Raw genomic sequence first — 55,722 nt, forward strand, 5'->3', positions numbered from 1 at the left:
CGGCGTACGTCGGGACGCCTCCGCGGATGAGATCAAGCGCGCCTACCGGAAGCTGGCGCGCGAGTACCACCCTGACGTCAACCCGGACCCGGCGGCGCAGGACAAGTTCAAGGAGATCAGCGCGGCGTACGAGGTGCTGTCCGACCCCGCGAAGCGGGAGATGGTCGACCTCGGCGGCGATCCGCTGGCGCCCGGCGGCGGCGCTCCCGGCCCCGGTGCGGGCGGGCCGTTCGTCGGCTTCCAGGACATCATGGACGCGTTCTTCGGTAACGCGGGCTCCCGTGGCCCGCGCCCGCGGGTGCGCCCCGGCGCGGACGCGATCCTGCGCCTCGAACTGGATCTGAACGAGACCGCGTTCGGCGTGGAGACGCCGATCACGGTCGACACCGCCGTGCTGTGCACGACCTGCTCCGGCGCCGGGACGGCCGCCGGTACCCACCCCACCACCTGCGACGTGTGCGGCGGTCGGGGCGAGGTGCAGTCGGTGCAGCGCACGTTCCTCGGCCAGGTCGTGTCGGCCCGTCCCTGCGCCACCTGCCAGGGGTACGGCACCACGATCCCGCACCCGTGCCAGACCTGTGGCGGCGACGGGCGCATCCGTACCCGGCGCACGCTGACGGTCAAGATCCCGGCCGGTGTCGAGGACGGCATGCGGATCCGCCTGGCCCAGCAGGGTGAGGTCGGCCCCGGCGGTGGCCCTCCCGGCGACCTGTACGTGGAGATCCACGAGCGGCCGCACGACGTGTACTCGCGCAAGGGCGACGACCTGCACTGCCGCGTCACCGTGCCGATGACCGCCGCCGCCCTGGGCACCCGGCTGACGATCAAGACGCTCGACGGCGAGGAGAACGTGGACGTCCGCGCCGGCACCCAGCCCGGCTCGACGCTGCGCATCCGGGGCAAGGGCGTGCCGCACCTGCGCGGTACCGGCCGGGGCGACCTGTTCGTGCACCTCGACGTGCGTACGCCGACCAAGCTCGACCCGGACCAGGAGAAGATCCTGCGCGACTTCGCCCGCACCCGCGGCGAGGAGGTGGCCGAACTGACCAAGCAGGGCGGCTTCTTCTCCCGCATGCGCGACGCCTTCAACGGCCACGCCTGATCCCCGGTGAGCCTGCCGCTCTTCCTCGTCGAGGCCCTGCCGGACGGTGCCGAGTTCCGGCTCGACGGACCGGAGGGCCACCACGCCGCGACCGTGCAGCGGCTGCGCGTGGGCGAGGAGTTGCTGCTCGGCGACGGCCGGGGCGGTACCGCCACCGCGGTGGTCAACGCGGTCGACCGCGGTGCGCTCGACCTGACGATCACGGACCGCGGGTACGTTCCGCCGCCGGAGCCCCGGCTCGCCGTGGTGCAGGGCATCGCCAAGGGGGACCGGGGTGAGCTGGCCGTACAGGCGATGACCGAGGTCGGCGTGGACACGATCATCCCCTGGGCGGCGGCCCGGTCGGTGGCCCGGTGGAAGGACGACCGGCCGCTGCGGAAGTGGCGGGCCACCGTGCGCGAGGCGGCGAAGCAGGCCCGCCGGCCGTGGGTGCCCGAGGTGTGCGAACCGGTGACCACGGCGGCGCTGGCGCGGCGGCCCGGCCCGCTCCTGGTCCTGCACGAGGAGGCGACCACCCCGCTGTCGCGGGTGCGGCTGCCCGACGCCGGTGAGGTCACCCTGGTGGTGGGGCCGGAGGGCGGCATCACGCCCGACGAGCTGACCGCGCTGGAGGCGGCGGGCGCGGCGGCGGTCCGGCTCGGTCCGGAGGTCCTGCGTACCTCGACCGCGGGGGTCTCCGCGCTCTCCGCGCTGTCGGTGCGCCTCGGTCGCTGGTAACCGACACATCGAAAAACGTTGACCTGGAGCGCACTCCAGGTTGCACTCTTCTACCCATGACGACGTACGCCCCTCAGGAGGCGGCCGCCCGTACCGGCGTGAGTATCGACACGCTGCGCTACTACGAGCGGATCGGCCTCATCGACGACGTCCCGCGTACCACCGGCGGCCAGCGGGTGTACCGGGACGACCACCTGAACTGGCTCGGCGTGCTCACGTGCCTGCGCCGCTCCGGCATGCCGGTGCGCGAGATGCGCCGCTACGCGGAGCTGGCGCGGGACGGTGAGGCCACCGAGGACGAGCGGCTGCGAATCCTCGAGGAGCACCGGGAAGCGGTGCTCGCGAGCATGGCCGAGCTGCGGCAGGCGCTTCGGGTCGTTGACGAAAAGATCAATTGGTACCGGAGCCGGCGGAGCGCGTGAATCGTGGAGGAGTACGTGGGCGCGCTGCGGCACGGGCCGCTGACGCCCGGCCAGTACAAGGAGATCGCCGCGCTGCTGGAGCGCTAGGTCCCTGGCAAATCTTGGACCCGTGGCGGGCCTGTCACCCGTCACGTGTCCACGATCGTGAGAGGGCTACCGCAGGTACGACGCGCCGTTCAGGTCCAGGACGGCGCCGCTGGCCCACTCCGCCTCCGGCGACGCGAGGTAGTGCACCGCGGCCGCGATCTCGTCGGGCTGCGCGACCCGGTTGAACGGGCTCTCCGCCCGGATCTCGGCGCCGCGCGGCGACTTGAGGTGCTCGTTGCTCATGTCGGTCTCGACGAAGCCGGGCGCCACGGCGGTCACCGCGATGCCGTGCGGCCCCAGCGCCCGCGCGAGGGACTGGGTCAGCGAGTTGAGGCCGGCCTTGCTCGCCCCGTACCCGGGCTGCCCGGGCTCGCCGCGGAACGCGCCGCGCGACGACACGTTGACGATGCGGCCGCCGGGGCGCATGTGACGTACCGCGCACCAGGCCACGTTGGCCGGCCCGACCAGGTTGACGTCGATCGTGCGCCGCCAGGCCTGCTGCCACTCCTCGTACGAGGTCTCCATGATCGGGTGGCGGGGGAACACGGCGGCGTTGTTGACCACGACGTCGAGGCCGCCCAGCGCGTCGGCGGCCTCGTCGACGAAGCGCTGGACCGCCGCCGGGTCGGACACGTCGCCGGCCACCACCACGTGCCCGCTGCCGGGCAGTTCGGCGCGTAGCTCCTCGGCCAGGTCGGCGGAGACCCGGTGGTGGATCGCCACCCGGTCGCCGGAGGCGGCGAAGGCGCGTACGACGGCCCGACCGATGCCGCGGGAACCGCCGGTCACAAGTACTGATCTCATCGGCGCCAAATTACCCGGGGTGGACCCGCACCAGCATGCCGGTGTCGCCGCAGACGACCCAGATGTCCTCACCCACCACGGTGAGGTGCCGGGGCCCGGTACAGACGACGAGCGACGCGACCACCCGGTTGGTCACCGGGTCGACCCGGGAGAGCCGGTTGTCGACGGTACTGGTGACCCAGACCGCGTCCGGGGTCACCGTGATGCCGTCGAGCTGGCGGCCCAGGCCGGCGATCCGGGCCTGGGTGCGGCCGTCGTCGGGGCCGAACCGGGTCAGCCCCTCGGAGGAGGTGACCCACCCCGAACCGAAGCCGAACGTGATCTCCGCCGGGCGTCCGCCGGTGTCGACCCGGGCGGTCGTCCGGCCCGAGACCGGGTCGATCCGCCACACCGACCGGCCGTCGCCGTCCTGGTCCGGTACCCAGACCGCACCGCCGGCGACCGCCGGGTGGGCACCGCCGGACCCGGGCAGCGCGACGGTACGGGTCGTCCGCGCCGCGCGCGGGTCGAGTACCCGGGCCCGGCGCTCGGACCGGCTGAACACCCACAGGTCCCCGCCGACCTGGGCCAACCCGGTCGGGCCGGCGCCGACCCGTACCGTCGCGCCGGCCTGGCCGGTGCCCGAATCCAGGCGGGTGACCGTGGCTGCGGCGCCGTCGGCGACCCACACGCCGTCCCCGGTGACCGCGATGCCGCCGGGCCGGCCGCCGACCTTGATCGTGCGGATCACCTGCCCGATCGTGGTGTCGACCTGGGTGACCGCGCCGCTGTCGCTGCCGATCCACAGGTACCGGCCGTCGTACGCCATCGTGACGGCCTTGTCGGCGACCGGCAGCGTGGTGACGATCGTGCCCGCCGGTGCCGGCGCTGATCCGCTCGGCGGCGTGACGGCGCCGGCCTGACGGACGTCCGAGCCGGCCGGCGCGCACGCCGCGAGGACGGCGAGCATCGCGGCGAGTAGCGCGGCCGATGACGGCCGCCCGAGCTTCACGGCACGTTCCTACCGGGGGCGGCCCGCTCTCCACAACCCCCTGTCACCCGAGCGGCCGGAATGCCGGGTTAATACCATCAGGTGTGACCGACTGCCTGTTCTGCCGGATCGCGGCCGGGGAGATCCCGGCCGACGTGGTGCACGAGACCGATACGACGCTGGCCTTCCGCGACATCACGCCCAAGGCTCCCGTACACGTGCTTGTCATCCCGAAGGCCCACTTCCCGGATGTGGCCGCGCTCGCGGCGGCAGATCCGGGCCTGGCCGGCCAGGTGCTGGCCTCGGCCGGGGCGGTGGCGGAGGCCGCCGGCCTGACCGCCGACGGCTACCGGACGATCTTCAACACCGGCGGGTACGGCGGCCAGGAGGTGGCCCACGTACATGCCCACGTGGTCGGCGGCGCACCACTGGGGCCGATGCTCTGCATGTGAGCCGGAAAACCAGGCGCACCTATCTCGGCAGCGTGAAGAAGTGTGGATCGGGGAAATCGGGTGAGCCCTCGTGGAGATGGCCCGATACGATGGAGTACCCAGACAGCTTATGAGGGTACCGGCGGGCGAGGAGCGCGCCGCGGAACGCGAAAGCAGGTGTCGTCAGGCCCGCGGGCCGACCCATGACCCAGATTCCATCCCCCGCGATGAGCGGCGCACACGCCGAACCCCTGCGGGCGCAGACGAAGATCACCGTCGAGGATCCGCACACCATGGTCCGGTTACTCGGTGCGGGTGACGAACTGCTCCGCCAGGTTGAGCGCTCAGTCGCAAGCGATGTGCACGTGCGGGGAAACGAGATCACCATCACGGGCGCCCCTGCAGACAATGCGCTCGCCGAGCGCATCTTCGCGGAGCTGCTGGAACTGATCGAGAAAGGCGAGACACTGACCGCTGACGCCGTGAGGCGGACCGTCGGCATGCTCGAAGAGGGCACGACCGAGCGTCCTGCCGAGGTTCTCACGCTCAACATCCTGTCCCGGCGTGGCCGTACCATCCGTCCGAAGACCCTGGGTCAGAAGCGCTACGTCGACGCGATCGACGAGCACACCATCGTTTTCGGCATCGGCCCCGCAGGTACCGGCAAGACCTACCTGGCGATGGCGAAGGCCGTCCAGGCGCTACAGGCCAAGCAGGTCAACCGGATCATCCTCACCCGGCCCGCGGTGGAGGCCGGCGAGCGGCTCGGCTTCCTACCGGGCACGCTGTACGAGAAGATCGACCCGTACCTACGGCCGCTCTACGACGCGCTGCACGACATGCTCGACCCCGAGTCGATCCCGCGGCTGATGCAGGCGGGCACGATCGAGGTGGCGCCGCTGGCGTACATGCGGGGCCGCACGCTCAACGACGCGTTCATCATCCTGGACGAGGCGCAGAACACCACGCCCGAGCAGATGAAGATGTTCCTGACCCGGCTGGGCTTCGGCTCCAGGATCGTGGTCACCGGTGACATCACCCAGGTCGACCTGCCCGGCGGCACCAAGAGCGGACTGCGGGTCGTCCGCGACATCCTCGAAGGGCTCGAGGATGTGCACTTCGCCCAGATGGGCAGCGCCGACGTCGTACGTCACCGCCTGGTCAGCGACATCGTCGACGCGTACGCACGCTACGACGCCGCGCAGCAGCCCGACGGCGGCGTCCACGCCGTGCCCAACCGCGCCGCCCAGAGCCGTCCCGGCCGCCGGCACTGAATCCTCCGTCAGAAGGTCCCATGTCCATCGAGATCGCCAATGAATCCGGGGTCGAGGTCGACTCCGACGCCATTCTCGCCGTCGCGCGCCACGCCCTCGACGAGATGGGGGTCAATCCACTCGCCGAGCTGTCCATCCTGCTCGTCGACACCGACTACATGGCGGAGCTGAACCACCGCTGGATGGACGGCGAAGGGCCGACGGACGTGCTGGCGTTCCCGATGGACGAGGGCAACGTCGACCACGGTCCCGGTGAGTCGGGGAACGAGCCGGCGCTGCTCGGCGACATCGTGCTCTGCCCACAGGTGGCGTCCAAGCAGGCCGCCGACGCCGGCCACGCCACCGGGGACGAGCTCGCCCTGCTCACCGTCCACGGCACGCTGCACCTGCTCGGGTACGACCACGCCGAGCCCGACGAGGAGCGCGAGATGTTCGGTCTCCAGGCCCGTCTGCTCGAAAGCTGGCGCGCCGCCGGGAAACAGTGATGCATCCGATAACCCTGGTGCTCACCGCTGCGGGATTGGTGGTGCTGGCCGGGATCTTCGCGATGACGGATGCCGCGCTGGGCGCCGTCTCCACCGCGAGGGCCGCCGAGATGGCGCGGGAGGGCGTCCGGGGTGCCCGGACGCTCCAGATCGTCGCCGCCGACGCGCCGCGCCACATCAATCTGCTGCTCCTGCTGCGGCTGGCCTGTGAGCTGGTCGCCACCACGATCGTCGCGCTGGTTCTGGCCCAGAAGCTCGGGCCCGGCTGGCGGGCGGCGCTGCTCACCGCCGGCTCCATGACGGTGATCAGCTACGTGGTGGTCGGCGTCGGGCCGCGCACCATCGGCCGGCAGCACGCGTACCGGGTGGGCCGGATCATGGCCCCGCTGGTGCGCTGGCTGGGCCGGGCCCTCGGTCCGCTCGCCTCGCTGCTGATCGGCGTCGGCAACCTGATCACGCCCGGTCGCGGGTACCGGGAAGGACCCTTCGCCACCACCGTGGAGCTGCGCGAACTGGTCGACCTGGCCGAGCAGCGGGGCGTGGTCGAGCACGGCGAGCGCGAGATGATCCACTCGGTCTTCGAGCTGGGGCACACGATCGTGCGCGAGGTCATGGTCCCGCGTACCGAGATGGTGTGGATCGAGTCGCACAAGACCCTGCGCCAGGCCCTCGCGCTCGCGATGCGCAGCGGCTTCTCCCGGATGCCGGTGATAGGGGAGAACGTCGACGACGTCCTCGGCATCGTCTACCTCAAGGACCTGGTCCGGCGCACCGCCGGCGGCGACCCTGGGGCGGCCGAGGTGCCGGTCGCGCAGGTGATGCGGGAGGCGGCGTACGTGCCCGAGTCCAAGCCGGTCGACGACCTGCTGCGGGAGATGCAGGCCGCGCGCAACCACATCGCGGTCGTGGTCGACGAGTACGGCGGTACGGCCGGTCTGGTGACGATCGAGGACATCCTCGAGGAGATCGTGGGCGAGATCACCGACGAGTACGACATCGCCGAGCGCCCGCCGGTCGAGCGGCTGCCCGACGGCGCCGTCCGGGTCACCGCCCGGCTGCCGATCGAGGACCTGGGCGAGCTGTTCGAGACCGAACTGCCGGCCGACGAGGTGGAGACCGTGGCCGGCCTGCTCGCGCAGGCGCTGGGCCGGGTGCCGATCCCGGGGGCCGGCGCCGACGTGGCCGGGCTGCGGCTGATCGCCGAGGGTACGACCGGCCGTCGGAACCGGATCGATACGGTACTGGTGCGCCGGATCGAGGACGTCGACCGTCCGGCCGCGCCGGACCGTCACGAGGAGAGGCAGCCAGCCGATGCCTGAAGAGCTCACCCACGAGGACGCCAAGCTGGTGACGCTGGCCCGCGCGTCGCGGGCGCGTACCGGCGCCGTGGAGGGCGCCGCCGTGCGCGACGGTGACGGGCGCACGTACGCCGCCGCCAGCGTGACGCTGCCCTCGCTGACACTGACCGCGCTCCAGCTCGCGGTCGCCAGCGCGGTATCGGCGGGCGCGGTCAAGCTGGAGGCGGCGGCCGTGGTCACCGAGGCGTCGACGCTGGACGGCGCCGGGCTGGCCGCGGTGCGCGACCTGTCCGCCGACGCGCCGGTCTACCTCGCCGGCCCGGACGGCACCGTGCTGGGCGCCGTCACGGACTGATGCCACATCGCCCGTCCGGTCGCGAACGGGACAGCGGGGCATGATCTTCCTCGATACCGTCGTGTCATTGCATCGACACGGGAGGAAGATTGCGAGCAGGAGTGAGGCTCTTCGGAGCCGGTGCCGTGGCCGCCGCCATCGTGACCACACTGGCCGTGACCGTTCCGGCGGCCGAAGCCGAGGCCGAGCGGCTCAACCCGGAGCAGGTCAGCGGTTCGATCGCCTACCTGCGCCAGGCGTACGGGGTGAGCGAGCAGGAGGCGCTGCGGCGCCTGGAACTCCAGCGGACGGCCATCACGCTCGCCGCCACGCTGGAGCAGAAGGCCGCCGGCAGCTACGCCGGGCTGTGGCTGGACCAGGCGGACGGCGGTCGGCTCGTGGTGGCGTCGACCTCGCCGCAGGCCGTCTCCGGGCACCTCGCGGGCCTGCCCGACCGGGGGCACATCGTGGTCAAGCAGGTGGGCCGCTCGCTGGCTGAGCTGCGGGCCGCCCGGGACCGGCTGGCCGCCGAGGTCGGCGACGGCCCGGACAGCGTCGTGCTTCCCCGGGTGTCCGAGACCACCAACCAGGTGGTGGCCTGGCGGCGGGACTGGCTGGTCACGGACGGGACACGGGCGCGCGCGGCGCAGAGCCTGACCGCCCTGGACCGGGTGGCGGCGGAGTCGGGCGGTGTGGTCGTCACGCGCTCGATGCCCAGGCCCAACCAGCTCACCACCTCCGCCGACATCACCGGCTGCCACCCGCTGTACTGCCTGACCTACGCCGGATTCCGGGGCGGGCTACGCCTCGAGGTCACCCGCGACGACGGCACCACGGGCGTCTGCACCAGCGGGTTCAACGTCCGGGCGCGCGGCGGCGCGTACGACGGCAGGGCGTTCGTCCTGACCGCCGGGCACTGCGTGGTCGGGGGGCGGCACCAGAACGTCGACTACGCCTCCCACCAGGGCAAGCTCCTGTTCCGCGAGGAGCCCGGCCTGGCCCGCAACGGCACGTTCCCGTACGACTACGCGCTCCTGCCGTACATCAACCGGAACACGCAGCGCGGGTGGATCGACGGCCAGCCCGACCACAACCTGGTGCTCTTCCGCTGCACGACCGGCCCCCAGGACAACATCGCGGGTACCCCCTGCAAGGGCGGCAGCGGCGGTCCGAAGGACGGCAAGGTCCGGATCACCGGCGTGATCCCGGCCGATCAGGTACACGCGAACTTCGTCGTGTGCGCGACCGGGGCCGGCGCCAGCAGGGAGGACTTCACCGACGCGGTGGAGAGCGGCTCCGGCAAGGGCTACCAGCCGGGCACGCACTGCGGTCTGGTCAGCGGCCAGAGCAACGGCGGGATCGACACCAACATCTGCGCCCGCCCCGGTGACAGCGGTGGACCTCTGTTCGACGAGGCCAGTGGCTCGGCCATCGGCATCCTGGAAGGCAGCGTGCAGAGCCGGAGCGGCGCGTGCCAGGCCGGGGAGTCGAACAACTACCTGCCGGTGAGCGAGATCCTGTCGTACGTGAACAGCCGGTCGGAGGCGCAGGGCTCGGTGTTCAGCGTCATCACGACGGCCCGGGGCTAGTTCCCGCACCGGCCGGCGCCTGTCCGGGTGCCGGCCGGTGCGAGCGGGCGGTACCGCGGACCGTAGCCTCGTATACGCGACACGTACCGCGTTGGAGGAAGAGTGAGCGAGTACCGGGCGGGCTTCGCCTGCTTCGTGGGGCGGCCGAACGCCGGCAAGTCCACGCTGACCAATGCCCTGGTCGGCCAGAAGATCGCCATCACCTCCAACCGGCCGCAGACCACCCGCCACATCATCCGCGGCGTGGTGCACCGCACCGACTCCCAGCTCGTACTGGTCGACACGCCGGGGCTGCACCGGCCCCGCACGCTGCTCGGCGAGCGCCTCAACGACCTGGTACGCGAGACCTGGAGCGAGGTCGACGTGATCGGCCTGTGCCTGCCCGCCAACGAGGAGATCGGGCGGGGCGACCGGTTCATCACCGGTGAGCTGGCCTCGCTCAAGGCGACCGTGATCGCCGTCGTCACCAAGACCGACCTGGTCGACCGGGCCACGCTGGCCAAGCGCCTGGTCGAGGTCAGCGAGCTGGGGGAGTTCGCGGAGATCGTGCCGGTGAGCGCCGTGAGCGGGGACCAGGTCGACACGCTGACCGAGGTGATGACGCGGTACCTGCCGGAGTCGCCGCAGCTGTACCCCGACCACATGATCACCGACGAGCCCGAGCACGTGCTGATGGCGGAGATGATCCGCGAGGCGGCCCTGGAGGGCGTCCGCGAGGAGCTGCCGCACTCGATCGCCGTCCTCGTCGAGGAGGTCATCCCGGAAGGCCGGGTCACCAAGGTCTACGCCGACATCTACGTGGAGCGTCCGAGCCAGAAGGCGATCGTGATCGGGCAGGGCGGCGGCCGGCTCAAGGAGGTCGGCAGCCGGGCCCGGCGGGAGATCGAGGAGCTGCTCGGTACGAGGGTCTACCTGGATCTGCACGTACGGGTGGCCAAGGACTGGCAGCGCGACCCGAAACAGCTGCGCAAGCTGGGCTTCTGAGCAGCCCGAATACGATGGTGCAGTGACCGGATTCCGAGGCAGGCTCACCCGCGACGACGCGGTGGTGCTGCGCGTGCAGAAGCTGGGGGAGTCCGACCGGATCGTCACGATGCTGACCCGCCGCCACGGCCGGATCCGGGCCGTCGCCAAGGGGGTGCGGCGCACCTCGTCGCGTTTCGGCGCCCGCCTGGAGCCGTTCGGCCACATCGACGTGCAGTGGATCGAGGGGCGCAGCCTGCACGTGGTCAGCCAGGTGGAGGGGGTGGACCTGTACGGCAAGCGGTTCCTCGAGGACTACCCCCGGTACACGGCGGCCAGCGCCATCGCGGAGACCGCCGAGCGCCTCACCCCGATGGAGCACGAGCCGTCGCTGCGGCTGTTCCTGCTCACCGTCGGCGCGTTGCGGACCCTCGCCGCCCGCGAGCACACGGTCTCGCTGGTGCTCGACGCGTACCTGCTGCGTGCCGCCGCGATCGCCGGCTGGGCACCGGCGCTGCGGGAGTGCGCCGTCTGCGGTACCAAGGGCGCGCACCGGGCGTTCTCGGTACCCGCGGGGGGTTGTGTCTGTGCCGACTGCCGGCCGCCGGGCGCGGCCCGTCCCGCGCCGGCCACCCTCGCGCTGATGAGCGCCCTGGCTTCAGGGGACTGGGCGACCGCCGACGCCAGCGAGCCCGGCCCGCGCAACGAGGCCAGCGGCCTGGTCGCGGCGCATCTGCAGTGGCATCTGGAGCGCGGGCTACGCTCGCTGCCGTTGGTCGACCGAAGCGTCGCCCGGACCGCCGCCCCCGATCTTGACCGCACCCTCGACCCGACCGGAAAGGACCGCGCGTGATCCGGCGCCCCTCGTACCGTCCCCCCTCGCCGCACCCGTCCGGAGCACGCCCGCCGGCGTTGCCCGCCGAGGTCGTACCGAAGCATGTGGCGATCATCATGGACGGCAACGGGCGGTGGGCCAAGCAGCGCGGGCTGCCCCGTACCGCCGGCCACACCGCCGGCGAGGCGGCCATGTTCGACGTGGTGCAGGGCGCGCTCGAGCTGGGCATCCGGCACATCAGCATCTACGCCTTCTCCACCGAGAACTGGAAGCGCTCACCGGAGGAGGTGCGCTTCCTGATGGGGTTCAAGCGGGAGACGCTGCGCAACCGCCGGGACGCCTTCAACGAGATGGGCGTACGGGTGCGCTGGGCCGGGCGGCGGCCGAAGCTGTGGCGCAGCGTCATCGCCGAGCTGGAGGAGGCCGAGCAGCTGACCCGGCACAACGACAGGCTGACGCTGACCATGTGCGTCAACTACGGCGGCCGGGCTGAGATCGCCGACGCGGCGGCGAAGTTGGCCGCGGACGTGGCGGCCGGCCGGCTCAAGCCGGACAAGGTCAGTGAGAAGGTGTTCGCGCGCTACCTCGACGAGCCGGACATGCCCGACGTGGACCTGCTGGTCCGCTCCTCCGGGGAGCAGCGCATCTCCAACTTCCTGATCTGGCAGTCCGCGTACGCGGAGTTCGTCTCGCTCGACACGCTGTGGCCCGACTTCGACCGGCGCCACCTGTGGTACGCCTGCGAGCTGTACGCGCAGCGGGACCGGCGCTTCGGTGGCGCCCTGCCCAACCCGGTCTCACCCGAGGCCCTCGATCGCCACGACGTGCCGGAGGTCGTGGCCTCAGAGGGCTCCTGAGGCCACGACCTCGGCGGTCTTCAGTGGTCGGCGCAGCAGGGGGTCGAGTACTTCAGCTCGAACGGTACGAGTGACCCCTCGGGAGCCGGCCGGGTCACCAGCGTCAGCCGTCCGTCAGTCCATGTCGGACGGACGTAGTCGAGGGTGTGCAGGACCGTTTCGGGCGCGGCCTCCGCGCCGCCGAGCATGACGACGCGCTCGACGGCGCTGCGCTCGATCACCTCGGCGACGGTGAGGGTACCGGTCAGCGCGTCGACCCCGGGGTAGTACACGGCCCGCCCGCCGCTGCGGGCCTCGTGCCGGGCGGCCGCGGTCCGCGCGCCGGCGGTGTGCGGACCGCCGTCGACCTCGACCGGCTGCGACAGCGACAGCGCGACGTGCGGATGCGGCTCGTACACCAGATGCGTACACGCGACGAGCCCGGCCGGACGGCCGAGCCGCTGCACGAGTTCGTGCAGCCAGTGCTCGGCCGCCTCGACCGAATCGTGGTCCAGATCGAGACCGACGACGGTGCGGTTCATCAGTGGGTGAGCACCCAGAGCGGGTTGCTGTAGAACCACAGGTCCTTCCACGGGTCGGCGTCGCCGAACACGTCGGCGGCCGGTCCGTGCGGGTCGACGGCCGCGCCCATCAGGCCGGGCGCGCTGCGGTTGCCGTCGGTACCGCGGAGGCGGAAGTACTTCGGCCCGTCCACCTTCGGCAGCCGGAACACGAACTCGCGCCCGTCGTCGGCCGGGGTCACCTCGAACGACTGGACCACGCGCGTGTTCGGCGCCTTGAACGTGTCCCGGTCGGTGACCGGGCCGGTCACGTCACCCATGATCACGTCGATGCGCTTGAGCTGCGGTACGAACTCCGCCCAGTTCGCCTGCTGCGGCAGCCCGATCCGGATCCGCAGCTCCACGTCGGCGCCGCGCCGGGCCTGGACCATCCCGCCGAGCGTCGCCCGGGACCCGCCGGCGCGCAGCCATACGTTCAGGCTGTTCAGCAGGCCACCGTGGTCGACCCAGATCCGGCCGGCGCGGATACCCTCCATCACCGCCGCGTAGCTCCGCGAGGCCGCGCCGACGTGGGTACGGCTGTAGAAGCCGGGCCAGAAGTCGCCGTTGGCGAGGTTGACCCCGCCGCCGTACTGCGGGTCGTTGTAGTAGCCGTTGGCGTTGAAGTCGCTGCCCGCGCCGCGGGTGGCCGGATCGCCGTACACCGAGTGCGAGTCGGAGTTGGCCGTGATCCACCAGGGCTTGCCCTCGGCGAGGAGGCTGTCCCACAGGCCGCCGACGGTGGCGGTCATCCAGTCGAAGCCGCCCCAGGTCACGTAGCTCTCGTTCGGGTACCCGGGGAACGAGTCCTTCGAGGGCTTGCTGTCGTAGTACCCGCGGCCGGAGCCGGGGCCGAGCGGCGCCTTGATGCCGGCGGCCTGGTGGCCGGGTGCGCCCTCCATGCCGACCGCGATGCGCGGCTGGGCGTCGCGCCAGCCCCGGATCTCGTGTGGCGAGTCGATGCCCTTGCGGGACGGGTGGTTGGCCAGGAACAGCGCGTCCGGTACCCGCCTGCGGTCGACCGCCTCGGCGAGGAAGTTGATGCCGGCGATGGCCAGCGCCTCGTTGGCCGGGCTGGAGCCGGTCGCCTTCTTGACCGAGCCGTCGAAGGAGCTTTCGAACTCCTTGAGCACCGCGACCTCGTTCTGGCCCGGGTGCACGAAGACCGTGCCGTGCTCGGCGGACGGGATGTTCCACTCCAGACCCTGGAAGACCAGCATGTCCTTGTGCAGGTCGCGGGCGCGGCGGATGTCCGGGTTGACCTTCTCCACGCCGATCTTGACGTGCTGGTCGCTGCCGTGGTCGGTGATGACCATCCAGTCCAGGCCGAACGCGCTGGCGTGCCGGACGTGGTCGGTCACCCGGTACAGGCCGTCCGGGCTGTACCGGGTGTGGATGTGGTGGTCGCCGGCGAGCCAGACCAAGCCGTCGGGGTTGTCGCCGCGCTCGTCCCGGCCGTCCTTCGCGGAAGCCGCCTGCGGTTCACCGAGGACGCCGGCCACCCCGCCGCCGAGCGCGCCGGCCGCCGCCGCGCCCGCGCCGAGGATGCCCGCCCGGCGCAGGAAGCCACGCCGCGACACCTCTCCGGGGGACAGCTCGCTGTCGGGGATGGACGTGTCGAGTACGGGTGGTAAGCCAGCCGGTACGTCGTGGTCGTGGTTGTGGTGATGCGGGTGGCTGTGTCCCATTGATCGCTGCTCCCGTTCGGCTGCTCGCGCATGATCACACGCGACTCAATCGCAATCTCGCGAAGACCAGCGAACGGAAGGTGGCGACGACGCGGGGCCGAGTTGAACAGCCGACGACACCCGTCACATGAGGGGTCGAAACGCGCCGGTGGCGACGCTTGTCCCGATCGCGGCGGCCGCGATGCCGACGGCGCCCGCGATCATCGCGGCGTCGGCGGCGGTGAACCGCCGCGGCCGGGCCACCGACCGCGGCACGTGCGAGTCGAAGCCGCGGGCGTCCATCGCGGTGGCGAGCCGGGTACCGCGCCGGATCGCGCCGACGAGCAGCGCGAACGCCGTCGACACGACCAGCCGGACGTACGCGACCGGATTGCCGCCGGCGTCGACGCCGCGCGCCCGCCTGGCCAGCGTCAGCAGCTCCCACTCCGCGGCCAGCAGCGGTACGAGCCGGAACGCGGCCAACGCGCCGATGGCGAACCGCGCCGGTACCCGCAGGTGCTGGGTGAGCGAGTCGGCCAGGTCGGTCGGGTCGGTCGTCGCGACCACGACCAGGCCCGGCAGCGCGACCGCGACGATGCGCAGCGCCAACCCGAGGGCGGTGGTCGCGACCCCGGCCGTGACGACGAGCGGACCGGCGTCGAGCAGCACCGGTCCGCTGTCGGAGGTGCCGAAGAGCAGTTGGGTGACGGCGATGCCGGCGACGCTGACCAGCAGCGTGCCGCTCCGGCGCAGCAGGGCCCGGTACCGCACTCCGAACAGCGGTACCAGCGCCAGCTCCGCGGCCAGCGCCGCCGCCGGGGTGACCGGGTCCACCGCGGCCAGCAGCGCGATCGTGAGCACCATCATCGCCGCCAGCTTGGCGACCGGGTCGCGGCGGGCCAGCGGGGCGGACGTGTCGCCCAGCGGTGCCAGGGTCCTCATGCCGGTCGCTCCAGGTCCAGGCAGCGGTCCGCCAGCGCCGCGACGAAGTCGGCGTCGTGGGTGACCGCGACGACGGCGGTGCCGTCGTCGCGTAATCCCGACAGCAGGTCGAGCAGTTCGGTCCAGGTACGGAGGTCCTGGCCGAACGTCGGCTCGTCCAGGATGACGACCCGCGGCGCGGCGGCCAGCGCGGTCGCGACGCTCAGCCGCCGGCGTTCGCCACCGGACAGCGTGTGCGGGTTGGCTTCCGCCAGGTGCGCCAGGTGCAGTCGCTCCAGCAGGTCGTCGACGGTCTTTGCCACGTCGGCCGCCGGGTGGCCGGCCCGCCGCGGCCCGAGCGCCAGCTCGTCGTGCACCGTGGCGGCCAGGAACTGGTGCTCCGGGTTCTGGAAGACCGAGCCGATCCGCTCGGCCAGTACCGCGGCGCGCCACCGATGCGGCGGCCGGCCCGCGTACCGTCCGGCCAGAGCGGTACTGGCGACGACGGCCCCGGAGGACGGCGGCAGCAGCCCGCCGAGCAGCAGTGCGAGCGTCGACTTCCCTGCGCCGTTGGGTCCCCGGACGGCGACCGCCTCCCCGGCGCCGACCTCGGCGTCGACGCCGGCGAGCGCCGGCGCCGACCGCTCCGGCGCCGACCTCGTCGGTGCCGGCGAATCCGGGTACCGGTAGCCGAGCTGACGGGCGGTCAGCAGCATCGGGCCGGGAGGTGCGGTGGGGCGGGTACGCCGGGGCACCGGCTCGGCGTCGGGCACCCATACGCCCAGTGCGGCCAGCGCGTCGCCGTGCCGGCGCAGCACCTCGTCGGGCGGGCCGTCGGCGAGCACCCCGCCGCCGGGGGAGAGGGCCACCACCCGGTCGACGAGCGGCAGCGCCTCGGCGACCCGGTGCTCGACGAGGACGAGCGTGGCCCGGTCACCGCGCAGCGACCGGTCCAGGGTCTGCCGGACCAGCGCCGCGCCATCGGGGTCGAGGTTCGCGGTCGGCTCGTCGAGCAGCAGCAGCGACGGCTCCAGCGCGAGCACCCCGGCCAGCGCGAGCCGCTGCTGCTCACCGCCGGACAGCGACGCGGTGTCCCGGTCGAGCGGGTAGCCGAAGCCGACCCGTTCCAGCGCGGCGCGTACCCGGGGCCAGATCCGCTCCGCCGGTACGCCGCGGTTCTCCAGCCCGAAGGCCACGTCGTCCCCGGCGCGGCGCATCACCAGCTGCGTCTCGGGGTCCTGGAACAGGATGCCGACCCGCGACCTCGCATCGGCCGGCGGCAACCCGTCGACGGTGATCTCGCCGGCCTGCTCGCCGGAGTCGGCGAGCAGGCCGGCGAGTGCGGCCAGCAGGGTGCTCTTGCCGCCGCCCGATGGGCCGAGCAGGAGTACCCGTTCGCCGTGCGCGATGTCGAGGTCGACATCGCGCACCGCCCATGCCCTTCGGCCGGCGTACCGCCAGCCGAAGCCACGCAGCCGTACGGTGCTCAGATCGCGGTCCTCTCCTGGCCGACCGGGAACCGGTCCAGCACCCCGGTACGCGCCAGCCCCCGGCTCAGCGCGACGCTGCCCAGGCCGGCGATGAGCAGCGAGCTGACGGTGCCGAAAGCGATGTACGGCAGCCGGAAGGTCAGCCAGCTCGTGTCGGCGTAGTAGACGAACGCGTCGAACACGGTCGCGGCGAAACCGCCGAGCGCCCCGGACAGCGCCGCGGTCGGCCGCTGGTACCAGCGGTACCGGGTCGCGGCGAAGGCGAGTTCGGCGCCGGCGCCCTCGATGGCGCCCTGGAGGATGACGATGCCGCCCCACGGGGAGCCGAGCAGCAGCGAGATGGCGGCCGCGACGGTCTCGGTGAACAGCGCCGCGCCCGGCTTGCGGATGATGTACCCGGCCAGCACCGCCGGCACCAGCCAGACGCCGTAGATGAGGGCCTCGGCCGGCTTGTAGAACGCGAACGGGCCGCCGCCGCCGCTCCAGATTATGTTCCACAGTTGGAAGATCGCGCCGAACGCCGCGGCGAGCACGGCCGCGACGACGATGTCGACCGTGCGCCAACGGAACGTGTGGACCGGACCTGTCATGTGAACCTCCCAGTTCTCAAGAGCGAACCAGGAGAAGACGCACGCCATGCCCCGCCGGTCGGCGGGGCATGGCGCTACGCGGAGTTCGACCGAACTTCCTGCGCTGGCATTACCCAGATCAGGTTCGAGGGTCTGCGGCCGAAGCCGCACTCTCAGCGCTGTGCGCTCCCCTGTCGGATGTGAAGTTGTGGCATCGACGGTAGCAGCGGTCCCGGCCGTCCGGCAGACCACGGTCGGACATCGATGTATGGACTGACCTGGCTCGTCGTCCGGCTCCACGGGGAACCGGACGGTACGCTGACCGCGTCCGCTCGGCCGACGGGGTAGAAGGGACGAATCGCGTGGCAGCTCCGCATCGCGCACAGCCGCGAGAGCTCACCGAGCCGTCGCCCGGCGGGCTGCCCGAGGCGGCCGGCGCCGACCACGTGGGGGAGCTCACCGCACCGTCCGGGCGGGGGCCGCTGGGCCGGATCGGCTCCGTCGAGATCCTCGCCGCCGTCCTCGTCCTCGTCGTGGTGTTCCGGGCGCCGCTGAGCCGGGTGCTGTCCGCGCCCGGACTGCAGACCTGGACCACGGTCTTCGTCTCGGTCCTGACCCAGGCCATGCCGTTCCTGGTGTTCGGGGTGGTGCTGTCGGCGGTGATCGCGGTGTTCGTGCCGGCGTCGTTCTTCGCGAAGGCGCTGCCGCGGCATCCGGCCCTCGCGGTACCCGTGGCGAGCGCGGCCGGGGTGGTGCTGCCGGGCTGCGAGTGCGGCTCGGTACCGATCGCGGGCGCCCTGGTACGCCGTGGCGTGACCCCGGCCGCCGCGCTGGCGTTCCTGCTGGCCTCGCCCGCGATCAACCCGATCGTGCTGGCGTCCACCGCGGTGGCCTTTCCCGGACAGCCGCGCATGGTGATCGCCCGCGCGCTGGCCAGCATGCTCACCGCCTGCGCCATGGGCTGGTTGTGGCTGCGGCTGGGCAAGGCCGAGTGGATCAAGCTGCCGCACCGGCCGGAGCTGGCCGGCATGCGCAAGTGGCCGGCGTTCTGGGCGGCGGCCCGCCACGACGTGATGCACGCGGGCGGGTACCTGGTGGTGGGCGCGATGGCCGCGGCGACGATCAACGTACTGGTGCCGCAGCAGTGGATGCGGTCGCTGGGGGACAACCCCGTGCTGGGTGTCATCACGCTCGCCGTGCTCGCGGTGGTGCTGTCGATCTGCTCCGAGGCGGACGCGTTCGTCGCCGCGTCGCTGCGCGAGTTCTCGATGACCGCGAAGCTGACGTTCCTGGTCGTCGGTCCCATGATCGACCTGAAGCTGTTCGCGATGCAGACGGGCATCTTCGGCCGCCGGTTCGCCACCCGGTTCGCGCCGGCGACGTTCGTGCTCGCGATTCTGGTGGCCGTCGGAGTGGGAGTGGTGCTGCTGTGAACCGTCAGGCTCAGGCCGTCGTGCTGCTGCTCGTCGGTGGTGCGGTGCTGCGCACCAGCCTCACCGACATGTACCTGCGCTACGTCAAGCAGGGACTCCGCCCGTTCCTGATCGCGGCCGGCCTGCTGCTGGTCATCGCGGCGGTCATGACGCTCTGGTACGAGTTCCGCGGCAGCGCGAAGGCGGCCCACGACCACGGCGACCACGATGGCCACGGCCACGGCCATCGCGGGCCCTGGGTGGCCTGGCTGCTGATCCTGCCGGTGTTCGCCCTGCTGCTGGTCTCGCCGCCGGCGCTCGGCTCGTACGCGGCCAGCCGCAGCGGTACCGCCCTGCAGCAGGTCTCGGACTTCCCGCCGCTGCCGCCGGGCGACCCGGCCAAGATCAGCGTGCTCGACTACGCCAGTCGGGCGGTCTTCGACGAGGGCCGGTCCATCGGCGACCGGAAGGTCCGCCTGACCGGCTTCGTGGTGACGGGTGCCGACGGCCGGTCGTACCTGGCCCGCATGATCCTGACCTGCTGCGCGGCCGACGCCCGCCCGGTCAAGGTCGCGCTGGCCGGCCAGGTGCCCACCGGGCTCAAGTCCGACAGCTGGATCGAGGTGACCGGCCGGTACGTGCCGAAGTCGATCAAGGACGAGATCAACGGCGAGCGGATCCCGTACCTCGACGTCGCCGAGTACCACGAGGTGGCCGCCCCCAACGAGCAGTACGAGTCATAGCCATCTATCCTCGTGTCGTGCGGATCACGGCGCGGGGGCTGACATTCGACGTCAGGGTCGGCGGGGCCGACGACGGCGTACCCGTCCTGCTGCTGCACGGGTTTCCGCAGAACGGGTCCATGTGGGACGCGGTCTCGCCCGCGCTGCACGCCGCCGGCCTGCGCACGATCGCGCCCGACCAGCGCGGCTACTCGCCGGGCGCCCGGCCGCTCGAGGTCGAGGCGTACGGGCAGCCGGAGTGCGCCGCCGACGCGCTCGCGATCCTGGACGCCCTCGGCGTCGAGCGCGCCCATGTCGTCGGGCACGACTGGGGCGCGATCGTCGGCTGGCGCCTGGCCGCCGATCATCCAGACCGGGTGAGCACGCTCTCCGCGCTGTCGGTGCCGCACCCGCGCGCCCTCGCCCGGGCCCTGCGCACCAGCCTCGACCAGCTCCGCCGGTCGAGGTACATCCTGTTCTTCCGGCGTACCGGGCGCGCCGAGGAGGTCCTGCTCGAAGACGATGCGCGGCGGCTGCGGGGGGTGTTCGCCGGCTCCGGGCTGGACGCGGCCGGGGTCGACCGGTACGTCGCGCCGCTGCTCGCGCCGGGTGCGCTGACCGCCGCGCTCAACTGGTACCGGGCCGTCAACCTGCTGCGCTCCGGCGACGTCGGCAAGGTCGGGGTACCCACGACGTACGTGTGGAGTGACGGGGACCTGGCGCTCGGCCGCGTGGGCGCGTACCGCTGTGCTCGGGAGGTGACCGGGGAGTACCGCTTCGTGGAGCTGCCGGGCGTCACCCACTGGATACCGGACCAGGCGCCGGGGGCCGTCGCGGACGCCGTACTGGACCGCGTCCTGCCGGTCCGCTGAGAGGGCGTTCGCGCCGGGCTGCTTGCCAGCGGCCATCTCAGTGATCGCAGTGCTAATTGGCCTACCAGTGGGTAACACTGGCGGGTAGCCTGAGACCCAGACGTGCATGTATCCAGTACCCGCAAGGGGGTTGGCCATGACGACGACCCGCAGCCGGACCGATGCGAACGTGCCCGACGGTGACCGGAGCCAGATCTCCGAACGGCAGGCCCGGCAGGTCGCCGAGGCCGCCCGGGAGAAGGAATGGCGAAAGCCGAGCTTCGGCAAGGAGCTTTTCCTGGGTCGATTCCTGCTCGACCTGATCAACCCGCCGCCGCAGCCGGACACCGAGCGCACCGCCGCGGCGGAGGAGTTCCTGGCGCGGCTGGACGAGTTCATGGTCAACAAGGTCGACGGCGCCCAGATCGAGCGCGACGCGCGGATCCCCGACGAGGCGCTGGTCGGGCTGGGCGAACTCGGCGCGTTCGGGATGAAGATCGACTCCAGGTACGGTGGCCTGGGCCTGTCGAACTGGGACTACTGCCGGGCGCTGATGCTGGCGGGCTCGGTGAGTCCGGCGATCAGCGCGCTGCTGTCGGCCCACCAGTCGATCGGCGTGCCGCAGCCGCTCAAGCTGTTCGGCACCGACGAGCAGAAGCAGAAGTTCCTGCCCCGCCTGGCCGGCGGTGAGGTGTCGGCGTTCCTGCTCACCGAGCCCGACGTCGGCTCGGACCCGGCGCGGCTGTCCACCGTCGCGACGCCGACGCCGGAGGGCGACTACCTGCTCAACGGCGTGAAGCTGTGGGCCACCAACGGCACGCTGGCAACCCTGCTCGTCGTGATGGCGCAGGTGCCTCCGTCGGAGGGCCACCGTGGCGGCATCACCGCGTTCGTGGTGGAGGGTGACTCGCCCGGCATCACGGTCGAGCGCCGCAACGCCTTCATGGGTCTGCGCGGCCTGGAGAACAGCGTCACCCGGTTCCACGACGTACGGGTACCGGCGGCGAACCTCATCGGTCGCGAAGGCCAGGGCCTCAAGATCGCGTTGACCACGCTGAACGCGGGCCGGCTGTCGCTGCCCGCGATGTGCGTCGGGACCGCGAAGTGGTGCCTCGGGGTGGCCCGGGAGTGGGCCGGCGAGCGGGTGCAGTGGGGCCTGCCGGTCGGCCGGCACGAGGCGGTCGCCAAGAAGATCGCCTTCATCGCCGGCTCCACCTACGGCATGGAGGCGATGCTGGAGCTGTCCTGCCGCCTCGCCGACGACGACCGCAACGACATCCGGATCGAGGCTGCCCTCGCCAAGCTCTACGCCAGCGAACTGGGCTGGCAGATCGTCGACGAGCTGATCCAGATCCGGGGCGGGCGCGGGTACGAGACGGCCGACTCGCTCGCGGCCCGTGGTGAGCGACCGATCGCCGCCGAGCAGCTCCTCCGGGACATGCGGATCAACCGGATCTTCGAGGGCTCGACGGAGATCATGCACCTGTTCATCGCGCGGGAGGCGGTCGACGCGCACCTGTCCGTGGCGGGCGACATCATCGACCCGGAGGCGGCGCTGGGCCGCAAGGCCAAGGCGGCGGCCCGGGCGGGCGGCTTCTACGCGAAGTGGCTGCCCACCCTGGTGGTCGGCCGTGGAATGGCGCCGGCGGCGTACTCGGAGTTCGGGCCGCTGGCCCGGCACCTGCGGCAGGTCGAGCGGGCGTCGCGCAAGCTGGCGCGGGAGACGTTCTACGCGATGGCGCGCTGGCAGGGGAAGATGGAGCGCAAGCAGGCCTTCCTCGGCCGCATCGTGGACATCGGCGCCGAGCTGTACGCGATGTCCGCGGCCTGCGTGAAGGCCAAGGCTTCGGGGCGCGCCGAGGAGCGGGAGCTGGCCGATCTGTTCTGCCAGCAGGCCTACGGGCGGGTCGAGCGGCTCTTCACCGAGCTGTGGGAGAACACCGACGACGTCGACGCGGCGGCGGCGAAGCGGGTCATCGCCGGCCGGTACACCTCGGTCGAGTCGGGGATCGTGCCGCCGCCGGAGGACGGTGACTGGGTGTCGCGCTGGGAGCCGGGCGCGTCCGAGGTGCCGGACGTACGCCGCCGGATCTCCCGCGTGGCTACTTCCTGATGATCACGGAGTGTCTTCCGTGCCCGGGCACGGAAGACACTCCGTGATCATGGACGGGAGGGGGCACGGGGCCGGTCGACGGGGCGCAGGCCCAGTCGGCGCAGCTCCAGTGAGGCCAGGGCGTCCACCGCGGCCGGGTCGCCGCGCCGCCAGGCCGCCGCGATCTCCGGATCGAGCGCGGTCAGCCGGCGCAGCGGCTGGCCGGCCAGCGCGCGCAGTGCCAGCAGGTCACGGCCGGCGCCGGCGGGTCGCAGCGCCGCCGCCGCGGCGGCCCGCCGCATCCAGCGCACCCGCAGCGGCAGCCAGCCGAACACGACCAGGGTGAGCGGGACCGCGAGTACGGCGACCGTCAGCACGACGGCCAACTGGTGCACGATCACCTGCTGCTCGTGTCCCGCGCCGGCGAGCCGGCGGGCCGCGTCCGCGGCGGAGGTGAACGGAGTGGCCAGCGCGTCACCGACGGCCGGCACCCGGTCGACCTTGCGACCGGCGTTCGAGAGGCTGTCGGCGAGGCCGGTACCGGCCCCTTCCAGCTCGCGGCCGGGTACGGCGAGCTTGGAGACCAGGTCGTGGAGCCAGCGGGCGAGCCGGATCCAGGCGTAGACCCAGACGACCACGAGCGCGTCGGTGAACAGTTGGCGGAGCCGGGTGGCCGGCAGGTCGGCATAGAGCTTCACAAATGGAAGCCTGCCAAATTCAGCCGCGACACGCAGGACAGGTACCGAAGATCTCCAACGTATGGCTGACATCGGCGTACCCGTGCTGCGCCGCCACCTTCTCCGCCCAGGTCTCCACCGCCGGGCCGAGGACCTCGACGGTCCGGCCGCAGGAGCGGCACACCAGGTGGTGATGGTGGCCGTCGCTGCAGCGCCGGTACAGGTTCTCGCCACCCGGCGTCTGCATGACGTCGATCTCGCCGGCGTCGGCCAGCGCCACCAGTGTCCGGTAGACCGTCGTGAGCCCGACGGCGTCGCCGCGCGAACGCAGCATCGCGTGCAGCTCCTGGGCGCTGTGGAAGCCCTCGACCTCGGCCAGCAGGGCGCTCACCGCACCCCGCTGCCGGGTGTTACGCGAAACCCCGGTCATCGAGCCTCCCGGCTGTGGCTCACCGCGTCGGCGACGATGTGGGCGACGTGTTCGTCGGTCAGCGAGTAGGCGATTTCCCGCCCCCGTCGCAAGCCTCGCACGATCCCCGCTCCACGCAAGACCCGCAGGTGCTGGGAGACCAGCGGTTGCGGTGCCCCCAGCGTTTCGACAAGTTCGTGAACGCAGCGGGGGCCGGTGGCCAGCTCGGTGACGATCCCGATGCGTAGCGGTGCGGCGAGCGCACGGAGCAGTTCGCCCGCAGCCTCGTACCCGTCCGTTGTCACGAGGGTCACGGTATCAGCGGTCGAGTAGTACCTCGGGCGGCTCGGCGTCGGCCGGCGGCCCGGGTACGGACTGCCGCGGCCGGGCCCGGCGGACCACGCCGGCCAGGAGCGTCACCGCGACGAAGGACGCGATCGCGAGCAGCACGATCGTCGCGCCCGGTGCGGTGTCGAGCTGCGAGGAGACGCTCAGCCCGACGACCGAGGCGCCGACGCCGAGCGCCATCGCGAGGTACATGGTCGCGTTGAAGCCTCGGGTGACCTGCTGGGCGGTCGCCACCGGTACGACCATGAGCGCACTCACCAGCAGCAGCCCGACCGCGCGCATGGCGGCCGTGACGGTGACCGCGGTGGTCACCGCGAGGGTGATGTTGAGCAGCCGGATCGGCAGGCCGGAGACCCGCGCGTACTCCTCGTCGTGGCACACCGCGAACAGCCACGGGCGTAGCAGCAGCGCCACGGCGAGCACGATCGCGCCGAGCACGCCGATCACGACGATGTCGCCGGGCGACGTGGTCAACGGCGAGCCGAACAGGTACGAGGTGAGGCTGCGGCTGCTCTGCGCGCTGGACAGGTTGACCAGGACGACACCGCCGGAGATGCCGCCGTAGAACAGGATCGCGAGCGCCACGTCGCCGGAGGCCTTGCCGCGCTCGCGTACCAGTTCGACGGCGACGGCGCCGAGGGCGGCGACCACGACGGCGGCGATCGTGGGGGAGTTGTGGGTGAGCAGGCCGAGGCCGACGCCGGTGAGCGCGACGTGGCCGAGGCCGTCGCCGATCAGCGAGAGCCGGCGCTGCACCAGGTAGATGCCGATCGCCGGCGCGGCCAGGCCGGTGACCGTCGCGCCGATGAGCGCGCGGATCATGAAGTCGTACGCGAAGAGGTTCACGGTCGTTCCTTGCTCGGGCCGCTCACGGGGCGCCCCAGATGCCCGGCCGGTCGTACGGCGCGTGCGGATGGACGTGGTCGTGGTGTGGGCCGGCGTGGTGGCCGACCGGCTCGGGAACCTGTCCATCGTGGACAATGTTGCCGTGGTGGACCACGACGGCGCGGCTGACCAGCGGGGCGAGCGGGCCCAACTCGTGCGCGACCAGCAGTACGGTGCCGCCGCGCGAGACGAACCGTCGCAGCGCGGACGCGAACGCCTCCTGGCTGGCGGCGTCGACCCCGGCGGTCGGCTCGTCGAGGACGAGCAGGTCCGGCCGGCCGGCCAGGGCGCGCGCGATCAGTACCCGCTGCTGCTGTCCACCCGACAGGGTGCTCACCGGATCGTTGGCGCGCTGGGTCAGCCCGACGTCGACCAGCGCGGCCGAGACCGCCTCCCGGTCGGCCGCCCCGCCGCCGAGCAGGCCGCGCAGGAACCCACGCCGGGCCAGCCGCCCGGACGCGACGACCTCGCGTACGGTCGCGGGCACGCCGCCGCCCGCGTCCAGGCGCTGCGGTACGTAGCCGATGCGGTACCAGTCGCGGAAGCGCCGCTGCGGTGTGCCGAACAGTCGCACCTCACCGCCGCGCGGGGACAGCAGGCCCAGTACGGACTTGATCAGGGTGGACTTGCCGGAGCCGTTGGCGCCCAGGACCGCGACGACCTCGCCGGCCGTCACCCGCAGGGTCACGCCGTGCAGCACCGGCCGGCCGCCGTACCCGACGACGATCCCTTCGGCCGCGACGACCGGTTCGTTCCCTGTCATGCGCAGCCCAGGGCGGTACGCAGCTTGGTGAGGTTGGAGCGCATCACTGAAAGATAGTCGTCGGAGGAGCCCGCCTTGATCCCTTCGAGCGGGTCGAGCATCTCCGCCTTGGCCCCCACCTCCTTGGCGAGCGTCTCGGCGACCTTCGGGCTCACCAGGGTCTCGAAGAAGATCGTGGTCGCTGCGTACTGCCGCGCCCGGGCCGCCACCGTCGCCAGGTGCTGTGGCGTCGGCTCCTCCTCCGGGTTGAGCCCGGTGATCGGGATCTGGGTGAGCTTGTAGCGCGCGGCGAGGTACCCGAATGCGGCGTGGCTGGTCACGATCTCGTGCCGCTGGCACCGGGCCAGGCCGGTCGCGTACTCCTTGTCCAGCGCCTCGAGCTCGCCGCGCAGCTTCGTGGCGCGGTCGCGGATGTCGGCGGCGTGGGCGGAGTCGCGCTGGGCCAGTCGGTCGGCGACCTTGTCCGCGACGGTGGCGAGGCGGATCGGGTCGAGCCAGATGTGCGGGTCCTTGCCGTGGTCCTCGGCCCCGGGCGGGGCGTCCTGGAGCGGCTGGACGGCGGCCGTGTCGATCGCGTGCCCGCTGGCCTGCTGGTCGACCCCGGCGTCCACGGCGGGCTGGAAGCCGCGCAGGTAGACCACCAGGTCCGCCTTGCCCAGCTCGGCCATCTGGGACGGCTGGAGCTCCAGGTCGTGCGGCTCGGCGCCCGGCCTGACCAGGTTCGTCACGGTGACGCGGTCACCGCCGACCTGCTTGGTCACGTACTCCATCGGATAGAAGGCGGCGACGACCCGCGACGTGCCGTCGTCACCCGCCGTGGCCCCGGAGCCGCACGCGCTCAGCAGGGAGGCGGACGCGGCGAGCAGGGCGAGGAGCGCCGGGCGAGAGCGAATCATGACGTCTACTCTGACGGCTAATGACAATCATTGTCAAAGTCGCATCGGTCAGGTCAGGCGGACGATCGCCAGTGCCACCAGCACGCCGAGGATCAGTACGCGGGCCGCGCGGGTACGGGGCGTGCCGAGGCTCCAGCCGGCGCTGAGCAGCGCGGCCAGGCAGGCGGCCAGGAGCAGCAGCACGATCCCGCCGATGGGGTGCGGCGCCAGCAGACCGGCGAGGACGAGCGCCCCCGTGGTGAGGAACACCGTCGTCGGATTGAGTTGGCTCAGGCGTGCCAGCAGCACCTGTGCGCCCCGCGTTGGCACAATCGCACCTCCGTATCCTCGATGTCGTACCCTACTTTCCCCTCTGGAGGCGGCCGTGCTGGTGGTGACCCGGTTCGTGGTGAGCGATCCCGACCCGTTCGTGGAGCGCGCCCACACCGCGCTCGCCGCGCTCGCCGCCCGCCCGGGGTACCTGAGCGGGGAGCTCGCCAGGGCGATCGACGAGCCCGACACCTGGTGCCTGGTCACCCGGTGGGAGTCGGTCGGCGCGTACCGGCGGGCGCTGTCGTCGTACGAGGTGAAGCTGCACGCCACCCCGTTGCTGGCGGAGGCGCTCGACGAGCCGTCGGCGTACGAGGTGCTCGCCGCCGCCGAGCCGGCGGGCCAGGTGGTGGTCGTCGGTAGCGACCGTGCGGACGGTCCAGCACTACGATCACGACCATGAGTACACCCGGCGGGTACCCGGACGAGCCGTTCGCCGCAGCGCCGCCGCCCGGGCCGGGCGTCACGCCGCCGTTCACGGCACCGCCAGTGGACCGGAACCGGGGTGGGCTCTGGATCGGGCTCGGGGTCGGCGCCCTCGTACTCGTCCTGTGCTGCGTCGGCGGGCTCGCCGGCTTCGGGCTGCTCACGGTCGGCGGGATCCGGCAGCTCGAGACGCAGGCGACCGAGGAGGTCTCCGGCTATCTCGACGCGCTGGAGGCAGGCGACTACGACGCCGCGTACTCGCACCTGTGCTCGGATCTCAAGCGGAACCTGACCTCCACCGAGTTCGCCGCCCGGCAGCGGGACGAGCCGCAGATCATGTCGTACCGGATCCAGCAGCCGCAGGTCGGCAACACGGTCATCGTGCCGGCCGAGGTCCGGTACGAGGACGGCACCTCGGCGCTGCGCCGGTACGAGGTGAGACAGGAGCCGGGCGGCCAGGAGCTGCGCGTCTGCGGAAATATCTGACCGACCGGGGGTCCGCGAGGCCACGGACGGTAACCGGGCTAGTGTGGGTGGCTGGCCGGCGGGCGGGAATCGTACGCTTGACCGGTTTGTTTCAAGCCAAGAATGACCAGGGAGAACTGGTCTTCGATCATTCTGGCCGTGGTGCTTCGCCGCGCGGCCTGGACGATCGCCGACAGCCAGCCGGCGAACCTCGGGTCGACCGGCACGAGCCGGGTGTCGGACCCGACGTTCGTAGGAGGACTGATCCATGGCCGCTGATCGCATCGATTCCGTAGTCAGCCTCGCCAAGCGCCGCGGCTTCGTCTACCCGTCGAGCGAGATCTACGGCGGTACCCGCTCCGCGTGGGACTACGGTCCGCTCGGCGTCGAGCTCAAGGACAACGTCCGCCGCCAGTGGTGGAAGACCATGGTGCAGCAGCGCGACGACATCGTCGGCCTCGACTCGGCCGTCATCCTGGCCCGTTCGGTCTGGGTGGCGTCCGGTCACGTGGACGAGTTCGTCGACCCGCTGACCGAGTGCCAGTCCTGCCACAAGCGCTTCCGGGCCGACCACCTGGAGGAGGCGTTCGCGGAGAAGCACGGCCGGCCGCCGTCGGACCTCAGCGAGATCAACTGCCCCAACTGCGGCAACAAGGGCACCTTCACCGCGCCGCGGATGTTCAACGGTCTGATGAAGACCTTCCTGGGTCCGGTGGAGAGCGAGGAGGGCCTGCACTACCTGCGGCCCGAGACCGCTCAGGGCATCTTCGTCAACTACAAGAACGTCGAGACCTCGGCGCGCAAGAAGCCGCCGTTCGGTATCGCGCAGGTCGGCAAGAGCTTCCGCAACGAGATCACCCCGGGCAACTTCATCTTCCGTACCCGCGAGTTCGAGCAGATGGAGATGGAGTTCTTCGTCGAGCCGGGCACCGACGAGAAGTGGCACGAGTACTGGCTGACCGAGCGCTGGAACTGGTACCGCGACCTCGGCCTGTCCGAGGACAACATGCGCTTCTTCGAGCACCCCAAGGAGAAGCTCTCGCACTACTCGAAGCGCACGGTCGACATCGAGTACCGGTTCCGCTTCGGTGGCAGCGAGTTCTCCGAGTTGGAGGGTGTGGCCAACCGCACCGACTTCGACCTGCGTACGCACTCCAAGAACTCCGGCGTGGACCTGTCCTACTTCGACCAGGAGAAGGGCGAGCGCTGGTTCCCGTACGTGATCGAGCCGGCCGCCGGCCTCACCCGCGCGGTGCTCGCGTTCCTGCTCGAGGCGTACGACGAGGACACCGCGCCGAACACCAAGGGCGGCGTCGACAAGCGCACCGTGATGCGCTTCGACCCCCGGCTCGCGCCGATCAAGGTCGCCGTGCTGCCGCTGTCGCGCAACCCCGAGCTCTCGCCGAAGGCGAAGGGCCTCGCGGCCGACCTGCGCAAGCGCTGGGTGGTGGAGTTCGACGACTCGCAGGCGATCGGTCGCCGCTACCGCCGCCAGGACGAGATCGGTACGCCGTTCTGCGTGACGGTCGACTTCGACACGCTCGAGGACAACGCGGTGACCGTACGCGACCGGGACACGATGACCCAGGAGCGGGTCTCGCTGGACAACGTCGAGCGGTACCTGCTGGAGCGCCTGCCCGGCTGCTGACTCTTCGCGATCTTGGACACCTGGCGGTGCTGCCGGACCGCCAGGTGTCCAAGATCGCCGAGTGAGCTAGAAGACGAACCCGGCGGGGCGGTCGTTGCGGTCGGCGATCAGGCCGGCGAGCGTCGCCAGGGCGATCTCGGCCGGGGTACGCGACCCGATGTTGAGCCCGATCGGCCGGTGGATCCGGGCGATCTCGGTATCGGCGACCCCGAGAGCGCGTAGCGCCGCCACGTGCGGGGCGGTGTGCCGAGGACTACCCATCACGCCGACCCAGCGGGCCGGCAGGCCGAGCGCGTCGCGCAGCACCTCACCCAGCTCGGGACGGTCGTGATCGGTGACGACGACGTCCGTCGCCGGCCCCACCCACGAGGCGTCCAGGCCGGCGGCGACCCGATCGGCGTCACGCACCCCGTCGACTCGCGCCGCCTCCTCGGCGGACAGCGCCGGGTCGACCAGGGCCGTGGCGTACCCGAGGTCGCGGGCGAAGTGCAGCAGGTACGACGCGACCGGCGAGTCGAACACGGCGACGAGGATGCGTCCGTCCGGTTCCGATGAGCGGGCGCCGTGCGCCAGCTCGCAGGCCGGGTCGTGAGCGGCTGTCGACATGAGCTCAGGCGTACCCCTCCGGCCGCCGTCCGTCAAACGAAACCGCAACCCCGACGATCATGTAAGGCTTACGACGTGAAATCTCTGCGCCTTGGCCCCCACGAGGTGTGGCCACCCGTGGTGCTGGCCCCGATGGCCGGCATCACCAACGTCGCGTTCCGCCAACTGTGCCGCGAGTACGGGGCGGGCCTGTACGTCTGCGAGATGGTCACCACCCGGGCGCTGGTCGAGCGCAACCCCAAGACGATGCGGATGCTCGCCTTCGGTGCCGACGAGCGTCCGCGCAGCTTGCAGCTGTACGGCATCGACCCCACGATCGTGGGGCAGGCGGTGCGCATGATCGCCGAGGAGAACCTGGCCGACCACATCGACCTGAACTTCGGCTGCCCGGTACCCAAGGTCACCCGCAAGGGCGGCGGTTCGGCGCTGCCGTGGCGGTGGCGGCTGTTCGACCGGATCGTACGGGCCGCGGTCGACGCGGCCCGGCCCACCGGCGTCCCGGTCACGATCAAGATGCGCAAGGGCATCGACGACGACCACCTGACGTACCTGCGGGCCGGCGAGCTCGCGCAGGAGGCCGGGGTGGCGGCGGTGGCGCTGCACGGGCGGACCGCGGCACAGCGGTACTCGGGCACCGCCGACTGGGAGTCGATCGCCGAACTCAAGGCCCACCTGGACATCCCGGTCCTCGGCAACGGCGACATCTGGGAGGCCGACGACGCGCTGCGGATGGTCGAGGCCACCGGCGCCGACGGCGTGGTGGTCGGCCGCGGCTGCCTGGGCCGGCCGTGGCTGTTCGCCGACCTCGCGGCCGCGTTCGACGGGCGCCCGGAGCGGGTACTGCCGGACCTCGGCCAGGTCGCCGCGACCATGCGCCGCCACGCCGAGCTGCTGGTGGAGTGGCTGGAGGGCGCTGAGCCATCGGTCGGCCGCAGGGCGGCCGAGCAACACGGCTGCGCCGACTTCCGCAAGCACGTCGCGTGGTACCTGAAGGGCTTCCCGGTCGGCAGCGAGCTGCGGCGGCGGCTGGCGATGATCAGCAGCCTGGTCGAGCTGGACGACCTGCTGGGCAAGCTGGACCCGGCGGCGCCGTACCCGGTCGAGACGCTGGGGCAGCCGCGCGGGCGTACCAACTCGCCGGGCAAGGTGGCGTTACCCGAGGGGTGGCTGGCCGACCCGGACGCCGACGGAGTGCCCGACGGTGCCGAGCTCGCCGACTCCGGTGGGTAGTGGTTCCCGACGAGCGTGTCGAAGATCTCTTAAACCGGTTTTGCTGCACATTCATGCGCGCGGGAGCGGTTCCAAGAGCGCATTCGGACCCGTTTCCGCGCAACTGTATGTCAAGGGTCACTTAGGACTCCCTCAGGCCGTGGGAGCGCAACTAGCCTGACGCCACACAACGGGGCTCTATCCGTTCCGGCGAGCGCCCTACTGGGTAGTACGCAACCGCGGATATCCCTGACATCGGCGGGTCCCCGGGAGGTAATCGTGGCGCAGCAGGAGCGGACCGCGAAGTTCGTATACGACTTCGAAGAAGGCAACAAGGACCTCAAGGACCTGCTCGGGGGCAAGGGCGCGAACCTCGCCGAGATGACCAACCTCGGACTGCCGGTGCCCCCGGGCTTCACCATCACGACCGAGGCCTGCAAGGTCTACCTCGACGAAGGCGCGCCGCCCGACGGGCTGGCCGACGAGGTCAGCGAGCACCTGCGGGCCATCGAGGAGAAGATGGGCAAGCGCCTGGGCGACAGCGAGGATCCGCTGCTGGTCTCGGTCCGGTCCGGGGCGAAGTTCTCGATGCCCGGCATGATGGAGACCGTCCTCAACGTCGGGCTCACCGACGCCAGCGTGCACGGCCTGGCCAGGCAGGCCGGCGGGAACGACCGCTTCGCCTGGGACTCGTACCGCCGCCTGATCCAGATGTTCGGCAAGACCGTCTGCGAAGTGCCGGGCGAGGCGTTCGAGAACGCCATCGAGGCCGCCAAACAGGCCAAGAACACCCACGACGACCTCGACCTGGACGCCGGCGATCTCCGGGCGCTGGTCGACGAGTACAAGAAGATCTTCCACGAGCACACCGGGCGCGACTTCCCGCAGGACCCGCGTGAGCAGCTCGACCTGGCCATCCGCGCGGTCTTCGACTCCTGGAACGCCGACCGGGCCATTCTGTACCGCCGCCAGGAGCGCATCCCGGCCGACCTGGGCACCGCCGTCAACGTGGTGGCGATGGTCTTCGGCAACCTGGGCGCCGACTCCGGTACGGGCGTCGCGTTCACCCGCGACCCGGCAACCGGCGAGCAGGGCGTGTACGGCGACTACCTGGCCAATGCCCAGGGCGAGGACGTCGTCGCCGGCATCCGGAACACGATCCCGCTGCAGGAGCTCGAGCAGCTCGACAAGACCAGCTTCGACCAGCTCATGCAGATCATGGCGACGCTCGAGGGCCACTACAAGGACCTGTGCGACATCGAGTTCACCATCGAACGCGGCAAGCTGTGGATGTTGCAGACCCGGGTCGGCAAGCGGACCGCGGCCGCCGCGTTCGTCATCGCCACGCAGCTGGTTGACGAGGGCGTCATCGACCTCGACGAGGCGCTCCACCGGGTCAACGGCGCCCAGCTCGCCCAGCTCATGTTCCCCAGGTTCGACACCGACGGCGAGCACAGGCCGGTCGCCAAGGGCGTCGCCGCGTCGCCGGGCGCCGCGGTGGGCAAGGCCGTCTTCGACTCGCAGCGCGCCGCCGAGCTCGGGGCCGCGGGCGAGAAGGTCATTCTGGTACGCCGGGAGACCAACCCGGACGACCTGCCCGGCATGATCGCCGCTCAGGGCGTGCTGACCAGCCGGGGCGGCAAGACCTCGCACGCCGCGGTGGTGGCCCGGGGCATGGGCAAGACCTGTGTCTGTGGCGCCGAGACGCTCGACGTGGACGTCGTGGGTCGGACGTTCACGGTCGACGGCGAGACGGTCTCCGAAGGCGACGTCATCTCCATCGACGGCACCAGCGGCAAGATCTACCTCGGTGAGGTGCCGGTGCGGCCGTCGCCGGTCGTGCAGTACTTCGAGGGCAAGGCCGAGCCGGAGTCGGATCCGCTGGTGGCGGCGGTACACCGGCTCATGACCCACGCCGACGGCATCCGCCGCCTGGGCGTGTGGACCAACGCCGACACCGGCGAGGACGCCGCGCGGGCGCGCCGCTTCGGTGCCCAGGGCATCGGCCTGTGCCGTACCGAGCACATGTTCCTCGGCGACCGGCGGGAGCTGGTCGAGCGGCTGATCCTGGCAGAGACCGACGCCGACCGGCAGGCCGCCCTGGACGCGCTGCTGCCGTTGCAGCGCGCGGACTTCCTGGAGATCTTCCGGGCGATGGACGGGCTGCCCGTGGTCGTGCGCCTGATCGACCCGCCACTGCACGAGTTCCTCCCCGGCCTGGAGGACCTGGCCGCGAAGGTGGCCGTCGCCGAGGCGACGGGCAAGGACCCGGGCAAGGACGGCGTGATGCTGGTCGCCGTCCGGCGGATGCACGAGCAGAACCCGATGCTGGGCCTGCGGGGCGTACGCCTCGGCCTGGTCATCCCCGGGCTGTTCGCGATGCAGATCCGCGCCATCGCCGAGGCCGCCGCGCAGTGCCGCAATGAGGGCGGCGACCCGCATCCGGAGATCATGGTGCCGCTGGTCGGGGCCGTGCAGGAGCTGGAGACGGTACGCGCGGAGGCCGAGAAGGTGCTGCGTGACGTCGCCAGCAAGAGCGGGGTCGAGGTACCCGCGATGATCGGCACCATGATCGAGCTGCCACGCGCCGCGTTGAACGCGAGCCAGATCGCCCAGGCCGCCGAGTTCTTCTCGTTCGGTACCAACGACCTGACCCAGATGACCTGGGGCTTCTCGCGCGACGACGTCGAGGCGGCGTTCTTCTCCCGGTACCTGGAGCTGGGCATCTTCGGCGTCTCGCCGTTCGAGTCGATCGACCGTGACGGCGTCGGCCGGCTCGTGAGCCTCGCGGTTCAGGAGGGCAGGGCCACCCGGCCCGACCTGCAGCTCGGGGTCTGCGGCGAGCACGGCGGCGACCCGGACTCGGTGCACTTCTTCCACCAGGCCGGCCTGGACTACGTCTCCTGCTCGCCGTTCCGGGTACCGGTGGCCCGGCTCGAGGCGGGGCGGGCCGCGGTCGAGACGGACGGCTCCGACAGCCGCTGACCCTGGTCGATCCCACGGCGTAGGGTGATCCGACGGCCGTGGGATCGACCCGGCAAGGGGGTTCATGGATGAGCAGTCGGTGGAGTGAGGTCGTCGTCGACGCGATCGACCCGGCGCGTCTCGGTCGATGGTGGGCGGAGGTGCTCGATTACCGGCTGCTCCACGAGGACCTCGACCGGGCCGCGATCGGCCCGGTTGAGGGCACGTATCCGCAGCTGATGTTCAACCGGGTGTCGGACGCCAAGAGCGGCAGGAACCGGCTCCACCTCGACCTCACGCCCGACGACCAGGAGGCCGAGGTGGAGCGCCTGGTCGACATGGGAGCCCGGCGGGTCGACATCGGCCAGGGCGACGACGCGCCGTGGGTGGTGCTGGCCGACCCCGAGGGTAACGAGTTCTGCGTACTCCGGGCGCGGGACCGGTAGCCGAACCCCACTCCCAGATTCGGACTATTTGCTACATTTGCCCCGTGGACTGGGGTGACGTGCCGTCGTGGGCTCTCGTGGTGGTTTCGTCGTGCGCGCTCGTCCTCGCGGCGCTCGCGGCGCGGTGGTCGTACCGCGCCTTCCTGACGGCGTCCGCCGCCGCGACCCGGGCGGACGAGGCGCGGCGTGAGGCGGGGGAGCGCCAGCAGGCCAGGCTGGTCGCCGCGTGGCCGATCAGCGAGCGCGAGACCTTCCAGAAGGCGATCGAGCGCGGCGTGGTGGGTGCGGCGATCCGGAACGCGTCACCGATGCCGATCTACAACGTGGAGATCGTGTACCGCGACGAGGGTGCCGCGTGGAGCGCGGTGCGCCACCTCCACATGGTCGCGCCCTCGGACGAGCCGCAGATCTTCGCCGGCTTCGACGAGGAGACCACGACCGGCACGCCGGTCCCCGAGCGGATCAACAAGGACGGGTCGGTCAAGCTCGTACCCTCGGCGGAGATGCGGGTGGAGATCAGCTTCGCCGACACCCTCGGCCGCCGGTGGCGCCGCGACGACAGCGGAGTGCTCGACGTCGCGTCGTGACGCCTTGGACTTGGGGGTTCGCGGCTGGCATCGTGGGCGTATGACGGCCGTGGAAGCGAAGCCACCGGGTAGGCCCGACAAGCCGATCGGTACCGCCGGCGACAAGCCGATCGGTACCGCCGGCGTCGACGAGACGGCCGAGCCGCCCTCGCTGATCGCCCGGGTGCCGTTCGGCCTGGTCTTCCGGTGGGCGGCGGCGGCCACGCTCGGCGTACTGGTGGTGCTCCTGAGCGGGTACACGCTGTACGCCGTGCGCGACCTTCTCGTCCTCGTGATGATCGCGTTGTTCGTCGCGGTCAGCCTCGACCCGGCGGTGCGCTGGCTGGTCCGCAGAGGCCTGAAGCGCCCGGTCGCGGTCACCTTGGTGATCGTGTTCATGCTCGCCCTGTTCGGCGTCTTCATCTGGTCGATCGTGCCGCCGCTGGTGGAGCAGGGCGGCAGGCTCTTCGCCGACCTGCCGGGCTACCTGCGCAAGCTGCCCGAGGAGTCGAAGTCGTTCCGGGAGTTGAGCGACCGGTACAACCTGACCAACCGGCTCAGCGCGCTCGCCGCCGACCTGCCCACCCGGATCGCCGGCAGCGCGATCGGCTTCGTGCAGCAGTTCCTCGGCGCGCTGCTGTCCACGGTCACGGTGATCGTGCTGACCATCTACTTCATGGCCGACATGCCACGGATGCGCCGCGGCCTGGTGCGGCTGTTCCCGCACCGGCGCCGGCCGCAGGTGGCCGAGATCGTCAACGTGGTCGTGGACAAGGTCGGCGCGTACATGATCGGAAATCTGATCATCTCGCTGTTCGCCGGGGTCGCGACGTTCCTGTGCCTGTCGTTGCTGAGGGTGCCGTTCGCGCTGCCGCTGGCGGTCACCGTCGCCATCACCGACCTGATCCCGCTCATCGGCGCCACGCTCGGGGCGGCCATCGGCGTCCTGGTGGCGTTGTTCACGGTCGGTCCGTGGCCGGGCGGTGTGGTCGTGCTGGCGTTCTTCATCGTGTACCAGCAGGTGGAGAACTACCTCATCGCGCCGCGTGTGCTGCGCAACTCGGTCGACCTGCCCTCGGTGGCGGTGCTGCTGGTCGCGTTGATCGGCGGCAGCGTCCTCGGCGTCGTCGGCGCGCTGATGTCGATCCCGATCGCGGCGGCCGTGAAGGTGGTCCTCACGCCCACGATCGCCACCATGCACCAGCCGCCCCCGCCCGTCGAGGCGAAACCCGAGGCGTGAACGCGCAAGTCGGCCGAACCGTCGCACCTCGCGGATACGCTCAGCGGGTGAATGACCACGACGCCGAGCGGTTCGTGCGGGAGGCTGCCAAGGATCCCTCACGCCCGGTCGATGCCGGCTGGCGCAGCCCGTACCAGCGGGACCGGGCGCGGGTGCTGCACTCGGCCGCCTTCCGGCGGCTGGCGACGAAGACGCAGGTGCACACGGCCGGCGGGGACGAGTTCCTGCGCACCCGGCTGACCCATTCGCTGGAGGTCGCGCAGATCGCCCGCGAGATGGGGGAGCGGCTGGGCTGCGACGCCGACGTCGTCGACACCGCCGGGCTCGCCCACGACCTCGGCCACCCGCCGTTCGGGCACACCGGCGAGGAGGCGCTCGACGCGGTCGCGCTGGCCTGCGGCGGCTTCGAGGGGAACGCGCAGACACTGCGGGTGCTCACCAACCTGGAATCCAAGATCGTCGACGGTAGGGGCGAGTCCGCCGGCCTCAACCTCACCCGGGCGAGCCTGGACGCGGTCTCGAAGTACCCATGGCCGCGCAGCCCCGGCAAGCGCAAGTTCGGCGTCTACGCCGAGGACTCGGCGGTCTTCGACTGGTTACGCGCCGGCGCACCGGACGGCCGGCGCTGCCTGGAGGCGCAGGTCATGGACTGGGCCGACGACGTCGCGTACTCGGTGCACGACGTGGAGGACGGCGTGTACGGCGGTTACGTCCCGCTCACCCTGCTGCGCAAGGACCCCGACGAGAGGGCCGCGCTCTGCGCCGACGTCGCGGCCGCCTACTCCGGTGAGTCCGTCGTGGACCTGGCGGCCGTCCTCGAGGAGTTGCTGGCCGACCCGCTGTTCGACCCGCTCGACGACTACGACGGCAGTCACCCCGCCCAGGTCGGGCTCAAGCAGATCACCAGCGTGCTCACCGGCCGCTTCGTCGCCGGGGCAGTCTCGGCGACCCGTGAGCGGTACGGCGACGGCCCGCTCAACCGCTACGCCTGCGACCTGATCGTGCCCCGGCGGATCCGGGCACAGTGCGCGCTGCTCAAGGGCATCGCCCTGCGGTACGTGATGCGCCGGCCCGGCGTGGCCTCCTGGCGCGACCGCCAGCAGGAGATCCTGCGGGAGCTGGTCGACGTACTGACCCGGCGCGCGCCCGATCCGCTCGACCCCGTGTTCGCCCCGCGGTGGCGGGCCGCGGCCGACGACGGCGCACGGCTGCGGGTCGTGATCGACCAGGTGGCCAGCCTCACCGACCCGGCGGCCGTGGACTGGCACCGCCGGCTCGTGCGCTGAACGGTGCCGCGCTTCAGTGCGGGAGTCTGTCCAGGAACGGGTTGCTGAAGACCCGGTGCGGGTCGTACCGGTCCAGCGTGGCGACCGCCGCGTCCCAGGAGGCGGGGAAGCCTGCGGGGATCGTGCCGCTCAGCACCTCCGGGTCTGACCAGGCGTCGTCGTCGGTGTAGGCCCACCCCTTGGACCACTCCACCCTGCTGGCGGCCGACGAGCCGGCGAAGGTGGCGAAGATGAACCGCTCGAGCTCCCGGTAGAACCCGTCGGCGTACGGGGTGCCGGGCAGGGTGAGCACGTCCAGCCAGACCGCCACGTCCCACTCCGGGTGGTCGCTGCGGGGGCTCAGGGCCGACAGCGCGGGCGCGACCGCGCCGGGCACGCCGACATGGCTCGGGTCGTCCAGTCCGGTCACCCGGATCTCCACCGACCCGTTGACCGGGAACCGGCCCTGGGCCGCGTACGCGTCCAGGCGCTCGGAGTAGAACCGGGTGAACTCGTGCACCACGCGCTGGATGTCCGCCCGGCTGGTGAGTACGGCGTACCCGTTGGCGTGCACCCGGAGCGTGGTCGGCTTGATGTACAGCAGCAGGTTCTTCGACGCGCCCCAGATGTCGGCCGACGCGGTGGCGGCCAGCCCGGTCACCGTCGCGTCGTACTGCGCCTGCCCGAAGACCGGGGCCAGCGCGTACTCGCCGGCGACGATCCGGCCCGCCAGCGCGGCGACCGGCGGCGGCACGTTGTCGGAGAAGGGGTAGTTGTACGGCCCCGTGACCGGGCGGCTGGCAGGCGGCAGGGCCGGGCTGACGCTCCACACCTTCAGCCAGGGTTTCGCGGTGAAAGCGAACCAGATCGCCTCGGCGCGGCCGGTCTCGGCCAGTACCCGGGCGAACGTGCGGCCGCCCGAGCCCGGTGCCGCGAACAGTTCGCCGGCCGGGATGTCGATCCGGCTCACGCAGCGGAGGTTGCTGTCGGCCCCGGCCCGCAGCACCACGTCGGTGACGAAGGCGCGGCCCAGGTGCGTGAGGAACGCGGCGCTGTCCGGGTCGGAGCGGGTGAAGGTACGCAGGGCGTACGCGCCCGCCGCGGCGTCCCACCCGACCGCGGTCAACTCGACGATCAGGTTGCTCAGCGAGCCGTAGGTGGTACCCGGCCGGCGGGACTCGCCGTCCGCCGGGATCGCGGTGCCGTGCGCGTCGATCGCCAGCGCGCCACCGACCGAGATGTCGCCGGGGGCGGGGGTGGCGACGAGCCCGTACCCGGCACGCTCCAGGTAGCCCAGCAGATCCTCCATCGACGCCCCGGTCTGGGCACGGGCGCCCGACGGGACCATCGAGACCGCGGTGAGATGCTCGGTGGTGTCGACCAGCAGCACGCGAGCCGGGGCGTCTGCTGTGATCGTCAGCGGTGACCACCCGTGGCGGAACCCCTGCGCGCGCAGCCTGTACCCGTGAGCGTGAGCCCAGTTCGCGAGCGTCACCACGTCCCCGGGCGTACGCGGCGCGCACGTCCACACGTCGTCGACGACCAGCTCGCCGGACCAGTTGCGGTACATCCGCTGGTAAAGGTCGATTCCGGCGGGAAAATCCGGCGGAGCCGGCGCTGCCGCGAATGCCGGGCGCACCCGTCCCACGAGCGTCCAGCCGAGCCCGGCCGCTGCTGAGGCCGTCAATAATCGCCGACGAGTTACTCGCTGCTCCACGACATCTCCCTTGATCGGTGAACGCGTTGGCCGCTCGTTACCCGCCGTGGATCGATCGAAATCGGCGATTCAGTCGGCTGCGCGAAACGACAAGTGCCGAGAAAGATCGCTGAATCGGTGCGGTACTGATCAGCTGGCCCGAAGCGGACTGAATGGGGTTCTTACCGGCGTAAGAGATCGCGGGCCATCCCACCGGTATCTCGGGATCAGCCCGGCCCGGTACCCGATGGCCGGACCTAGTCGCGGAGGGCGGCCGCGAGCTGCTCGGTCGCGGGGGATCTGACCACCGGTGGCCGGTCGCTGAGCCGGTCGTACAGCGCTTTCCAGGCCGCGGGGACCTCGCGGGTCGTCTTGTACGCGATCGTGACGGCCTGGCAGTCGCGGCACCCGGCCGCCACGCCGTCGGCGTCGACACCGAGCCCCCGGCACAGCGACACCGCCCGGGGCAGGTGGAAGGCCTGGCTGACCAGGAGCGCGCGGCGCACCCCGTACACGTCGCGGGCCCGCCGGCAGGTGTCGTAGCTGTCCAGGCCGTACCCGTCGGCCACGATCCGCCGCTGCGGCACACCCCGATCGGTCAGGTACCGGCTCATCGCGGTCACCTCGTCGCCGGAGTCGCCGTGCGCGTCGCCGGAGACCAGGACTGCCTTCGCGCGTCCGGTCCGGAAGAGTTCGACCGCGGTGTCGAGCCGGCCCCGCAGGAAGGCGTTCGGCTGGGTACCGCCGGGCTCCAGGCCGGTGCCGAACACGATCATCACGGGTACGTTCGTGTCGTCGCCCGGATCGTGGACGTGCCCCGCCGAGGTGAGGAGCAGCCAGGCGGCCGGCGCGAGGAGCAGCAGCGTCAGGCCCAGCGCGAGCGGTGCGAGCCGGCGCGGCCGCGCGAGCGGCGCCAGCCTTCGCAGCCGACGGCGCCACGGGCTCATCGCGTACCCCCGATCGTGATCAATACCGTCAGTCATGTAGCGCCGCCGTGATCTCCTGACTCGCAGGGGAGGAGGTGGCCGGTGGTCGGTTGCTGACCCGGTCGTACAGGGCCTTCCACGCCGCCGGGATCTCGCGGACCGCGTTGTACGCGAGCGTCCGGGTCCGGCAGCCCTCGCACCGTGCGGCCACGCCGTCGGCGTCGATGCCCATCCCTCGGCACAGCGACACCGCGCGGGGCAGGTGGAAGGCCTGGCTGACCAGGAGGGCCCGGCGCACCCCGTACACGTCGCGGGCCCGCCGGCAGGTGTCGTAGCTGTCCAGCCCGTACCCGTCGGCGACGATCCGCCGCTCCGGCACGCCGTGCTGGACCAGGTACCGGGTCATCACGGCCACCTCGTCGCCGGACCCGCCGTGCGCGTCACCGGAGACCAGGACCGCCTTCGCCCGCCCGGCCCGGAACAGGTCGGTTGCGGTGTCGAGCCGGCCGCGCAGGAAGGGCATCGGCTGGGTGCCACCGGGGGCCAGTTGGGCGCCGAACACGACGACCACGGTCGCGTTCGTGTCGTCGCCCCTGTCGTGGACGTGCCCCGCCGAGGTGAGGAGCAGCCACGCGGTCGGCGCGACGAGCAGCAGTGCCGGGACCAGCGCGAGCGGCACCAGGCGACGCAGCCGACGGTGCCACGGGCTCATCGCGTACCCCCCGATCGTGATCGGATCCGTGTGGCGCGCACGCTAGCAGGGCCGCGCACGCTAGCGGGGTCGCGCACGCCCGACACCCGACCACGGACCGGCGCTCGTGGCCGCGAGGCGTTCAGGCAGGATGTACGGGGAGGTGAGGTGGGCGTTGGCAGGGCGGATTCGGGACGAGGACATCGCGTTGGTGCGCGAGCGGACCTCCATCGTCGATGTGATCTCCGATCACGTGACACTGAAACCGGCCGGAGGCGGCAATCTCAAGGGGTTGTGCCCCTTTCATGATGAAAAGTCGCCCTCGTTCAACGTGACCCCGACTCGGGGCTTCTACCACTGCTTCGGCTGCGGCGCCGGTGGCGACGCGATCAACTTCGTGATGGAGATCGACCACCTCACGTTCGCCGAGGCGATCGAGCGGCTCGCCGGTCGGGCCGGCGTCCAACTGCGGTACGAGGAGGCCGGGCCGGCACCGGTCCGCCAGACCGGGCAGCGGCAGCGCCTGATCGCCGCCCACGCCGAGGCCGCCGCCTTCTACGCCGACCAGTTGGGCACGCCCGGGGCCCGGCGGGCCCGCGAGTTCCTGGCCCAGCGCGGATTCGACCGGGCCGCCGCCGAGCGGTACGGCTGCGGATTCGCTCCGGACGCCTGGGACCTGCTCACCAAGCACCTGCGCCAGAAGGGCTTCACCGGGCAGGAACTGATCACGGCCGGGCTCGCGCGGGAAGCCCGGTCCGGCAGTCTGATCGACCGGTTCCGCCGCCGGCTGCTGTGGCCGATCAAGGAGATCTCCGGTGACGTCATCGGGTTCGGCGCGCGCAAGCTGTTCGACGATGACGACGGGCCGAAGTACCTCAACACCCCCGAGACGCCGATCTACAAGAAGTCCCATGTCCTGTACGGGATCGACCTGGCCAAGCGGGAGATCGCCAAGCAGGGCCGGGCGGTGATCGTCGAGGGGTACACGGACGTGATGTCCTGCCACCTAGCGGGCATACCGACCGCCGTCGCCACCTGCGGCACCGCCTTCGGTGGCGACCACATCGGGGTGCTGCGCCGCCTGCTGCTGGACACCGACGCGTACAACGGGGAGATCATCTTTACCTTTGACGGCGACGCGGCGGGCCAGAAGGCGGCGCTGCGGGCGTTCGAGGACGACCAGCGCTTCGTGGCGCAGACGTTCATCGCGGTCAGCCCGGACAACATGGACCCCAACGAACTGCGGCTGGCAAAGGGCGATGTCGCGGTACGCGATCTCGTGGCGCGCCGGGAGCCGCTGCTGGCGTTCGCGCTCCGGTCCGTACTCTCGCGTTTCGATCTTGACACCGCCGAGGGGCGGGTCGCGGCACTTCGGGCGACCGCCCCGCTGGTGGCGAAGATCAAGGATCGGGCGCTGCAGCCCGAGTACACCCGCAAGCTGGCCGGCGATCTCGGCATGGAGATGGAGACGGTACAGCGGTTCGTCGCCCACGCGGCCAAGGGCACCGGGGGAGGGGGCCCGGCCGGTCCGGCGCCCGCCGCGCGTCGGGTCGCGAGCGAGCCGGAGATCGACAGCCCGATGCGCAAGGTCGAGCGGGAGGCGCTGAAGCTGGCGCTGCAGACCCCGGCCCTCGCCGGGCCGATGTTCGACGAGGTCGACGAGGGTGCCTACGCGCATCCGCTACACACCGCGGTACGCGCGGCCATCGCCGAGGCGGGCGGGGCCGCCACCGCGTCGGCCGGGGTGAGCTGGGTCGAGCAGGTCCGTGACTGCTGTGCCGACCTGGCCGGCAAGGCCCTGGTGGCGGAGTTGGCCGTGGAGCCGCTGCACCTGGCGGCCGAGCCCGACCCGCGGTACGTCACCATCACGCTCGCCCGGCTGCAGCTACCCTCGGTGACCCGCCGGATCGCCGATCTCAAGTCCAAGCTCCAGCGACTCAACCCGGTGGCCAACCCCGACGAGCACCTGCGGCTCTTCGGTGAGCTGGTGTCGCTGGAGCAGCACGCGCGTGCCCTGCGTAACCAGGCGGCGGGAGGTCTCTAGGTGTTGTCCCTGTTTCGGCGCCGGAGGTTGCCGGCCGATCGGCGCCCGCCACTCGGTCCGGAGGAGCGCATCGTCGCGTGGGCAACTGCGGCCGGCGACGAGGTGGTGGTGCTGACGAACCACGGGATCTGGCTGCCCGGCGTCCAGGCGCGGCTGGGCTGGCACGAGATCCACAAGGCCACCTGGTCCGGGCGCCAACTCGCGCTGGTCGCCTCGCGGGAGGTTCTTTCGGCGAGTGACTACGCGGTGATGGAGGACGAGCCGGCGACGGTGCACACCCTGCTCGAGCCGGGCGACGTGCCGGCGCAGGTGCGCAGCCGGGTGACGAAGTCGATCGCGTACACCCAGCACCACCCGGTATCCGGTGGCGGGGTGTGGGTGGTCGCCCGGCGGGTGCCCGGTGTGGACGGGCTACGGTGGACGGTCCGCTACGACTCCGGCGTCGACCGGGGCTCCGAGGAGGTGCGGTCGGCAACCGCCGACCTGGTCGAGTACGGCAGGTCCAGCGTGGAGAGTGGTCCTCCGTAAATCGCTGGCGGACCTGTCGTACCCCCGGGTTAGGGTCCTCGACGTGTCTGCCGCAGAGCCACTCATCGCCGCCCATGGCCTGGTCAAGCGCTTCGGTGACTTCACCGCGGTCGCGGGCATCGACGTCGACGTGCGGGCGGGGGAGGCGTTCGGGTTTCTCGGCCCCAACGGCGCCGGCAAGTCCTCGACCATGCGCATGATCGGATGCGTGTCCGCGCCCAGCGGCGGCACGCTGCGGATCCTCGGCATGGACCCGGTGCGGGACGGGCCGGCGATCCGGGCCCGGCTGGGCGTCTGCCCCCAGCAGGACTCGCTCGACCAGGACATCACGGTCCGGGAGAACCTGACCGTGTACGCCAGGTACTTCGGCATCTCCCGCCGGCAGGCCCGGCAGCGTGCCGACGAGCTGCTCGAGTTCGTCCAGCTCACCGAGCGGGCGAACGACAAGGTGGAGCCGCTCTCGGGCGGCATGAAGCGCCGGCTGACGATCGCCCGGGCGCTGGTCAACGACCCGGCGATCGTCCTGCTCGACGAGCCCACCACCGGGCTCGACCCGCAGGCCCGCCACCTGGTGTGGGAGCGGCTGTTCCAGCTCAAGCAGCGCGGCGTGACGCTCGTGCTCACGACCCACTACATGGACGAGGCGGAGCAGCTGTGCGACCGGCTCGTCGTGATGGACGGCGGCCGGATCGGGGCCGAGGGTTCGCCACGGCAGTTGATCGAGCGGTACGCCACCCGCGAGGTGGTGGAGCTGCGCTTCTCCGACGCCACCCTCGACTCGTACCTGGGCAAGCTGGAAGGCATCGGGGAGCGCTTGGAGCTGCTGCCCGACCGGATCCTGCTCTACGCCGACGACGGTGACCTCGCGGTGGCCGCCGTGCACGAGCGTCAGCTGCGACCGTCCAGCGTGCTCGTACGCCGCAGCACCCTCGAGGACGTGTTCCTGCACCTGACCGGCCGGACCCTGGTGGACTGAGATGGCACATCCCACGTACGCGGTCTTCGAACACCAGCTGGTCAGCTACCGGCGGGTCTGGCGCGGCAGCGTGCTCAGCTCCTTCCTGCTGCCGGTGCTGTTCCTGCTCGCCATGGGGCTGACCGTCGGTGGCTACGTCGACCGCGGCGGCGGGCTCGGCGTGCGCTACCTGGACTTCATCGCACCGGGACTGCTCGCCTCCACCGCGCTGCAGGTCGCCGCGGGGGAGGCGACCTGGCCGGTGCACGCCGGCTTCGTGTGGCACCGGATGTACCACGGCATGCGGGCCACCCCGGTCCGTATCCCCGACATGGTGCGTGGGCACATCATGTACATCCTGCTGCGGGTGGCGTTGTCCGCGGTCGGCTTCCTGGTCGTGATGGCGCTCTTCGGGGCGGTTCACTCGGCCTGGGCGCCCGCGGCGTTGCCGGTCGCGGTGCTGGTCGGCCTCGCCACCGCGGCGCCGATCTTCGCGTACTCCGCCACGATCTCCACCGACGGGATGTTCGCGGTGCTGTTCCGGTTCGCGGTCGTCCCGATGACGCTCTTCGCGGGCGTGTTCTTCCCGGTCGACTCGCTGCCGCTCGCGGCCCGGGCGCTCGCCTACGTCTCGCCGCTGTGGCACGGCGTGGAGTTGACGCGCGCGGCCACCCTCGGCACGCCGACCGCCTGGGGAGGGTGGGCGCACGTGAGCTTCCTGGTGATGTGGAGCGTGGCCGGTTACCTGCTCGCGGTTCACCGCTTCAGCCGCCGGCTGGCGGACTGACGGAAGGAAGACCGATGGTCACCCTCGTGCTGCCGCGCCTGGCGGCCCGCGCCGAGCAACGGTTCCAGCGCGCGGCCGCGGTCACCGGCCGCAACGTCACGGCCGCCCGCCACTTCGGGTACTGGTGGGTCCTCGTCTCCGGCTTCTTCGAGCCGGTGCTGTACCTACTCTCGATCGGCGTCGGCGTCGGTGCGCTGATCAAGAGCTTCACGCTGCCGGACGGGCGTGTCATCCCGTACGCGGCCTTCGTGGCGCCGGCGATGCTGGCCGCCTCGGCCATGAACGGCGCGCTGGCCGAGACCACGATGAACTTCTTCGGGAAGATGAAGTACCTGCGGCTCTACGACGGGGTGCTGGCCACGCCCGTCAAGCCGTTCGAGATCGCCCTGGGTGAGCTGATGTGGGCCCTCGTTCGTGGCTCGATCTACTCGGTCGCGTTTCTGGGGCTGATGGTCGCGATGGGGCTGACGTCGGCCGGGTGGGCGCTCGTCGCCCTACCGGCGACCGTGATCGTCGGCCTCGCCTTCGGTGGCATGGGCATGGCGATCGCCACGTACGTGCGGAGCTGGCAGGACTTCGACTACATCATGGTGGTGCAGTTCGCGCTGTTCCTGTTCTCCGGAACGTTCGCGCCGGCCGGCTCGTACCCGTTGGTCATGCAGATCGTGGTGCAGCTCACGCCGCTCTACCACGGGGTGGAGTTGCTGCGCGGCCTCACCACCGGCGTGCTCGGATGGGGGCTGCTCGGCCACACCGCGTACCTGATCGCGTTCGCGTCGATCGGGTTGGCGATCGCCAGCCGGCGGATGGCCGTCCTGTTGTACAAGTGACGCTTGCGGGCGGCCCCGCGTCGCGAGGCCGCCCGCAAAGACCTGTGAGCGTCAGTGACGGCTCGTCGTGCCGGTGGCGCCGCCGGTCGTCGTCGTGCCCGCAGCGCCGGTCGTCGTCGTGCCCGCAACACCGGTCGGACCGGTCGGGCGGGTCGTCCCGCTCGTGGCCAACGGTTGGGTGCGTTCGGTGCCCGGCTCGGTGTCCATCGCATTGAGCAGACGCTCGCCGACCTTGGTCTCGGCGATCTTGCTGTTGCTCAGCTTGTCGGTCATCATCTCTTTGCCGCCAGAAACAATCTTGTTCGCCTGTTCCTGGACGACCCCGGCAGCCTCCTGGACAGTCGGGTTCTCCCGTACCTTGCGGGCGGCCTGGACCAGTTCCTCGTACTTCTCCCGGCCTGCCCTGGTACCGAGCACGAACCCGGCGCCGAGGCCCGCGAGGAACATCAGCTTGCCGCGCATAAGCGACCTCCTTCTTCTACGCGAAGCACGTGTCGGGTCCGCGTCTGGACCGCTAGCGCCTACCTGCGTGTGCCCTCCCCGTACCCGTCTCCTCGTGTCTCTACACGTAGGGATGGAGCCGAAGGAGGATTGCTCCTTTTGTCCTTTTTTTGGCTGTGTCCACGATCTCTCGGCGTGTTTGACAACCCGGTAGCGCACGGAGGGGGATGGTTGTGTACTCTTGTCGCGTCGCACTCGCAAGGTCGACATACGGTCCCCCATAGCTCAATTGGCAGAGCAGCCGGCTGTTAACCGGCAGGTTTTTGGTTCGAGTCCAAATGGGGGAGCAAACGTCCGACGCCCGCCAGGCTATGGCGGGCGTTTGTGCTTGTAATGGCCTTGTGGACGGGTGGTTTTGAGGGCTTGCGGCAGCGAGCTGACGGGCTCGTGGCTCGCGCTTGGAAGGCTTGCCGTCCGCGCCTGGAGACGGACGATCGACGCCCGGCGGGCGTGCGGTCGGGGCCCGCGCGGCGGGTACGCCAACGCTGGGTACGGCTGGGTAAGCTGAGCGCGCCGGGGCGGTAGCTCAGCCGGTTAGAGCAGAGGACTCATAATCCTCCGGTCGTGGGTTCGAGTCCCACCCGCCCCACGCTTCGCGAACCCCGACTCGTCCGACGCGCGGCTGCCGACGGCGCAGCCGGCTCGGCGCATTTCAATTACGATCGACCGTATGAGCGCAGAGACCGTCGGCATGCACATGCCCGCCGTCGTGACGCTCGACGATCTGGCTGCGATGAACGCCGCCGATCCGAACGGACACCGGTACGAGACCAGCCCCGAGGGGGTCCTGTCGGTCATGCCGCCGCCCGATTCCGAGCACGCGACGATCGCCAGTCGCCTCTTCGCGTGGCTGATCATGGCCGGCTGGCCTGCCGAGCAGGTGCTCCAGGTGGCAGGAGTCCGGATTCCCGGTTCCGATGGCGTCGGCGGCCGGATACCTGATCTGAGCGTGTGGAGGAAGCCGCCGCCCCGCGGTGTTTGGCTGGCTGTCGACGGCCTTCTGCTCGTGGTCGAGATCGTGTCGCCAGGGTCTGAGGCCCTGGATGAGGTCACGAAACTGCGTGAGTACGCGTCAGCGGGCACCCCCCAGTACTGGGTGGTGAACCGCGACGCCGCTCAGACGGTCACCCTGTACCAACTGGCCGACGGCGGCTACCAGGAGCGGGCGAAGCTGCCGTTGGCTTGGTTGCTGCAGACGGCACCGGCCGACCACGTGGTTTGAACGAAGTCATTCCTCAGCGCTCGGTTGCGTCCGACACCGCCAGCGTGGCGCCATGGCCCATGGTCACAGGCTTCGATGAGATTCATCGACCCGTCGCGGCCAGGATCACCGGGACGGCGACCACATTGACCCGGCTGCCGTCCCGGGGCGAGACCTCGTACACCTCGACCGTGCCGGGCTGGTCGTCTGCCAGCCGGTACGCGACGGCGACGCGGTAGTCGCCGCGGCAGCCGGTACCGCAGGTCGCGGTGGTGAACGCGGTTGCGATCACGCGGCCGGCCGCGTCGAGGACGCGTACGTTGACCGTCGCCTCGAACACGTCGGCGGTGCCGTCGACGGTCACCGGGCCGGACAGTCGCTCGCCGATGTCCGGACTCGTCACGACGATCGGCGGCAGCAGGTCGGCGTACTCGCTGCGCGCCGCCGGCCGGCCGAGCGGCTCGGCGCCGGACCGGAACTGGACCCTGGAGACCGTCGGGAACTGGGTCAGGCTGTACACGACCTGCGCCCGGCGTAGCCGTACCGTGCCGGTGTCCCCGGCGGAGAAGCCCGGGTCGAAGCTGACCGTCTCCACGCCGTCCGCGATCGAGGCGATGCCGAACCCGGCACCGGAGGGGACTGCGCTGCTCAGCCCGGCCGCGGCCTCCGCCGGCGAAGGTCCGGCGGCGAGTTCGGCGAGGACCAGCCGGGACGTGGCGACGGTCGCCGGGCGGGTGCGGTGGGTCGGTACCAGCTTCCCGGCCCGGACGAACCACAGTTGGACGGTGACGGTACCGGTGGGCGAGGTCTCGGCGGCCGGCGGCGCGGAAGCGGCCGCGCTGCCGGTCGGCGCCGTCCCCAGCGTTCCGGACCGGGGGACCGAACAGCCGGCGGCCAACAAGGCGGGCAGCAACACGATGACAAGACGGTTCATGACGGTGGTCCAACCGGTAGCTCGAGCCGGAACTCGGTGCCGACGCCGACCTCACTGCGTACCGCCAGCCCGGCACCGAGCAGTCGGGCGTTCTCCTGCGCGATGGCCAGGCCGAGCCCGCTGCCCCGGCCGCTGCGGGACGGGTCGGCCTTGTAGAAGCGGTCGAACAGGTGCGGCAGGTGTTCCGGCGCGATGCCCGGCCCCTCGTCGGTCACCGTGACCACCGCGGTCGTCCCGTCCCGGCGTACGTCCGTGCCCACCCGGCCGTCGCCGTGCTCGACCGCGTTGGCGATCAGGTTGGCGACCACACGGTCCAGCCGGCGCGGATCGGTACGCACGACGGCCGGTTCCCCGGTCACGGTGACGCGGTCGCGCCACCCGTGCGCCTCGACGAGGGAGCGCAGTTCGACGGCGAGGTCGACGGGCCGGCTGAACACCGGTTCCTGGCCGGCGTCCAGCCGGGAGATCTCCATCAGCTCCTCCAGCAGCCGGCGCAGCCGTACCATGTCGGCCACCAGCAGTTCGGCCGGGCGACGGGTGTCGGGCGGGAGTCGGTCGAGGTGATCGGCCAGCAGCGACGCCTCGGCGACCAGGGCGGTGACCGGCGTACGCAGTTCGTGGGCGACGTCGGCGGTGAAACGGCGCTCGCGGGCCTGCGCCGCCGACAGCTGGTTGATCTTCGTTTCCAGGGCCTGTGCCATGTCGTTGAACGACGCGGCCCAGGCGCCGAACTCGTCCCGGCCCGTCACCGGCAGCCTCGTCGCGAGCAGCCCCTCGGCCACCGCGCGGGCCGCCCGACTGGCCCGGCCGACCGGCTCGAGGGTCCGGCGGGCGAGGACGTGGCCGACGCCCGCGGCCAGCAGTACCACCGCGATCCAGCCGGCGACCAGGGCGTACCGCAGCTGGTCCAGGTCGCGGCGGATCCGGCCCTCGGGATGCACCACGTACAGCTCCGCGGTCGAGCCGGGGATCCGGCCGCCGACGACCAGCAGGTCACCCGGCGTCCGCTCGTACCCGAGCTGTCCGGACGCCACCGCGGCCCGCAGCCGGCCGCCGGGTGCGGGGGAGAAGCTGGCGTTCGACGCGGTGGTCGCGTCGCCGGTGGCCAGCAGGACATGCCGTCCGCTGGTCTCGAAGCTGGCCAGCAGGCCGGCGCTGCGTTCGTCGTCCAGCGGCAGGAACTGCCGCGCGAGGACGAGCTGGTACCGGGTGTCCACTGTGGCCTGCCGCAGTGAGTCGTCGAACCGGGCCTGGCGCACCATCAGGTACGACCCGACCGCCAGTACCGCCGCCGAGACCCCGGCGACGAGGACGAACGCGATCGTCAGCCGGCGCCGCAGCCGGCCCGGTACGATCGCGCGCGTGGCCATCCCGGCTCCTCAGGGGCCGGACAGCTTGTAGCCGACGCCGCGGACGGTACTGATCAGCCTCGGCCGGGCGGGGTCGTCCTCCACCTTCGCGCGCAGCCGCTGTACCGCCACGTCGACCAGGCGTGAGTCACCCAGGTACGAGTAGTTCCAGACCCGGTCGAGCAGCACGTCGCGGGTGAACACCTGGCCGGGGCGGCGGGCCAGCTCCAGCAGCAGGCGGAACTCGGTCGAGGTGAGCGGAAGCTCGCGCCCGTCCTTGTACACGGTGAAGCGGGCCGGGTCGATCTCCAGCCCGCCGACCGACAGGGTCGTCTCCTCGACCGGGGCCGACGAGCGGCGCAGCAGGGCCCGTACCCGGGCCGTCAGCTCGGCCGGGTCGAACGGCTTCCGGACGTAGTCGTCCGCCCCGCACTCCAGCCCCACGACCACGTCGATGGTGTCGGTCCGGGCGGTGAGCATGAGGATCGGTACCTGGCTGGTCCGGCGGATCTCGCGGCACACTTCCAGGCCGTCCGGCCCGGGCAGCATCACGTCCAGCACGATCAGATCGATCTCCTGCGCGCGCCACAAGGCCAGCGCCTCACGGCCGTCCACGGCGGTACTCACCCGGAAACCGGCGCGCCGCAGGCCCAGGGCGGTGACCTCCCGGATGGAGGCGTCGTCCTCCACGACGAGCACCAAGCCGTCCATAGAGACTGTCATACATGACACCTCCATGATCACCGAGAGTTCGGGGTGCCATGACGCCGAAACTCTCAGTGATCATGAGAAGAGGGGTGGCTACCAGCGGTGCGCGACATCCAGCACGATCCGGCTGTGCGTGCCCGGCCCGGAGAGCACGAACACCCGGTACGGCAGCCGGGCCCGGACGCCCACGGCGAAGCTCGTGTACCCCTCGAAGCTGCCGCCGAAGACCACGTCGCGCAGGGTCTGGTACCCGACGACGTTCGCGGTGTGGTCACCCGAGCGGTACGGGTACGCCTCCGCGCCGGACTGGTAGTACGCCGGCGCGAGCAGCGTCACCTTCAACACCGCGCCGCCGGCGGTGTACGGCGACAGGGCCAGCCCCTGACCCTCCGTGTACGCCTCGCCGTAGGAGATGGCGTACCCGTTCGCCGGCCCGTCGAACTCGAACACCACCCGGTCGTAGCAGTCGTGCTGACCGGTGCGGCTGTACAGCAGGACAGCGGTGCTCAGCGCGTCGGCGGACCTGTCCTGGCTGCCCCAGGTGATGCCGCAGTACGGCGCCGCGGTGGACGCCCGCATCATGCCGGCGCCGGCCGGAGCCGCGGCGGCCACCAGGCCGCAGGCCGTCACGGCCATCGCGACCAGTACGTTCCTGAGTTTCATCGTGCCCTCCCTGAGCGAGTCGCCCCGCCGGGTTGGCGGTGACAACTACGCACAGTGGGCCGGTTGTGCCACCGTGGCGCCACCGGCACGTAACCGGAGGGTTACGGCGGGCGGGCGGCGGACGTCAGAGGTCCGCGCCGACCGGGTCGCGTCCGACGGCGCCGCGGCGGATAAGCCGGGCTGACGTCGCGCCGCTAGGCTTGGCGCCGGTGGCACCGCGCAAGTCACGGTGAATGGTCACGAGACCCGGAGGAGCCGCGATGAGGCTTGGCCTGCACTACTGGAACTTCTCGATCCCCGATGACCCGGCCGCGATCGCCCCGACCCTCGCCGAGACGGCGCGCATCGCCGAGCAGGCGGGCTTCTCCTCGTTCACGGTCATGGACCACTACTTCCAGATGGAGTCGATGGCGTCGGCCGCTGAGCCGATGCTGGAGGGCTACACCACGCTGGGCTACCTCGCGGCCAAGACGGAGCGGATGACGCTCGGCCTGCTCGTCACCGGCGTGATGTACCGCTACCCCGGCCTGCTGGCGAAGATCGTCACGACCCTCGACGTGCTGTCACAGGGCCGGGCGCGGCTGGGGATCGGCGCCTCCTGGTACGAGCGTGAGCAGGCCGGTCTCGGCGTGCCGGTGGTACCGGTCGCCGAGCGCTTCGAGCGGCTCGAGGAGACACTGCTGATCTGCCTGCAGATGTGGAGCGACCTCAACGGCCCGTTCAAGGGCCGCCACTACCAGCTTGCCGAGACGCTGTGTGTACCGGCGCCGATCAGCCGGCCCCGCCCGCCCATCATGATCGGCGGCGGCGGAGAGCGGAAGACGCTGCGGCTGGTGGCGCGGTACGCGGACGCCTGCAACCTGTTCGGCACCGGCCCGGCCGAGGTCGCGCGCAAGCTCGACGTGCTGCGCGAGCACTGCGCCGCCGAAGGGCGCGACTACGACGCCATCGAGAAGACGGTCCTGGTCATGCGCCCGGCGCTGGTCGACGTGGACGCGTTCGTGGCCGAGGTCGGCGAGTACGCCGGGCTCGGCGTGACCGAGGTGCAGACGATGCCCGACCGCCACCCGGTGGAGTACGCCGAGCAGTTCGCCGAGCGGGTGGTGCCGAAGCTCGCCACGCTGGGTTAGTAATTCAACCCATACCCGTACGGGAACAGCCCGATCTTGCCGTCCCCGCTGTTGATCGGTTCCTGGCTCGTGCCGGCCGGCCACGTGACCGGCAGCTTCCCGGTCGGGTTGTAGCCGCCGAACAGCACGTCGGCCACGCCGGCGCCCTCGCTGCCGGGCAGCCAGGAGGCGACCAGCGCACGCCAGTCCGGTAGTTGCGCGGCGATGTCCAGCGGTCGGCCGGAGACGAGCACCGTGACGACCGGTACGCCGGACGCCTTGAGCCGCTGCAGGGTCGCCAGGTCGGTCGAGTCCAGCCCCATCGCGCCGGTACGGTCGCCCTGGCCCTCCGCGTACGGCGTCTCGCCGACCACCGCGATGGCGGCCCGGTACGAGGAGTCGATGCCCGAACCGTCGCGGCTGTACGTCACCGTGCCCCCCGATCCGACCGCCGACCGGATGCCCTGCAGGATCGTGGTACCGGGGACGATGTTGCCGGATCGGCCCTGCCAGGAGATGGTCCAGCCACCGCTGGAGTTGCCGATGTCGTCGGCGTTCTTGCCGGCGACGAAGATCTTCCCACCGGTACGGGACAGCGGCAGGATCCCGCCCGCGTTCTTCAGCAGCACCTGCGATTCGCGTACCGCCTGGCGGGCCAGGTCCCGGTGGGCCTGGCTGCCGACCGTCTGCGCGTAGGAGCGGTCGGCGTACGGGTGCTCGAACAGGCCCAGTTCGAACTTCTTGGTCAGGATGCGGCTGACCGCGTCGTCGATGCGGGAGGTCGGGACGGCCCCGGACTGGACGGCGGCCTTCAGGTAGGAGATGAACGTCCGGTAGTCGTTCGGCACCATGATCATGTCGAGACCGGCGTTGATCGCGGTGGTGACCTCCTGCTGAGTGAAGCCGCTCGCCCCGTCGAGCTGGTCGATCGCGGCCCAGTCGGAGACGAGGAAGCCTTTGAAGCCGAGTTCGCCCTTGAGTACGTCGGTGAGCAGGTACCGGTTGCCGTGCATCTTGACGCCGTTCCAGCTGCTGTACGACACCATGATCGAGCCGACGCCGCGGTCGACGGCGGCCTTGAACGGCGGCAGGTGGATCGCCCGCAGTTCCTGCTCGCTGACCTGGGTGTCGCCCTGGTCCCGGCCGCCGGTGGTGCCGCCGTCACCGACGTAGTGCTTGGCGGTCGCCAGGATCGACGCGGGGGAGGCGAGCGTCGGGCCCTGCAGGCCGGTGATCACCGTCGTCATCGACGAGGCCAGCTCGGGGGTCTCGCCGAACGACTCGTACGTGCGGCCCCACCGGTCGTTGCGGGCCACGCACAGGCACGGCGCGAACGTCCAGTCCAGGCCCGCCCCGGTGACCTCCTCGGCGGTGGCCCGCCCGATCTGCTGTACCAGGGCCGGATCGCGGGTGGCGCCGAGACCGATGTTGTGCGGGAAGATGGTCGACCCGTACACGTTGTTGTTGCCGTGCACCGCATCCAGCCCGTAGATCATGGGGATGCCCAGCGGCGTGGCGACCGCGGCCCGCTGGAAGCTGTCGTACATGTCCGCCCAGCCGGCCGGGGTGTTGGGCGAGGGTGCCGAGCCGCCACCGGACAGGATCGAGCCGACCCGGTACGTGGTCACGTCCGCCGTACTGATCGCGCCGCGCTCGGCCTGGGTCATCTGGCCGACCTTGTCGTCGAGGCTCATCCGTCCGAGCAGGTCTGAGACCCGGTCTGCCACCCTGCGCGACGGGTCCTGGTACGGGTACGTGTAACCGGCCGCCGGTCGGGTGGCGTCCGCCCGGGCCGGGGCGCCGGAGCCGGCGGCCGCGAAGGCCAGCGGCACCGCGACGGCGAGCGCGGAGAGGGGGGCGACCCGCCGGAGGCGGCGCCGGGGTACGCCGGATGCGTCCGGTCGCGGGCTCATGACAGATTCTCCTTCGTCGATATGTTGACGATAGGAGGACGGGGTGGGTGGCGCTAGTGGGAGCGTGCCCAATTTCCGGGAAGGCCACGGCGGCGCGCTCGCCATGTGCCGAAACTTTCGGCTGCCGTGCCGGCGGCTGAGCCATCGTTAGACGTCGATCAGATCGTGGATGGACCTAAGGGAGATCTCACGTACACTCGCGCCATGTCCGCGTCCGCTGATCACGCGCACGGCGCTCCCCGTCCCCGCCGAGCCGTCACGATCGCCCGGATCGCCGAGCGGGCGGGCGTCTCGGTTCCGACCGTTTCGAAGGTGATCAACGGTCGGTCCGATGTCGCCGCCGGTACCCGGGAGCGCGTCGAGGCCATCATCAGGGAGTACGGCTATCAGCGGCCGGAGAAGGCGGTCAGCACCGCGCCTCTGCTCGAACTGATCTTCCACGAGCTGGAGAGCGCGTGGGCGATCGAGATCATCCGGGGCGTCGAGGAGGTCGCACGGGAGGCCGACCTGGCGGTGGTGCTGTCGGAGCTGCAGGGCCGCCACACCCCGCGCCGGGGTTGGATCGAGGGCGTGCTGGCGCGCCGGCCGACCGGCGTGATCTCGGTCTTCTCCGGGCTCAGCCCGGAGCAGCGGTCCCAATTGGACAGCCGCGGGGTGCCGTTCGTCGTGGTCGACCCGACCGGCGAGCCGGGCCACGGTACGCCGTCGATCGGCGCTACCAACTGGAGCGGCGGGCTGTCGGCCACCCGGCACCTGCTCGACCTCGGGCACCGCCGGATCGCCGTGATCTCCGGGCCGGACCGCGTCCTGTGCAGCCGGGCCCGGCTGGACGGCTACCGGGCCGCGATGGACGCCGCCGGCCTGCCGGTCGAGCGGGACCTCATCCGCACCGGTGACTTCCACGTCGAGGCCGGTTTCGCGCAGGCCCGCGCGCTGCTGGCGCTGCCCGACCCGCCGACGGCGATCTTCGCCGGGAGCGACCTGCAGGCGCTCGGCGTGTACGAGGCCGCGCGCGAGGCCGGCCTGCGCATCCCCGACGACCTCAGCGTGGTCGGCTTCGACGACCTGCCGGTGGCCCGCTGGGTCGGGCCGCCGCTGACCACGGTCCGTCAGCCGCTGGTGGAGATGGCCGGCGCGGCCGTCCGCCTGGTGCTGGCCCTGGCCAGGGGTGAGCGGCCGGAGCAGACCCGCCTTGAACTCTCCACGAGCATGGTGGTGCGGCAGAGTACGGCCCCACCGAGAGAGCGCTGATCGAAACATTTCGAAGCCATTCCGCTATGTTGCGACGACTGCTAGCGTCGGCGCACATGCCGGCGATACCGAACCCGGTCATC

Annotated in this window: 58 protein-coding genes, 2 tRNA genes and 1 riboswitch (2 of these 61 running past the window's edge); of the genes, 36 read left to right on the plus strand and 24 right to left on the minus strand. The window is 71.4% G+C overall.

Annotated elements, in window-relative coordinates:
• The 3 genes in view from dnaJ to Pme01_RS20700 are tightly spaced (at most 56 nt apart) and all read left to right on the plus strand, a layout consistent with a single transcriptional unit that may run on beyond the window.
• Positions 1-1,102 carry the 3' portion of a molecular chaperone DnaJ gene (gene dnaJ / locus Pme01_RS20690; protein ID WP_168117007.1) on the plus strand. The gene continues 29 nt to the left of window position 1, outside the view, so only the last 1,102 of its 1,131 coding nucleotides appear in the window; its start codon lies off the left edge, out of view; it ends in the stop codon at positions 1,100-1,102.
• Between the two features lie 6 nt (positions 1,103-1,108).
• Positions 1,109-1,819, plus strand: a complete 711-nt coding sequence (locus tag Pme01_RS20695; protein ID WP_168117006.1) for a 16S rRNA (uracil(1498)-N(3))-methyltransferase — start codon at positions 1,109-1,111, stop codon at positions 1,817-1,819.
• A gap of 56 nt (positions 1,820-1,875) precedes the next feature.
• Positions 1,876-2,241, plus strand: coding sequence for a MerR family transcriptional regulator (locus Pme01_RS20700; RefSeq protein ID WP_168117005.1), 366 nt, complete (start codon positions 1,876-1,878; stop codon positions 2,239-2,241).
• A gap of 153 nt (positions 2,242-2,394) precedes the next feature.
• Here Pme01_RS20700 and Pme01_RS20705 read toward each other — a convergent pair whose 3' ends face one another.
• Both Pme01_RS20705 and Pme01_RS20710 read right to left on the minus strand, forming a co-directional pair.
• Positions 2,395-3,132, minus strand: a complete 738-nt coding sequence (locus Pme01_RS20705) for an SDR family NAD(P)-dependent oxidoreductase (protein WP_168117004.1) — start codon at positions 3,130-3,132, stop codon at positions 2,395-2,397.
• Positions 3,133-3,142: 10 nt separating this feature from the next.
• Positions 3,143-4,123, minus strand: coding sequence for a Vgb family protein (locus Pme01_RS20710; protein ID WP_168117003.1), 981 nt, complete (start codon positions 4,121-4,123; stop codon positions 3,143-3,145).
• Positions 4,124-4,206: 83 nt separating this feature from the next.
• Between Pme01_RS20710 and Pme01_RS20715 the strand changes: the two genes are divergently transcribed.
• From Pme01_RS20715 to Pme01_RS20755, 9 genes are all read left to right on the plus strand, one after another.
• The gene (locus Pme01_RS20715; protein ID WP_239088361.1) at positions 4,207-4,554 is read left to right on the plus strand and encodes a histidine triad nucleotide-binding protein; all 348 of its coding nucleotides are present in this window, start codon (positions 4,207-4,209) and stop codon (positions 4,552-4,554) included.
• Between the two features lie 206 nt (positions 4,555-4,760).
• On the plus strand, positions 4,761-5,807 hold the full coding sequence (locus Pme01_RS20720; RefSeq protein ID WP_239088362.1) for a PhoH family protein: 1,047 nt from the start codon (positions 4,761-4,763) through the stop codon (positions 5,805-5,807).
• 20 nt (positions 5,808-5,827) lie between these two features.
• Positions 5,828-6,292 carry an rRNA maturation RNase YbeY gene (gene ybeY, locus Pme01_RS20725; RefSeq protein ID WP_168117001.1) on the plus strand — a complete coding sequence of 155 codons (465 nt, stop codon included), beginning with the start codon at positions 5,828-5,830 and terminating at the stop codon, positions 6,290-6,292.
• A complete protein-coding gene (locus tag Pme01_RS20730; RefSeq protein ID WP_168117000.1) occupies positions 6,292-7,611 on the plus strand; it encodes a hemolysin family protein in 1,320 nt (439 codons plus the stop codon). The genes ybeY and Pme01_RS20730 overlap by 1 nt, the downstream gene beginning before the upstream one ends.
• On the plus strand, positions 7,604-7,945 hold the full coding sequence (locus Pme01_RS20735) for a cytidine deaminase-like protein (protein WP_168116999.1): 342 nt from the start codon (positions 7,604-7,606) through the stop codon (positions 7,943-7,945). The genes Pme01_RS20730 and Pme01_RS20735 overlap by 8 nt, the downstream gene beginning before the upstream one ends.
• 101 nt (positions 7,946-8,046) lie before the next feature.
• Positions 8,047-9,513, plus strand: coding sequence for a trypsin-like peptidase domain-containing protein (locus tag Pme01_RS20740; RefSeq protein WP_168116998.1), 1,467 nt, complete (start codon positions 8,047-8,049; stop codon positions 9,511-9,513).
• Between the two features lie 102 nt (positions 9,514-9,615).
• Positions 9,616-10,497: a GTPase Era gene (gene era / locus Pme01_RS20745; RefSeq protein ID WP_168116997.1), complete on the plus strand. Its 882-nt coding sequence runs from the start codon at positions 9,616-9,618 to the stop codon at positions 10,495-10,497.
• A 22-nt stretch (positions 10,498-10,519) separates the two neighbouring features.
• Positions 10,520-11,329, plus strand: a complete 810-nt coding sequence (recO, locus tag Pme01_RS20750) for a DNA repair protein RecO (protein ID WP_168116996.1) — start codon at positions 10,520-10,522, stop codon at positions 11,327-11,329.
• Positions 11,329-12,168, plus strand: a complete 840-nt coding sequence (locus Pme01_RS20755) for an isoprenyl transferase (RefSeq protein WP_203935774.1) — start codon at positions 11,329-11,331, stop codon at positions 12,166-12,168. The genes recO and Pme01_RS20755 overlap by 1 nt, the downstream gene beginning before the upstream one ends.
• 20 nt (positions 12,169-12,188) lie before the next feature.
• Here the strand turns inward: Pme01_RS20755 and Pme01_RS20760 are convergent, their stop codons facing one another.
• From Pme01_RS20760 to Pme01_RS20780, 5 genes are all read right to left on the minus strand, one after another.
• Positions 12,189-12,689, minus strand: a complete 501-nt coding sequence (locus Pme01_RS20760) for a hypothetical protein (RefSeq protein ID WP_168116994.1) — start codon at positions 12,687-12,689, stop codon at positions 12,189-12,191.
• Entirely contained in the window at positions 12,689-14,395 is a 1,707-nt protein-coding gene (locus tag Pme01_RS20765; protein ID WP_168116993.1) for a PHP domain-containing protein, read from the minus strand. Before Pme01_RS20765 ends, Pme01_RS20760 begins: the two co-directional genes overlap by 1 nt.
• A gap of 123 nt (positions 14,396-14,518) precedes the next feature.
• A complete protein-coding gene (locus Pme01_RS20770; protein ID WP_168116992.1) occupies positions 14,519-15,316 on the minus strand; it encodes an energy-coupling factor transporter transmembrane component T family protein in 798 nt (265 codons plus the stop codon).
• Positions 15,313-16,785, minus strand: coding sequence for an ABC transporter ATP-binding protein (locus Pme01_RS20775; RefSeq protein WP_168117071.1), 1,473 nt, complete (start codon positions 16,783-16,785; stop codon positions 15,313-15,315). The genes Pme01_RS20770 and Pme01_RS20775 overlap by 4 nt, the downstream gene beginning before the upstream one ends.
• On the minus strand, positions 16,782-17,375 hold the full coding sequence (locus Pme01_RS20780) for an ECF transporter S component (protein ID WP_168116991.1): 594 nt from the start codon (positions 17,373-17,375) through the stop codon (positions 16,782-16,784). Before Pme01_RS20780 ends, Pme01_RS20775 begins: the two co-directional genes overlap by 4 nt.
• Before the next feature lie 77 nt (positions 17,376-17,452).
• Positions 17,453-17,557, minus strand: a riboswitch (TPP riboswitch).
• Between the two features lie 159 nt (positions 17,558-17,716).
• Here Pme01_RS20780 and Pme01_RS20785 point away from each other — a divergent pair.
• The 4 genes from Pme01_RS20785 to Pme01_RS20800 all read left to right on the plus strand — a co-directional run bounded on the left by Pme01_RS20785 (position 17,717) and on the right by Pme01_RS20800 (position 22,452).
• Positions 17,717-18,787, plus strand: coding sequence for a permease (locus Pme01_RS20785; protein WP_373315503.1), 1,071 nt, complete (start codon positions 17,717-17,719; stop codon positions 18,785-18,787).
• On the plus strand, positions 18,784-19,509 hold the full coding sequence (locus tag Pme01_RS20790; protein ID WP_168116990.1) for a TIGR03943 family putative permease subunit: 726 nt from the start codon (positions 18,784-18,786) through the stop codon (positions 19,507-19,509). Before Pme01_RS20785 ends, Pme01_RS20790 begins: the two co-directional genes overlap by 4 nt.
• 17 nt (positions 19,510-19,526) lie before the next feature.
• Complete coding sequence (locus tag Pme01_RS20795) at positions 19,527-20,360, plus strand: alpha/beta fold hydrolase (RefSeq protein ID WP_168116989.1); 834 nt, start codon at positions 19,527-19,529, stop codon at positions 20,358-20,360.
• A gap of 136 nt (positions 20,361-20,496) precedes the next feature.
• Positions 20,497-22,452 carry an acyl-CoA dehydrogenase family protein gene (locus Pme01_RS20800; protein ID WP_168116988.1) on the plus strand — a complete coding sequence of 652 codons (1,956 nt, stop codon included), beginning with the start codon at positions 20,497-20,499 and terminating at the stop codon, positions 22,450-22,452.
• Positions 22,453-22,499: 47 nt separating this feature from the next.
• On the opposite strand, the gene Pme01_RS20805 is transcribed toward Pme01_RS20800, so the two are convergent.
• From Pme01_RS20805 to Pme01_RS20835, 7 genes are read right to left on the minus strand one after another with little or no spacing between them, the layout of a single operon-like run.
• On the minus strand, positions 22,500-23,129 hold the full coding sequence (locus Pme01_RS20805) for a hypothetical protein (protein WP_168116987.1): 630 nt from the start codon (positions 23,127-23,129) through the stop codon (positions 22,500-22,502).
• A gap of 19 nt (positions 23,130-23,148) precedes the next feature.
• On the minus strand, positions 23,149-23,538 hold the full coding sequence (locus Pme01_RS20810) for a Fur family transcriptional regulator (protein ID WP_168116986.1): 390 nt from the start codon (positions 23,536-23,538) through the stop codon (positions 23,149-23,151).
• Positions 23,535-23,822 carry an ArsR/SmtB family transcription factor gene (locus tag Pme01_RS20815; RefSeq protein WP_203935764.1) on the minus strand — a complete coding sequence of 96 codons (288 nt, stop codon included), beginning with the start codon at positions 23,820-23,822 and terminating at the stop codon, positions 23,535-23,537. The genes Pme01_RS20810 and Pme01_RS20815 overlap by 4 nt, the downstream gene beginning before the upstream one ends.
• Before the next feature lie 13 nt (positions 23,823-23,835).
• Positions 23,836-24,711: a metal ABC transporter permease gene (locus Pme01_RS20820; protein ID WP_168116984.1), complete on the minus strand. Its 876-nt coding sequence runs from the start codon at positions 24,709-24,711 to the stop codon at positions 23,836-23,838.
• 22 nt (positions 24,712-24,733) lie between these two features.
• Complete coding sequence (locus Pme01_RS20825; protein ID WP_168116983.1) at positions 24,734-25,513, minus strand: metal ABC transporter ATP-binding protein; 780 nt, start codon at positions 25,511-25,513, stop codon at positions 24,734-24,736.
• Positions 25,510-26,406: a metal ABC transporter substrate-binding protein gene (locus Pme01_RS20830; RefSeq protein ID WP_203935776.1), complete on the minus strand. Its 897-nt coding sequence runs from the start codon at positions 26,404-26,406 to the stop codon at positions 25,510-25,512. The genes Pme01_RS20825 and Pme01_RS20830 overlap by 4 nt, the downstream gene beginning before the upstream one ends.
• 51 nt (positions 26,407-26,457) lie before the next feature.
• Positions 26,458-26,718, minus strand: a complete 261-nt coding sequence (locus tag Pme01_RS20835) for a DUF6703 family protein (RefSeq protein WP_239088363.1) — start codon at positions 26,716-26,718, stop codon at positions 26,458-26,460.
• A gap of 55 nt (positions 26,719-26,773) precedes the next feature.
• Between Pme01_RS20835 and Pme01_RS20840 the strand changes: the two genes are divergently transcribed.
• From Pme01_RS20840 to Pme01_RS20850, 3 genes are all read left to right on the plus strand, one after another.
• Entirely contained in the window at positions 26,774-27,121 is a 348-nt protein-coding gene (locus Pme01_RS20840; RefSeq protein ID WP_203935765.1) for an antibiotic biosynthesis monooxygenase family protein, read from the plus strand.
• On the plus strand, positions 27,118-27,630 hold the full coding sequence (locus Pme01_RS20845; RefSeq protein WP_168116979.1) for an Rv0361 family membrane protein: 513 nt from the start codon (positions 27,118-27,120) through the stop codon (positions 27,628-27,630). Before Pme01_RS20840 ends, Pme01_RS20845 begins: the two co-directional genes overlap by 4 nt.
• Positions 27,631-27,877: 247 nt before the next feature.
• Positions 27,878-29,257, plus strand: a complete 1,380-nt coding sequence (locus Pme01_RS20850; protein ID WP_168116978.1) for a glycine--tRNA ligase — start codon at positions 27,878-27,880, stop codon at positions 29,255-29,257.
• Between the two features lie 66 nt (positions 29,258-29,323).
• On the opposite strand, the gene Pme01_RS20855 is transcribed toward Pme01_RS20850, so the two are convergent.
• Positions 29,324-29,863, minus strand: a complete 540-nt coding sequence (locus Pme01_RS20855; RefSeq protein ID WP_168116977.1) for an XdhC family protein — start codon at positions 29,861-29,863, stop codon at positions 29,324-29,326.
• 75 nt (positions 29,864-29,938) lie between these two features.
• Between Pme01_RS20855 and dusB the strand changes: the two genes are divergently transcribed.
• The 6 genes from dusB to Pme01_RS20885 all read left to right on the plus strand — a co-directional run bounded on the left by dusB (position 29,939) and on the right by Pme01_RS20885 (position 37,574).
• A complete protein-coding gene (gene dusB / locus Pme01_RS20860) occupies positions 29,939-31,093 on the plus strand; it encodes a tRNA dihydrouridine synthase DusB (protein WP_275408547.1) in 1,155 nt (384 codons plus the stop codon).
• A gap of 258 nt (positions 31,094-31,351) precedes the next feature.
• Positions 31,352-34,057 carry a pyruvate, phosphate dikinase gene (ppdK, locus tag Pme01_RS20865; RefSeq protein WP_203935766.1) on the plus strand — a complete coding sequence of 902 codons (2,706 nt, stop codon included), beginning with the start codon at positions 31,352-31,354 and terminating at the stop codon, positions 34,055-34,057.
• A gap of 68 nt (positions 34,058-34,125) precedes the next feature.
• A complete protein-coding gene (locus Pme01_RS20870) occupies positions 34,126-34,482 on the plus strand; it encodes a VOC family protein (protein ID WP_168116975.1) in 357 nt (118 codons plus the stop codon).
• A 44-nt stretch (positions 34,483-34,526) separates the two neighbouring features.
• Complete coding sequence (locus Pme01_RS20875) at positions 34,527-35,069, plus strand: hypothetical protein (protein WP_168116974.1); 543 nt, start codon at positions 34,527-34,529, stop codon at positions 35,067-35,069.
• Positions 35,070-35,109: 40 nt separating this feature from the next.
• Positions 35,110-36,288, plus strand: a complete 1,179-nt coding sequence (locus tag Pme01_RS20880; protein WP_168116973.1) for an AI-2E family transporter — start codon at positions 35,110-35,112, stop codon at positions 36,286-36,288.
• Between the two features lie 47 nt (positions 36,289-36,335).
• Positions 36,336-37,574 (plus strand): deoxyguanosinetriphosphate triphosphohydrolase, encoded by a 1,239-nt coding sequence (locus tag Pme01_RS20885; protein WP_168116972.1) that lies wholly within the window; start codon positions 36,336-36,338, stop codon positions 37,572-37,574.
• A 13-nt stretch (positions 37,575-37,587) separates the two neighbouring features.
• Here the strand turns inward: Pme01_RS20885 and Pme01_RS20890 are convergent, their stop codons facing one another.
• The 3 genes from Pme01_RS20890 to Pme01_RS20900 all read right to left on the minus strand — a co-directional run bounded on the left by Pme01_RS20890 (position 37,588) and on the right by Pme01_RS20900 (position 40,887).
• Positions 37,588-39,123 (minus strand): cholesterol oxidase substrate-binding domain-containing protein, encoded by a 1,536-nt coding sequence (locus Pme01_RS20890; protein WP_168116971.1) that lies wholly within the window; start codon positions 39,121-39,123, stop codon positions 37,588-37,590.
• Positions 39,124-39,506: 383 nt separating this feature from the next.
• The gene (locus Pme01_RS20895) at positions 39,507-40,232 is read right to left on the minus strand and encodes a SanA/YdcF family protein (protein ID WP_239088364.1); all 726 of its coding nucleotides are present in this window, start codon (positions 40,230-40,232) and stop codon (positions 39,507-39,509) included.
• Positions 40,225-40,887 (minus strand): SanA/YdcF family protein, encoded by a 663-nt coding sequence (locus Pme01_RS20900; protein ID WP_203935767.1) that lies wholly within the window; start codon positions 40,885-40,887, stop codon positions 40,225-40,227. Before Pme01_RS20900 ends, Pme01_RS20895 begins: the two co-directional genes overlap by 8 nt.
• 130 nt (positions 40,888-41,017) lie before the next feature.
• Here Pme01_RS20900 and dnaG point away from each other — a divergent pair, with 130 nt between their 5' ends.
• From dnaG to Pme01_RS20925, 5 genes are read left to right on the plus strand one after another with little or no spacing between them, the layout of a single operon-like run.
• Positions 41,018-42,910 carry a DNA primase gene (gene dnaG / locus Pme01_RS20905; RefSeq protein WP_168116970.1) on the plus strand — a complete coding sequence of 631 codons (1,893 nt, stop codon included), beginning with the start codon at positions 41,018-41,020 and terminating at the stop codon, positions 42,908-42,910.
• Between the two features lie 3 nt (positions 42,911-42,913).
• On the plus strand, positions 42,914-43,438 hold the full coding sequence (locus Pme01_RS20910) for a hypothetical protein (RefSeq protein ID WP_168117066.1): 525 nt from the start codon (positions 42,914-42,916) through the stop codon (positions 43,436-43,438).
• 43 nt (positions 43,439-43,481) lie between these two features.
• Positions 43,482-44,414 (plus strand): ABC transporter ATP-binding protein, encoded by a 933-nt coding sequence (locus tag Pme01_RS20915; protein ID WP_168116969.1) that lies wholly within the window; start codon positions 43,482-43,484, stop codon positions 44,412-44,414.
• Between the two features lies 1 nt (position 44,415).
• A complete protein-coding gene (locus Pme01_RS20920) occupies positions 44,416-45,180 on the plus strand; it encodes an ABC transporter permease (protein ID WP_168116968.1) in 765 nt (254 codons plus the stop codon).
• Positions 45,181-45,194: 14 nt separating this feature from the next.
• On the plus strand, positions 45,195-46,010 hold the full coding sequence (locus Pme01_RS20925) for an ABC transporter permease (RefSeq protein ID WP_168116967.1): 816 nt from the start codon (positions 45,195-45,197) through the stop codon (positions 46,008-46,010).
• 51 nt (positions 46,011-46,061) lie between these two features.
• Here Pme01_RS20925 and Pme01_RS20930 read toward each other — a convergent pair whose 3' ends face one another.
• The gene (locus Pme01_RS20930) at positions 46,062-46,472 is read right to left on the minus strand and encodes a hypothetical protein (protein WP_168116966.1); all 411 of its coding nucleotides are present in this window, start codon (positions 46,470-46,472) and stop codon (positions 46,062-46,064) included.
• Between the two features lie 253 nt (positions 46,473-46,725).
• Here Pme01_RS20930 and Pme01_RS20935 point away from each other — a divergent pair.
• The 3 genes from Pme01_RS20935 to Pme01_RS20945 all read left to right on the plus strand — a co-directional run bounded on the left by Pme01_RS20935 (position 46,726) and on the right by Pme01_RS20945 (position 47,733).
• Positions 46,726-46,798, plus strand: a tRNA-Asn gene (locus tag Pme01_RS20935).
• A 228-nt stretch (positions 46,799-47,026) separates the two neighbouring features.
• Positions 47,027-47,100, plus strand: a tRNA-Ile gene (locus Pme01_RS20940).
• 81 nt (positions 47,101-47,181) lie between these two features.
• On the plus strand, positions 47,182-47,733 hold the full coding sequence (locus tag Pme01_RS20945; RefSeq protein ID WP_168116965.1) for a Uma2 family endonuclease: 552 nt from the start codon (positions 47,182-47,184) through the stop codon (positions 47,731-47,733).
• 82 nt (positions 47,734-47,815) lie between these two features.
• Here the strand turns inward: Pme01_RS20945 and Pme01_RS20950 are convergent, their stop codons facing one another.
• From Pme01_RS20950 to Pme01_RS20965, 4 genes are all read right to left on the minus strand, one after another.
• A complete protein-coding gene (locus Pme01_RS20950) occupies positions 47,816-48,646 on the minus strand; it encodes a Gmad2 immunoglobulin-like domain-containing protein (protein WP_168116964.1) in 831 nt (276 codons plus the stop codon).
• On the minus strand, positions 48,643-50,016 hold the full coding sequence (locus Pme01_RS20955) for an ATP-binding protein (RefSeq protein WP_168116963.1): 1,374 nt from the start codon (positions 50,014-50,016) through the stop codon (positions 48,643-48,645). The genes Pme01_RS20950 and Pme01_RS20955 overlap by 4 nt, the downstream gene beginning before the upstream one ends.
• A 9-nt stretch (positions 50,017-50,025) precedes the next feature.
• Positions 50,026-50,706, minus strand: coding sequence for a response regulator (locus Pme01_RS20960; protein WP_168117065.1), 681 nt, complete (start codon positions 50,704-50,706; stop codon positions 50,026-50,028).
• 90 nt (positions 50,707-50,796) lie between these two features.
• Entirely contained in the window at positions 50,797-51,366 is a 570-nt protein-coding gene (locus tag Pme01_RS20965) for an AMIN-like domain-containing (lipo)protein (protein ID WP_203935768.1), read from the minus strand.
• A 260-nt stretch (positions 51,367-51,626) separates the two neighbouring features.
• Here Pme01_RS20965 and Pme01_RS20970 point away from each other — a divergent pair, with 260 nt between their 5' ends.
• Positions 51,627-52,496: an LLM class F420-dependent oxidoreductase gene (locus Pme01_RS20970; protein WP_168116962.1), complete on the plus strand. Its 870-nt coding sequence runs from the start codon at positions 51,627-51,629 to the stop codon at positions 52,494-52,496.
• Here Pme01_RS20970 and Pme01_RS20975 read toward each other — a convergent pair.
• On the minus strand, positions 52,493-54,388 hold the full coding sequence (locus tag Pme01_RS20975) for a glycoside hydrolase family 3 protein (RefSeq protein ID WP_168116961.1): 1,896 nt from the start codon (positions 54,386-54,388) through the stop codon (positions 52,493-52,495). The two genes, Pme01_RS20970 and Pme01_RS20975, sit on opposite strands and share 4 nt — an antisense overlap.
• 204 nt (positions 54,389-54,592) lie before the next feature.
• Here Pme01_RS20975 and Pme01_RS20980 point away from each other — a divergent pair, with 204 nt between their 5' ends.
• Both Pme01_RS20980 and Pme01_RS20985 read left to right on the plus strand, forming a co-directional pair.
• On the plus strand, positions 54,593-55,639 hold the full coding sequence (locus Pme01_RS20980) for a LacI family DNA-binding transcriptional regulator (RefSeq protein WP_168116960.1): 1,047 nt from the start codon (positions 54,593-54,595) through the stop codon (positions 55,637-55,639).
• 56 nt (positions 55,640-55,695) lie between these two features.
• Positions 55,696-55,722: the start of a glycoside hydrolase family 43 protein gene (locus tag Pme01_RS20985; RefSeq protein WP_168116959.1), read on the plus strand. The gene runs 1,443 nt beyond the window's last position; the window shows 27 of its 1,470 coding nt (coding positions 1-27); it begins with the start codon at positions 55,696-55,698; its stop codon lies beyond the right edge, outside the window.

Source organism: Planosporangium mesophilum (assembly GCF_016863255.1).
Classification (GTDB): Bacteria; Actinomycetota; Actinomycetes; order Mycobacteriales; family Micromonosporaceae; genus Planosporangium; species Planosporangium mesophilum.

Bases quoted from the DNA above. Each gene is read 5' to 3' on its own strand.
- Pme01_RS20765 (WP_168116993.1), bottom strand. From the start codon at position 14,395: ATGGGACACAGCCACCCGCATCACCACAACCACGACCACGACGTACCG.
- Pme01_RS20850 (WP_168116978.1), top strand. From the start codon at position 27,878: ATGGCCGCTGATCGCATCGATTCCGTAGTCAGCCTCGCCAAGCGCCGC.
- Pme01_RS20890 (WP_168116971.1), bottom strand. From the start codon at position 39,123: ATGTACCGCAACTGGTCCGGCGAGCTGGTCGTCGACGACGTGTGGACG.
- Pme01_RS20760 (WP_168116994.1), bottom strand. From the start codon at position 12,689: ATGAACCGCACCGTCGTCGGTCTCGATCTGGACCACGATTCGGTCGAG.
- dnaG (WP_168116970.1), top strand. From the start codon at position 41,018: ATGTACGGGGAGGTGAGGTGGGCGTTGGCAGGGCGGATTCGGGACGAG.
- Pme01_RS20880 (WP_168116973.1), top strand. From the start codon at position 35,110: ATGACGGCCGTGGAAGCGAAGCCACCGGGTAGGCCCGACAAGCCGATC.
- Pme01_RS20700 (WP_168117005.1), top strand. From the start codon at position 1,876: ATGACGACGTACGCCCCTCAGGAGGCGGCCGCCCGTACCGGCGTGAGT.
- Pme01_RS20825 (WP_168116983.1), bottom strand. From the start codon at position 25,513: ATGACAGGGAACGAACCGGTCGTCGCGGCCGAAGGGATCGTCGTCGGG.
- Pme01_RS20970 (WP_168116962.1), top strand. From the start codon at position 51,627: ATGAGGCTTGGCCTGCACTACTGGAACTTCTCGATCCCCGATGACCCG.
- Pme01_RS20920 (WP_168116968.1), top strand. From the start codon at position 44,416: ATGGCACATCCCACGTACGCGGTCTTCGAACACCAGCTGGTCAGCTAC.
- Pme01_RS20960 (WP_168117065.1), bottom strand. From the start codon at position 50,706: ATGGACGGCTTGGTGCTCGTCGTGGAGGACGACGCCTCCATCCGGGAG.
- Pme01_RS20730 (WP_168117000.1), top strand. From the start codon at position 6,292: ATGCATCCGATAACCCTGGTGCTCACCGCTGCGGGATTGGTGGTGCTG.
- Pme01_RS20895 (WP_239088364.1), bottom strand. From the start codon at position 40,232: ATGACTGACGGTATTGATCACGATCGGGGGTACGCGATGAGCCCGTGG.
- Pme01_RS20930 (WP_168116966.1), bottom strand. From the start codon at position 46,472: ATGCGCGGCAAGCTGATGTTCCTCGCGGGCCTCGGCGCCGGGTTCGTG.
- Pme01_RS20955 (WP_168116963.1), bottom strand. From the start codon at position 50,016: ATGGCCACGCGCGCGATCGTACCGGGCCGGCTGCGGCGCCGGCTGACG.
- Pme01_RS20770 (WP_168116992.1), bottom strand. From the start codon at position 15,316: ATGAGGACCCTGGCACCGCTGGGCGACACGTCCGCCCCGCTGGCCCGC.
- Pme01_RS20735 (WP_168116999.1), top strand. From the start codon at position 7,604: ATGCCTGAAGAGCTCACCCACGAGGACGCCAAGCTGGTGACGCTGGCC.
- Pme01_RS20870 (WP_168116975.1), top strand. From the start codon at position 34,126: ATGAGCAGTCGGTGGAGTGAGGTCGTCGTCGACGCGATCGACCCGGCG.
- Pme01_RS20980 (WP_168116960.1), top strand. From the start codon at position 54,593: ATGTCCGCGTCCGCTGATCACGCGCACGGCGCTCCCCGTCCCCGCCGA.
- Pme01_RS20975 (WP_168116961.1), bottom strand. From the start codon at position 54,388: ATGAGCCCGCGACCGGACGCATCCGGCGTACCCCGGCGCCGCCTCCGG.
- Pme01_RS20950 (WP_168116964.1), bottom strand. From the start codon at position 48,646: ATGAACCGTCTTGTCATCGTGTTGCTGCCCGCCTTGTTGGCCGCCGGC.
- Pme01_RS20965 (WP_203935768.1), bottom strand. From the start codon at position 51,366: ATGAAACTCAGGAACGTACTGGTCGCGATGGCCGTGACGGCCTGCGGC.
- Pme01_RS20845 (WP_168116979.1), top strand. From the start codon at position 27,118: ATGAGTACACCCGGCGGGTACCCGGACGAGCCGTTCGCCGCAGCGCCG.
- Pme01_RS20855 (WP_168116977.1), bottom strand. From the start codon at position 29,863: ATGTCGACAGCCGCTCACGACCCGGCCTGCGAGCTGGCGCACGGCGCC.
- Pme01_RS20945 (WP_168116965.1), top strand. From the start codon at position 47,182: ATGAGCGCAGAGACCGTCGGCATGCACATGCCCGCCGTCGTGACGCTC.
- Pme01_RS20780 (WP_168116991.1), bottom strand. From the start codon at position 17,375: ATGACAGGTCCGGTCCACACGTTCCGTTGGCGCACGGTCGACATCGTC.
- Pme01_RS20925 (WP_168116967.1), top strand. From the start codon at position 45,195: ATGGTCACCCTCGTGCTGCCGCGCCTGGCGGCCCGCGCCGAGCAACGG.
- Pme01_RS20900 (WP_203935767.1), bottom strand. From the start codon at position 40,887: ATGAGCCCGTGGCACCGTCGGCTGCGTCGCCTGGTGCCGCTCGCGCTG.
- Pme01_RS20800 (WP_168116988.1), top strand. From the start codon at position 20,497: ATGACGACGACCCGCAGCCGGACCGATGCGAACGTGCCCGACGGTGAC.
- Pme01_RS20720 (WP_239088362.1), top strand. From the start codon at position 4,761: ATGAGCGGCGCACACGCCGAACCCCTGCGGGCGCAGACGAAGATCACC.
- Pme01_RS20810 (WP_168116986.1), bottom strand. From the start codon at position 23,538: ATGACCGGGGTTTCGCGTAACACCCGGCAGCGGGGTGCGGTGAGCGCC.
- ybeY (WP_168117001.1), top strand. From the start codon at position 5,828: ATGTCCATCGAGATCGCCAATGAATCCGGGGTCGAGGTCGACTCCGAC.
- Pme01_RS20705 (WP_168117004.1), bottom strand. From the start codon at position 3,132: ATGAGATCAGTACTTGTGACCGGCGGTTCCCGCGGCATCGGTCGGGCC.